This is a genomic window from Brucella pseudogrignonensis, from assembly GCF_002252525.1.
Taxonomy (GTDB): domain Bacteria; phylum Pseudomonadota; class Alphaproteobacteria; order Rhizobiales; family Rhizobiaceae; genus Brucella; species Brucella pseudogrignonensis.
On sequence record NZ_NNRM01000017.1, the window covers coordinates 742,567 to 800,237 of the forward strand.

Sequence of the window (57,671 nt, forward strand, 5' to 3'; positions counted from 1 at the left end):
CAAGGATCTATTCGATGTAACTGGCGAGCCAACGCTCGCTGGTTCCATCGTGCGTAAAGTTGGATCACCTGCCACCAATGATGCCCTCATTGTGCAACGTTTGAGAGATGCGGGCGCGATCATTGTCGGTAAAACGCATATGACGGAATTCGCCTTTACTGCAGTCGGATTAAATCCCCATTACGGCGTGCCAGCCAATGCAGTGGACCCAACGCGCGTTCCTGGTGGTTCATCGTCGGGGGCGGCAGTTTCGGTTGCAGAAGGCACGAGCGAAATCGCCATAGGTTCAGATACTGGCGGATCTGTGCGAATCCCTGCCGCTTTGAATGGTATGGTTGGCTTTAAACCAACCGCTAAACGCATTCCGCTGGATGGCGCATTTCCACTGGCCCCTTCACTTGATTCTATCGGCCCTCTGGCGAAGACCGTTGCCGATTGTATTCTGGCGGATGCGATAATGGCTGGCGAAGCGCCCGTTCTGCCTGATGCTGCAGATTTGAGCACGCTGACGGTTGGCTTGCCGGAAGGCGTGCTCTTGGCTGATATGGAGCCGGAAGTAGCAGAAGCTTTTGGTGAGGCGTTAAACGCTCTCAAAAATGCGGGCGTTAGGATCGTCTCGCTTGAGGTCAACGATCTTATTTTAGAGCTGCGCAAAGCAGCACGGATTGGTTCGATTGCCGGTATTGAAGCAAGCCATGTTCATGCTGACACCTGGCTCAAAGACCCGGATGCAAATGTCGATCATCGGGTGAAGTACACGCTTGCAGAACGCTTGAATGTCTCAGATCAGGCATATGAAGAGCTGATGCAGACGCGGAAAAATCTGGTTCAGGAAATGGACCGGCGATTGGGTGGCCTGGATTTCTTCGTAACCCCCACGACGCCAATTGTTGCGCCGACGATTGCGTCTGTCAGCGAAGATCCAGTTGAATATGACCGCGTTGAAGGATTGCTGCTGCGTAACACGCAGATCGCCAATCAATTCGACCTTTGCAGCATCACTCTGCCGATGCCGGTTAAAGGAATGCCAGCAGGATTCATGCTGACAGCCCGAAATGGTGCAGACAAGTTGTTGTTTGCTGCAGCTCTTGCCGTCGAAAAGTTGCTAGAGCGCCTCCCGAAAAGTGGGAACCGGTTTTCGGAATAAGATGCGCGTAAAGACAAACAGATAAAGCATCTCCAATGATTCAATCTGAACAGGAAATGCTTTAGGCTGAGACTTTCAATGCTGCCGCATCGCGGCGGATGCGCGCGACCATGGAGCGAAGGCCATTTGAACGCTGTGGCGTAAGATGCTCATCAAGTCCGAGCTTCTTCAGCACCTCTTCCGGATCGGAAGCGACGATTTCAGACGCTTTACGACCGGAATAGAATGCAAGCACAATAGCGACGAGACCGCGGACGATATGGGCGTCAGAATCGCCGAGAAATTCGACAACCGGATCATTGCCTTCATGTGGAATAGTCTTCAGCCACACCTGGCTGACGCAGCCTTGAACCTTATGCGCCGCGTCACGGGCATCATCTGGATAGGCTGGCAATTCCTTACCAAGATCAATCACATAGCGATAGCGGTCTTCCCAATCGTCGAGAAATTCGAAGTCGGAGATTATGCTGTCGATTGTGGTGGTCATGATATTTGCTCAGATTTGATCCCGGATATGCCGTCTATATAGGGATAAATGTGACAAAGGTCACGGAAAAGCATCACTTGCGTGCGGGAATTGCACCTGTAGAAGAATGATCAAGTGCGCGCAGTGCTTCAGCGCGTGGCGTAGGGATGGGAATGACATGGAGTACGCTTTTCGTGGGCTGCTCCGTCGTTGTGTCCTGCGTTACAGTAACTGGCACCGCAGTCTGCGGCTTTGTGCCGAAGCGATCGCTTAAAAATTCAAGTACTCCGCCGCTGCGTTCCAGCACACCGCTCGCGGCACTGGAAAGAACAGACGCGCCGTTTTCACACAAAGCAGGATTGTTTACGCAAAGCTTGCCCAGTTCCAGGGCCGTTTTGCCATTATTGAGCAATTGGTCAATCGAATCCGGCTCCGCTTTGGTTTGAACCGGAGCGCTGTTCTTCGTCGATGTGTTTTCCTGATCCGCAGGAAAGAAGTGCGGCATCACCATGAATGCCAGCGACAGCCAGATTGCGGATTTGATGAGAAAACGGATCATTAGCTCAAAAATGTTGATCGGAAGCTTCGGGGCTATTCTCTACGGAATTTGAAAAGATTCCGTAACTGACGGATTCGACGCATTCATGACATGAAACAAATGCCGAGAGCCGAAGGCCTTGATGTCACTTGTCTACCTTCTGTTTACCATAGTGAAAAAACCCGGCCTCTGAACCGTCAGATTTTGGCTCAATGGACGCAACACGGCTCAGTTTTATCGTTTCTTTAAAGCCTCACCTGCAATTCTACTGTCGACGGGCTGATCTCTGATGGTGAAGCCAAACGAGTATTGAGTGAGTAAGGCAAGTTGAGCGCCATTCTTTTGAACGCAGCACAGATCGTAGGCACGCAGGTGCAGGCGCTCGCGCGTTTTCACGAACGTTTCTGTCAGCGCTGGACTGAGCAATCAGACGCGTCTGCGATTCGCGTCGTCGGCTCATTCATGCTTTTCCCGGTTCTTTTGTTTGCTGCGGTACTCGCATCCGGCGTGGTGACTGATGTTGCAGCCATAGCCGTTCTCGCGGCGAGCCTTGCAGGCGTTGCCATGATTTTCTGTGCTCTGAGCCTGATGGGCTTGAGTGCCGCAGTCCTTGGTGGTCTGAATTTTGCCGCCTATGGCGCAGGGCTGGTTTCAATTGCCGCCTTCGCGAATACCAGCAATGTCACGCTTTGGCTTATGGCTGCAGCTTTGCCGTTGGAAGCATGGTTTGTGAGCCGCAAGCCTATGGCAATACTTGGCGGCGCAGCTGTTGCGGCTTCCGTACTAAGTGCGTTTGGGTTGATCGGCGGCGCCACCGTTGCTGGTGTATCGTCGGTCTCGTTGCTTGTTTTGATGCTTTACATGGCGAGCCTCGTTGCGCGCAGCTTCATGATCCGAAGCGCGATAACAGCGGCGCCACAGACTTTGCACAAGCCTGTCATTGCTGAAGGCGATGTGCAGCTTTCGATGGATGCTGAAGGTATTGTATCGGAAATTGATGCGAAGTCTGCCGCCGTTCTGGGCGTTGAACCCAAGATGCTGGAAGGCACGGCACTGATTGATCGCGTTCATGTGGCTGATCGCGTGCAATATTTGTCGCTTCTCGCAGACCTGCGCTCGTCGCGCACTGCCCGCGCAGCAGATATTCGTCTGCGCACACTTGAAAACGGTAGTCCGGTCTTTCTGTCATTCCGCATGGATGGTGCGGCTATGAATGGCGTGATCACGCTGATCGGCCGTTCGCTTGAAGGTGAGCAGAAGCTCATTGAGGAAATCAATGCGCTGAAGGCGCAGCTTGAAGCGGAACGCATCGGCAAAGGTCGATTGCTCGCAACTGTCAGCCACGAGCTGCGTACGCCGCTCAATTCGATCATCGGCTTCTCCGATATGCTGTCGCATGAAATGGGATGCCAGCTGCAGAATGAAAAGCAGCGTGAATATGCCGGTCTCATTCACAAGTCGGGCCACTATCTGCTCGAGCTGGTCAATTCGGTCCTTGATAATTCAAGGCTGGAAACCGGCACGTATCGGATCGAACCGCAGAGCTTCAGCTTCCGTGATGCTGCTGAACTGTGTGCAGCAGTTATGCTGCCGCTCGCTGAAAAGAAGGGTCTTGCCTTCTGTCATCGTGTGAACGCGACAACCGGGGAGGTCGTTGCTGACCGCCGTGCAGTACAGCAGATTTTGCTTAATCTTGCTGCCAATGCGGTGAAGTTTACCGAGACTGGTGGCTGCGTCACCATCGACGCTACCCGCGTCATGATTGATGGACGCCCACAGTTGGAAATCATCGTTGCCGATACGGGTATCGGTATCGAACCGGAAGATATGCAGCGCATCGGATCGCCATTCGTGCGAGCTGACAATAACTATACGCGTGCGCAAGAGGGAAGTGGACTTGGCCTTTCAGTGGTCAAGGGGCTGGTCGAGCTTCATCAGGGCTCGATGACCATTAAGAGCTGTGTGGGTGAGGGAACGGTCGTAACTGTTCTTCTGCCGGTCGCAGGCCCGCAAAAACTGCTTGAGCAGGATTCTTTGGGAGAAGAAGACCAACAGAAGCTTGGCACGGTGATTGATATCCACCGTCACCAGGGAGAACGGATTAATGAGTGGCAGAAAGACGAAAACCGGGACCAAGGCCCAGAGCGGATCGATGCGCAAACCCGCAAAACGGCATAGTCTCGGTCGCCGCCTCCTTCAGTTCTTTTTCAATTCTGCTTCTAAACTGGCGATAGCTGCTGGCGAATTCATTGTGCGCAATCCCGTGCTGACCGGCGGCGCGACAGCCTTTGCTGTGGTGATGGGCTTTGTTTCAGCCAATGCGCTTTGGTACCAGCCAGAAGCGCACAATGCCGTCTTCTTTAAAACCCGTGCGGACTTTGTGTTCAAGGCAACGCCGCGTGCGGTTCTGCCGGGCACGGCTGCTGCCAACAAATCTGAGGAAACAGCACCTACCCAAACGGCAAATGCGGAAACACCCGCAACGGCTGAGACGAAGCCAGATCAGCAACCGACGGAAACTGCGGACCTGTCTCCTGATCGGCTGCAAACGACCGGCTCGATTGATGAAATGCTGCCCGCCCTTGCGCCAAATGCCGATATTGAAATTGCTCGACTGCAGCAAAGATTGCTGACGCTCGGCATCTATAAAGGTGCTGTCGACGGATTTACCGGTCCGCAAACACGCGAAGCAATTGAGCGTTGGCAGGCACTTCAAAAGAAGGTAGGCGTTCCGGCACAAAGTGGCGCGGTGCAGACGGCGAATGAAGATGATGTCGCGAAGGTGATTGATCTAGCGGTGCCGTCCCCAAGGCCTGAACCGGCAGTTTTGAAAATCGACGCATCAGCAAAACGTGCACCTGACCTTGCATCGCTGGAAAGCAAGCCGAGGCAGGAAAAGAAGCAGCTGGCTGCAGAACCTGCCGTACAGCAGCAGGCAAAGATTTCCTCGCAGGATATCGTGCGGGTGCAGGCTGGCCTCAAAGCCTTCGGCAACGAAATGGTGAGCGTTGATGGTGTTCCGGGTAAATCCACGCAGGACGCGATTCGCGAGTTCCAGAAGCTGTTCAATCTTCGTGTCACCGGCGAAGTGGATGCCGCACTGATTTCCAAGATGCGTGAAATCGGTCTCATCAGTTGATGCAGGGTAAACTATGCGTCTGACATCGGATTTCTGGGTTTCGGCACTCATACGCAAAGTCCAGAGCGAGGGCGGCTTTGCGTATCTCGCCCGCCGAGGTTCTAAAGAAGCCGGTGCAATTTTCATCAAGGTAAGTTCGCGCTTTGGCACATGTGACCTTTATTCACCGGCGCCGCAAACGTCCTATGAGGAAAACACAGACGGAGAGCGCATGTTTCTGCGCATTCTTCATGATGTCGATGACGTTAAAGCATCAGAACGCATGGATCGAGAGGTCAGATTTGATCCCGATCTTTGGCTTATAGAGCTGGAAGATATTGCCGATCCTGAGGGCTTTTTCTCAGTCTCGAAAGACGAGCTATAAGGTTGAACGCTTCGTTGCGGCCTCGTCATCCGTAGCCGTTACCATCTCGCGCAACTTGCTGCGAAGCAGTTTGGACATGTCATCTGCCTTCCATCGGCGCACGAGCATGACAGCCTTTTCCTGATCAATTGAACGATAAATCTGAATGAATTCGCGCAGGCCTTCGCGATCAGCGGCCACTGGCCCAAGCACGGCAGACATGACCATGAAACATTCCGAAGCAGACAAGCCAAGCGCACGCAAGGCGATAGGTAAATGTGAGGCGGGCCACTGACCGATAATGTGATCGGCACGCTCAAAAGATACGTCGAGAGAATCAGCCAATGCCGTGCGGAAAATCTGGTCGTCGATCAGAAGGGCTGTATCGATGAGATGTTCCGGGCTGGATAAGGCACCAGAGTTGAAAAACGATGGCTGATGCGGCAGCTCGCCTTCTGATTTTTCGGCCTCATTGATGGTGGGCTGGATTTCAGTCTTATCGGTTCCGAGCCCAGCAAGGTTTTCCTGTAAGGCCAACAGCCTATCAATAACCGGATCGGTGAAGCTGCGTAACACGCCCTTCAACAACGCATCGTCGGATTGTCTGCGGGCAATGGCGCGGGCATGAGCAAGGCCGTTCTTGCCGATGATATCGACGAGATCCTCAGACCGTAGCACAGGCGAACGCAAAAGAATCGGTGCGGAAATTTCGACAGGTTCGCTTGCGAGCGACAATACGAGGCGTCGTGGCGCGTCTTCAATCTGTGCCAGCGCAGAAGCGGCCTGCCGCTTGCCGCGCATAGTTGCGCGTTCAAGCAGCGGAAATGCAAGATCTTCAAGTTGGTGGGCATCATGCCGTCCGGGGCGTGTGATTGAGGCAAACGCAGCTATAGCAGCGCCAAGAAGGTCATCTGCTTTGCTCCCATCAGCTCTCAAATTTGATTGGTTCCGATTGCCTGAAATCTCTTCCAGGACGCGGAACTGATCGTTTGTCACGCAAGGTACTCCGGTAGGCTAATACTATTAACGCGGCCTGCCGCATGTCGGCAGACTGGATAATAGGCATGAAGCCTTAGCAACTCATTAACCGTGAGTAGGAAAGTGTCTGTTTTGCAGGTAGTTAACGACAGCATGTCTCCCGAAAGTGGGAACCAGTTTCGGGATAAAGGCAAGTTTAAAAACCAAAGCTTACAGCGGTTCCAACGATTCTTTCTTAACTGGAACCGCTGTAGCTCGCTTCATACGGCGCACAGCTCGCTTGCGTGAAGAAGTTTTGAACTTGTTGACGCCAGCTTGCATCGGGAATGAAACTCCGCAGAACCACTGCGGCTTCGCTTACATCCTGCTCAATAATGATCGAGCGTCCATCATTCTGCACGCCTTCAGAGCGAAGAGCAGCGATGCCAATCGGGTCAGCGATAATGAGATCAAGCTGTTTGTCGGCCGATACATTGTCGTTGAGGCTATAAAGATTGTCACCATTGGGAGCATAGACAGATAGTGACCAGAAGGGCGTGGCGCCTTTCGTCGTGATGTGGACCGGCCCTTCCGACAAATCAAACCGACAGGCAGCCTGCTCCATCAGCGGGTCCTGATCACTTATCAACCCTGATTTTTCGGATAGAAGGTGGAAGCGGTAGGTATCACCTAAAGCTTCCAGATGCGACCATGCATTCTTGCTTGAATAAAGCGGGACAAGCAGCAGAACAGCAATATGCACGATTGCAGCACCGATCAGGCCAAGAAGCAGTAAACGCAGGACTTTAGCCACGACATGCCTCCAGATTTGCGACCGGCACAATACGGGGCATTACAAGATCGACGAGGCCGGAAGAGCTTGCAGCCGGCGTGTCGTAAAGCGTCATCACCAGAACGAAGCTGCCGCTACCTTCAACAGGAAGCCAATTGTCCGGGCTTGCATTCGGACCAACCGTAACCTGCACGCGCCCGTCATTATCATAGAGCATCTCACGCGAATGCAGCGCTGTCTGAAGTCCTTCGCGAGGAACAATAGGCTCCAGATTGGTGTTGGCTGGATAGAGCGTCCAGAACCGCGTTGATGGTGTAAGGCCGGTCAAACGATAACTGCACCCACGACGCAGCTCCCCGCCATTGCTGTCACGGCGCGCATAGAAGGGGAGGCCTTCAGCAGTGCCGATAGCGAGGTAGGCTTTACGGGCAGCGCGCGCTTTTGAATAAGGATCAGCGTCTGTCGTGCCGGAAGCCGGGTAAGCACTCCATGCACCCAACTGCAATTCACCAAAACCATCGAAATTGTCGAGGGTGTAATCTGTTACCCAGATGCCCCCACCAAGCGAGATGACCAGAACCACCAAAACTTTGAGAATAGTCTTCAGCATAAGGCGCTCAGAGTACCGATACTTTCGAGCGCCCGGCAAGTGCAGGTACAGGTGGCGCATTGCGAATCTTGTCGTTGAGTTCCTTGAGCGCCTTCGTGGCGACAGGTGACAGAACGCGCGGTGGTGCCGACATCATCTCTTCCGGCTTTCCGGTTGCAGCAACCTTTGGCTCAGCCGTCTTGGCCGGTGCAGGGAAGGCGGGTGTGATGCCCGGAATTGGCCTCAGCTCGATATTCTGATGGGCATAATTCATCATTCGCTGCCAGGCCATGGCAGGCAGCACGCCGCCAGTCAGATCCTTCATCGGCGTGAAATTATCATTGCCGAACCAGACAGCGGCGGTGAAATTGCCGGTAAATCCTACAAACCAGGCGTCACGATAATTCTGTGTCGTGCCGGTCTTTCCGCCAACGCGCGTCATTGGAAGTGCTGCCCGGCGGGCTGTGCCGCGTTCAGGCACCTGCACCAGCATCGAATTCATTTCGAAAGCCGCTTTCTCGGACAGCGCCCGATGTGGTTTGGGCGCATCGCGAGAGAAGTCCCAGAGGACTTTGCCTTCCGAAGAGACGATCTGCGTGAAGGCATGACGATTGCCAGCCATCCCACCATTCGGGAAGACGTTGAAGCCTGTCGCCTGATCCATCACGGTCATTTCGGACGTACCAAGCACCATGGTCTTGTGTGAGGAAATGGGTGATTCCACACCCATTGCCTTGGTGAGCGCCACAATCGGCGCGGTCGTAAGATGATCGCGCGCCAGCCGAACCGGCACGGAATTCAACGAGCGCACGAGCGCGGTTGTCAGGTCCACGCGACCGGCAAAGCTGCGGCCATAATTGCGTGGCGACCAGTTGCCCCAGCTGATTGGCGCGTCGGAAACGATGGTGTTCGGCGTCATTCCTTTCTCCATCGCAGCTGCATAAACATATGGCTTGAAGGATGATCCAGCCTGCCGCAGCGCCTTCGTCGCACGGTTAAACTGACTTTCGCCGTAGTCGCGTCCGCCAACCAGCGCACGCACCGAGCCGTCATTGGCGATGACGACTGTTGCAGCTTCGGAAACCTTATAATCCTTACCGTACTGGCGCAGATGGAATTCGAGCGATTCTTCTGCGGCCTTCTGGATATTGCGGTCGAGCGTAGTCCGCACCGTCAGTGTGTGTTGCGGCACGTTACCCGCGATTTTCTTCACCTCTTCAAAAGCCCAGTCGAGGAAATAGTCTGGACTTTCATTTTTGGCGCGGTCGATGACGCTGGCCGGGTTGCGGCGCGCAACTGCCACCTGTCCGTCGCTCATGAAACCGCTTTCCACCATGTTTGATAGAACGACATTTGCGCGAGCGCGGGCGGCAGGAAGATTGACATGAGGCGCGAACTTCGCCGGCGCTTTGAACAGGCCTGCCAGCATGGCAGCTTCGGCGAGACTTACATCCTTGATGTTTTTACCAAAGTAAAACTCGGATGCGGCCGCGATGCCGAAGGTGCCGCCGCCCATATAGGCGCGGTCGAGATAAAGCTGGAGTATCTCTTTCTTGCTCAGATTGCTTTCAAGCCAGATTGCAAGGAAAGCCTCCTTGATCTTGCGTTCGATCGTGCGCTCATTGGAAAGAAAAAGATTTTTGGCAAGCTGCTGTGTGAGAGTAGAGCCGCCCTGAACAACACCGTTGGCGCGCAGGTTCTGGCTCAGCGCACGGCTCAGCCCCCAGAAATCAATGCCGTAATGATCGAAAAAGCGACGGTCTTCTGTGCCGAGCACTGCCTTGAGGACGTGGTCGGGCAATTCATCAATCGGCACAGCCTGCCGGTGCAGGATGCCGCGCTGGCCGATTTCGTTACCGTAACGGTCGAGGAATGTGACTGCATAATCATCCTGCGCGCGCCAGTCTTTCTTGGTTTCCTCAAAGGCAGGCAGCGCGAGCGCAAGCATGACGACAGAGCCGATCACGCCGAGCGTAAAACCTTCATCGAGAACCTCGACGACGAGACGACGGAACCCGCGCACCCGGAAGCGCCGGGAGAAAATAGTGATGTTTTCCCACCATTCACGGGCATAAAAACGCAGATTATAGAGGCCGGAGTCAATCCAGGCGTCAAGACCGATGAGCCGCGAAACCCGGAAGGGCTTGCGCTTTTTCTTGTCAGTATCTTCATCGGCTGTTTTACGCATGAACTCTACTTTATAGCCGTTAAAGTTGTGAGACGAGCGAAACCTACCCGTCAATCATATCAGATTAATAAGCTATAACTCACGTAAATTAGTAAACAGATATCATAAAAAGATCAGGAAAATAATCATTGATAGGAAAATAGTCCTTGACGGCGTAACGGTCATTTGCTAGCTATTAGATACAGTCAGAAAAGTGTGACTGGTGCCGAAGAAGCCTCGATACCCCCGGCTCTTATCGGCAATGCAAAACCCCGGAAGCTTCATGCTTTCGGGGTTTTGCATGAAAAGGGGAGTTTGACGGATAAGGCCGTTGAAAACGCGAAAAATTGACGACTGCCGCGAGGCGAGGGTCAGGCTGGCTTTTCGCCTGCAAATGAAACACGACGTTGCCGTCACCGAAATCGCAAAGGTGATGGGATGCTCCGAGAGACAATATCTTCATTGGTTGAAGCGCTTTGGTCTGAATGAGCAGGTGCAAATCAAATCGTCCAGCACCGAAAATGCTCTGCAACGATTGCGGACTGAGCTCAACAAACTGATCGATGGGGAGGAGCTGCCAGACAAAAACAAGGCAGAAGCCCTCATGGCTCTGGCGAAAGCCGTGAAGACGGTTGGTGAGCTTGCAGTTGAGACGGGGGCGTCGGAAGTGGACGGTGGTGCTTTGGCACCAAGCCTTCATGAAGCCAGACAGGCTCTGGCTCGCATAGACAGGAGAATCGACGAACTTGCAAAAAGGCGCGCGCAGGAAATCTTGGGGCGCGGACTTGACGCGAAATCAGATCATGACAGCGGAAAGCGAATGGCTGCTCAAGGCGCGTGATGCGCAATTGCCGCCGCCCGCTGGTTGGCGAACCTGGCTTATTCTGGGTGGTCGCGGCTCTGGCAAAACGCGTGCTGGTGCTGAATGGGTGTCTGGCATGGCACTGGGCTTGGCACCTTTTGCAGCAAAGGCTTGTGGGCACATCGCGCTGGTCGGTGAAACTTTTGCCGATGCGCGCGAGGTGATGGTGGATGGTCCCTCCGGCATATTGTCAGTCTCACGGCTTTCGCGGCCGCGATATGAAGCAACGCGTAAGCGACTTCTGTGGGACAATGGTGCGGTGGCATCGCTTTATTCGTCCGAAGATCCGGATGGTTTACGCGGACCGCAATTTGATGCTGCATGGTGTGATGAGCTGGCGAAATGGAAGAACCCACAAGCCACATGGGACATGCTGCAATTTGGCCTGCGTCTGGGCGATTTCCCGCGTCAGGTTGTGACGACGACACCGAGGGCCGTGCCTTTGTTGAAGGCATTGATATGCGATGTTTCAGTTTCGATGACGCATATGCGGACATCTGAAAACGCAGCCAATCTGGCGAATGGTTTTATTGAGACGATTAACCAGCGATATGCCGGAACAAGGCTCGGACGACAGGAACTGGAAGGCGAGCTTATCGAAGAACGCGCAGGCACCTTGTGGTCGCGTGAGCGGATAGAACAGTGCTTTGAGGTTCAGGCACCGCAACTTATCCGCATTCTGGTGGCGATCGACCCTCCTGCTTCTTCGGGTAAGTCGTCGGATGCTTGCGGGATTGTGGTTGCAGGTATCGATGAAAATGGTTTTGCGCATGTGCTTGCCGATGAAACCATGAACATGGCCAAGCCACATCAATGGGCGCGACGGGCGATTGCGCTTTATCATTCCTTTGAAGCGGATGCGGTTCTGGCTGAGGTTAATCAGGGCGGCGAAATGGTTGCAGCCGTGCTTGCGGCGGAAGATGCGACGGTGCCGGTTCTGATGCGGCGTGCCTCGCGCGGCAAGTGGTTACGCGCCGAACCGGTGGCAGCCCTTTATGAACAGGGGCGTGTTCGCCATACCGGGCGTTTCGCAGCACTTGAAGACGAAATGTGTGACTTTGCGCCGGAAGGGCTCTCGAACGGACGCTCGCCGGATCGCCTTGATGCACTCGTTTGGGCGCTGGCCGAACTCATGCTGGGTGGCGAACGAAAGCCACGTATCCGGCGCTTCGGGTAAAATTTAACTTTATTGGAGAGCCGATATATGGCGTGGAACTGGCCGTGGCGCAGAGGTGCTGCGAATGCCCCTTCGTATTCTGAAGCGGGGCGAGAGAGAAAAAGCGCAAATGGCTTCGTGGCGCTGCATATGGAGCGCGGCGCTTCGTGGATTGCGCGGGATTATACGTCGCTCGCTCGCGAGGGCTTCATGCGCAATCCGGTCGCGCATCGCTGCGTGCGGCTGATCGCGGAAGCGGCCAGCAATGTACCGTGGCTGTTCTATGAAGGCATGACCGAACATGAAGTGCATCCGTTGCTCGACCTCATCGCGACACCGCAATGCGGGCTTGATGGTAGCAGTTTCTTCGAACGGCTTTATGGGCATTTGCTGATTTCGGGAAATGCATATGTCGAGCGCGTCGATCTGCCGAGCGGTAGACGTGAGCTGCATCTTCTGCGGCCTGAAAGAGTGACGCTGGAAACATCGAGTGACGGCTGGCCGCAATCGCTGGTCTACCGCTCAGCCAATACGAGCCGCATGGTTTCGCTCGCGGGGGCAGGGTGTTTTGGCCTGCATCTGAAGCTTTTTCATCCGCTGGATGATCATTATGGTTTTCCGCCGCTTGAAGCAGCTCTGATGGCGCTTGATCTGCACAATGCGGCAGGTGCCTGGAACAAGGCTTTGCTTGATAACTCTGCACGGCCTTCCGGTGCGCTGGTCTATGCGCCCAAAGACGGTGGCAACCTGACTGAAGAGCAGTTTGACCGCCTGAAAACCGAACTTGAGGAGGGCTACACCGGAGCATCTGGTGCGGGACGGCCGCTGCTTCTTGAAGGGGGACTCGACTGGAAGGCTATGGGTTACAGCCCACAGGATATGGATTTCATCGAAGCGAAAAATGGGGCGGCTCGCGACATTGCTTTGGCATTTGGCGTGCCGCCGATGCTGCTAGGCATTCCGGGCGACAACACTTACGCCAATTATGCCGAAGCCAACCGCGCATTTTATCGCCTGACAGTGCTGCCGCTGATCAACCGTACGGCAAAGGCTTTCGGTTGTTGGTTGGGTCCATTGTTTGGTGACGATCTCAGACTTGAGCACGATACTGACCGCATCGAAGGTCTGTCGCTGGAGCGGGAATCGCTCTGGCGGCGCGTGTCGGAAGCCTCATTCCTGAGTGATGACGAGAAACGCGATGCGGTTGGCTATCAGCCGCGTGCGGAAAGGAGAGTTTCATGAGCAATCTGAGCGAAACCGTTATGGCGTCTGATGCAAGTCTCGTGTGGTTTGCCAAGGTTGCGGGCGCGGTGGCCGGTTCTGCCGTGTCGCTCGCCTATATGCTGCCAAATGGCAAGCGGGAAGCGGCAATCCGATTTGCGGTCGGCATCATCTGCGGCATGGTGTTTGGGGGCGCTGCAGGCGTGAAAATTGCCGAAACGCTTTCTCTGCAGACCCTGCTTGGGCGAGCCGAACTCATGTTGATGGGGTCGACGGCTGCAAGCCTCGCGGCATGGTCTGTGCTGGGCATTCTCAAACGTTTTGCTGAGCGGGCCAAGAACGCATCGCTAACTGGAATTCTACCCGTTGAAAGGAACAGGAATGGCAAAGCCTGACCTGAAACTTGAAACTAAGCGTGCATCATTGGCGCTTGAAGAGATCGAAATCGATGGCAGCTTTTCAGGCTATGCAAGCGTGTTTGGTTTAGCTGATCTCGGCAATGATGTGATCGAAAAAGGCGCCTTTGCGAAGTCGCTCACCTCGCGCAAATCATCGGGCGTGCGAATGCTCTGGCAACACGATGCGGCTGAACCGATCGGTGTCTGGACGGATGTTCGTGAGGATGCACGCGGCCTTTATGTCGAGGGCAGACTGGCCAAAGGCGTGGCACGCGCACGCGAAGCCCTGGAACTCATGCGCGCTGGCGGGCTGGATGGCTTGTCTATCGGCTTTCGCACGGTCAAAGCGCGCAAGGATGCGCGGACCGGTTTGCGCCACGTCACGGAAGCAGATCTCTGGGAAATCTCGGTGGTAACTTTTCCCATGCTGCCACAGGCACGCATTGATAATCTGAAGGCGGAATTGCCGACAGTCAGAGAATTTGAACGCTGGCTCACGCGGGATGCGGGGCTGAGCCGTTCTGCTGCACGTCTGGTTATAGCCAAAGGCTATTCAGCGCTTGCAGCCATGCAAAGCCGGAACGGGCGGGACGCTTTCCAGGCAGATGATAAGGCGCTTGCGCAGCGTATGCGCGCCGCCTGCAAGATGATGCAACTCAATTAAATCAGGATCAAAAATGGTAAAAAATCATGCAATCCCGCTCGAAACCAAGAGCGTGGAAACGAAGGCGCTTGGGAATAATGGCGATGTCTCGGAAGCCTTCGACGAGTTTATGACAGCCTTCTCGGCGTTCCGTGAAGCCAATGACGAACGTTTGAAGAAGGTTGAAAAGAGCGCCGATGTCGATGTGCTGTTGCGCGACAAGGTTGATCGTATCAACCGCGCGCTCGACGAACAGAAACAAGCACTTGACCAGTATGTTTTGAAAAGCGCCCGTCCGCAGCTTGGCAAGGGCAATGCTATTGTTGATGTCGAGCATAAGCAGGCCTTTGACGGTTATGTGCGCCGTGGCGACGAGCAGGCGATGCGTGGCATTGAGCAAAAGGCACATTCTTATGCCTCTGGTCCGGACGGTGGCTATCTGGTGCCTGCGGAACTAGAGACTGAAATCGGTCGCCGTCTGGCCGTGCTCTCGCCGATACGTGGCATCTCCAGTGTGCGCCAGGTTTCTGGTGCCGTGCTGAAAAAGCCATTCTCGGTCAGTGGCCCGGCAACGGGCTGGGTCGGCGAAACCGATGCGCGTCCGCAGACCGCTTCGGCCAAGCTTGCAGAGCTGCAGTTCCCAACGATGGAAATCTACGCAATGCCAGCGGCCACTTCTTCATTGCTTGATGACGCAGCTGTCAACGTTGAGCAGTGGATCACCGAAGAAGTCGAAGCAGCCTTTGCCGAACAGGAAGCTGCTGCCTTCATCACCGGCAATGGCCTGAACAAGCCGATGGGCTTCCTGAGCTATAGCACCGTTGAAGATGCGAGTTGGGAGTGGGGTAAGATCGGCCACATAGCCACTGGTGTTGACGGCGCATTGCCTGCTTCCGATCCATCCGACAAACTGATTGAACTCATCTATGCGCTGAAAGCTGGTTATCGCCAGAACGCCAATTTCGTGATGAACCGCAAGACGCAGAGCGTGTTGCGCAAGCTGAAAGATGCGGATGGCAATTACCTCTGGCAGCCGCCAGCGGCTGTTGGTGAAAAGGCATCGCTGATGGGCTTTGGTCTGGTCGAGGCCGAGCATATGCCAGACATTGCTGCTGACGGAACGCCTATTGCTTTTGGCGATTTTGAACGCGGTTATCTGGTGGTGGATCGTATCGGCGTGCGCGTGTTGCGCGATCCATATTCTGCCAAGCCATATGTGCTTTTCTACACCACCAAACGCGTGGGCGGCGGCGTGCAGGATTTTGATGCGATCAAGCTTCTGAAATTCGCAGCCTGATATTTTTAGCAGTGATCTCCCTGCCGGTTTTGGCAGCTAGATTCAATTTGCGAACAGGTTGAATCTTTTTCTGGGGTTGCATGCGTAACTATCTGATTTGAGAGTTATTTAAGGGGAAAATACATGACAATGTTTCTTGTCACGCCGCCGGCGCTGGAGCCGGTGACGATTGCTGACGCACGCGCATTTTTGCGAATTTCGACCGATAGTGAAGATGATGTTCTGCGCCGTATCATCAAGACCGCGCGCGAGCTTGTCGAAGCCGAGACCGGACTTGCACTGGTTGATCAGACATGGCGTCTTCGCGTTGATCGTTGGCCGCGCTCGGGGCGTCTCGCTATTTTCAAGTATCCGGTAAAAGCTGTCACAGCTGTGGTCGCATATCGTCCCGACGGCAGTGCAATCGGCATGGAGCCTGAAGAGTTCATGCTCCAGCATGGCCGCCGTCCGCAACGTGTTTACATGGCGCAATATCCGGATGCACAGACGTTCTGTGGCCTTGAGGTCGACTTTATTGCAGGGTTTGGGGAAACCGGCGTTGAAGTGCCGGATGCACTCAAGCAGGCAATACTCACTTTGACCGCGCATCTCTATGAGAACCGCGCAGGTCTGGATACAGCCAAGGCTGAACTGCCCACGATGGTCGATAGCTGGCGACGAATATCCCTATGAACAACGTGCTGTTTATTGATCCGGGTCAGCTCACGACTGAGTTGGCCCTGGAAGCCATGCAGTCTGTTGCTGATGACATGGGTGGCTATCGCGAAACATGGTCGGAGATCGGGACTGTTTGGGGTCGTATTGAACCCCTATCAACTAGTCAGCGGGATTTCGGTATCCGGCCACGCCCGGAGATCACCCACCGCATTCTGGTGCGTCATCGTGAAGATATCGCGACAGACAAACGCTTCCGCAAAGGTGGGCGTGTTTTCACGCTGCGCTCTGTCCACGATCCGGATGAACGCGGACGTTACCTTATCTGCCTGGCGGTGGAGGAGGGGCGGTGAATATCACGATGAAACTGACCTTCGATGGTCTCGTTCGGGCACTGCGTTTCAGGCAAATCGCGGTGCGGGAGGATATTACCACCGGGCAGCTGATTGCCCGGCGCGACACTCAAAAATCAAGCGGGGAGCAAGATGAGGAACGGCGCGGCAGCATTGCAGAAGGCACTTTATAACGCCTTGAAGAATGACGAAGAACTTATTGAAACACTTGGGGGTGAGCATGTTTATGATCACGTTCCGCCCAAGACTCCATTTCCTTATGTCACGCTTGGCGAAACGCTGAGCAAGGACTGGAATACGGCCTCTGAGCCGGGTGGAGAACATTATCTCAATATCCAGATATGGGCGCGTGAAGCAGGCCGCAAACGCGTGCTTGAAATTGCCGGGCGTATCGCAACGAGGCTCGATGAAGAACCACTCGACCTCAATGGTCATCGCGTCGTCAATCTCATGCTGACCGAAGTTCTAGCCCGCAATACGGACGGGTTCGGCAGCTATCTCGGCACCATGCGCTATCGCGCCGTGACCGAACCGGAAAATTAAAGCGCATCCCGAAAAGTGGGAACCGCCTATGCGGGGAAATCAGTCTACTGGACTGATTTCTGATCCCGCTTCGATCAGAATTAAGATGCGCGTAAAAGCAAAAAGATCGAGGAACACAGAATGGCAGCTCAACGCGGCAAGGATATCTTGCTGAAAATTGCGCATGGCACGGACCAGTTTGAAACCTGTGCTGGCTTGCGCACCAAGCGCATTGCTTTCAATGCCGAAACCGTCGATGTGACAGATGCGGATGCTGCCGGTCGGTGGCGGCAACTGCTGGCCGGAAGCGGCGTGCAACGAGCTTCGATCAGCGGATCGGGCATATTCAAGGATGCAACATCGGATGCTCTTATCCGTAGTGTGTTCTTTGATGGTGAGATTCGCAACTAGCAGATATTGCTTGCCCGACTTTGGCACCATCACCGGTCCTTTCCAGATTGTGGCCCTTGAATATGGCGGCAATCACGATGCGGAGGTGACGTTTGAAATTGCACTGGAATCCGCAGGACTAATCTCCTTCGGAGATGCACTATGATGGTCAATCGCCATCGCGGCGAGGTTGCGGCAAAACTTGATGGCCGCGACTGGACTCTCTGCCTGACGCTGGGTGCGCTGGCACAACTGGAGTCTGCTTTTGAAGCGGACAATCTCTCCGATTTGATTGCCCGATTTTCCGGCGGCAAGCTTTCCGCCTTCGATATGCAGCGTATCATCTGCGCCGGTTTGCATGGCGGTGGACATGATGTGCCGTTTGAAGATGTAGCGGAGATGCGAGCAGATGGAGGCGCGAGCGGCTATGCCCGCATCGTTTCAGCACTGCTGACCGCGACCTTCGGAACCGAAGAAAGCGATTCTCCTTCAAACCCTTGAGTGCCGCAGTTGAATCAGTTCCTTCACGTCAGCCTTTTCCCTGGCAAGACGTGATGCGCGCAGGTTTTGGTTTGCTGCGGCTTTCCTCAAAAGACTTTTGGGCCATGACCCCACGCGAACTTGGCGCCGTTCTTGGACCCGTTTCGCAGAGCACGAATGCGCCTTCGCGCACGACACTCGACGCGCTGATGCACGCCTTTCCCGACAGGTAATTTAACATGACAGATGAAAACGTAACCGTTTCCGTCGAGGCGGACACGAGCGCCTTTGATCGCGCTCTGACCGATCTTGAAAAGCGTTCGTCAAGCTTCGGCTCAAGCCTGACAACGGCACTGAAAAGTGCAATCGTTTCCGGCAAGGGGCTTGATAATGTGCTGCGCGGGCTTGCCAGTAGTCTGGCAGGCTCAGCGCTTTCTGCTGGGCTTCAGCCACTACAAAGTCTTGGCTCCTCGCTAATGTCGGGTGTGATGGGCGGCATTCGCGGCATCATGCCCTTTGCCAAGGGCGGGGTTGTTTCAAGCCCTACTTACTTCGGCATGGGGAATGGTTCTCTGGGTCTGACGGGTGAGGCGGGAGCGGAAGCGATCCTGCCGCTGGCGCGGGGTGCCGATGGCAGGCTGGGCGTTGCAACTGGCGGCAGTGGCTCCAAGCCCGTGCAGGTCGTGTTCAACATGACATCGCCCGACGCATCTTCCTTCCGCAAATCCGAAGCACAGCTGTCAGCCATGCTTGCGGGTGCTGTGCGCCGCGGCGCACGGAGGATGTGAGATGGAAGCTTTTCACGATGTCCGTTTTCCGTTGGGTGTTTCATTCGGTGCGACGGGTGGGCCGGAGTGGCGCAATGAAATCGTGACACTCACATCAGGCTTTGAAAAGCGCAATGCCCGATGGGCGCATTCACGCAGACATTTCGATGCGGGAACCGGTCTGCGGTCGCTGGACGATCTGAAAACAGTGCTTGTCTTTTTCGAGGCAAGACGCGGATCGCTGCATAGTTTCCGCTTCCGCGATCCGTTCGACTTTTCTTCGGCTGCTGGCAGTTCTGCGCCATCCTTTACCGATCAGATGATAGGAAAAGGCGATGGCGCAACCACCATGTTCCAGCTTGTCAAACATTACGAAGCGTACAGTCGACCGATCACACGTCCCGTTGTGGGTTCGGTGCTGGTTGGCGTCAACGGCGTGAGGCTCAACGAGGGTGAAGCTTTCACAATCGATCATGCGAAGGGGACTGTATCTTTTACCCCGGATTATGTGCCGGCTGACAGCGCACAGGTAACGGCTGGTTTCCTTTTCGATGTGCCTGTGCGCTTCGATACAGACCGCCTCACAGCAAGCATTGCTTCGTTTCAAGCAGGTGAAATCCCATCTATTCCCATCATTGAGGTCAAGGCATGATCCCTGTCCCGGCAGAACTTGAATCACATCTGAAGGGAGAAGTGACAAGCCATTGCTTTGCATGGCTTATCAGACGTTCCGATCAGGTGGTCTTGGGTTTCACAGATCACGACCAGGCGCTGGTTCTGGAAGGTATTTCCTGCGAGCCATTAACGGGTCTTAACAGCAGCGAAGCCACGACAACGCTCGGTCTTTCCATCGCGGGTGGCGATGTCGAAGGTGTGTTGTCGTCGATACGCATCAGCGAGACCGATATTGAGCAGGGGCGCTTTGATGGTGCCGTGGTCGAGAGCTATCTCGCCAATTGGAACATGCCAGATCAGCACATGCTTTTGCGGCGCTGGACGGTCGGGGCAATCACGCGCTCAGGTGGCCGGTTTGTGATGGAACTGAAGGGTGCTGCTGCGGCTTTTGATGCCGTCTGTGGACGGCGTGTTCTGCGTCAATGCGATGCGGTGCTGGGCGATAAACGCTGCGGCGTGAATATCGACGACCCGCGCTTTTTTGCAGTTGGTTCTGTTGTAAGCGTCGACGGTGCAATTCTCAGTGTGAGTGGGCTCGATGGTTTTGCCAGCAGCTGGTTTACACAAGGGCGGCTCACATGGACAAGCGGAGATAATCAGGGCGGTTCGGTGCGCGTCCTCGCACATAGCGGCAATCGCTTGAATCTCACAGAACCGCCAGTTCTTGCCGCAAAACCGGGCGACGGTTTTCGACTGGTGGCAGGCTGTGACAAGAGCTTTGCCACCTGCAAAGCAAAGTTTGCCAATAGCGCAAATTTTCGCGGCTTCCCGCACCTGCCGGGCAATGACGCCGCCTTTGCCTATGTCAGCTCCAACAACGAATATGACGGGAGCGCGCTGGTTCCATGAATATTGCAGATAGAATTCTGACGGAGGCGGAAAGCTGGATTGGCACGCCCTACCGCCACAGCGCTTCCGCGCGCGGTATCAGTTGCGATTGCCTTGGGCTCGTGCGCGGTATCTGGCGCAAGATCTATGGCACTGAACCGGAAAGTCCCGGTACCTATGCGCCAGACTGGGCGGAGGCCGCTCACGGCGATCCGCTGCTTGAAGCCGCATCGCGCCATATGCAGCGCCGCGACGGCACTGATCCGCAGCCGGGTGATCTCCTCGTTTTTCGCTGGCGGTCCGATATGGCGGCCAAGCATCTTGGCATTATGGCCAATGAGAACCGTTTCATCCATGCCTATGAGGGGCATCGGGTGATGGCTTCTGGGCTGGTGCCGCAATGGCAAAAACGTATAGCCGGAATTTTCATTTTTCCTGAACCAGAAGGTTAAGCAATGGCGACTGTTGTTCTGCAGGCGGTGGGCGCTGCCGTCGGTGGCATTTTTGGCCCTGTGGGTGCTGCCATCGGCGCAGGGCTTGGCGCAATGGGTGGTTATGCCATCGATACGGCTATCATCAACTCCACCCGCCATATGGAAGGGGCAAGGCTCAATGGCGGGCGCGTGGCAACAGCCGAAGAAGGAGCAGCTCTGCCGTTCGTCTATGGCACGGCAAGACTTTCCGGCACGCTGATTTGGGCGACAAGGCATGAGGAAAAGAAAACTACGGAGCGTCAGGGCGGCAAGGGCGGTCCGAAGGTGACCTCCTACAGCTATTTCGGTAATGCAGCCTATGCCGTTGCCGAGGGGGAAATTGCTGGCATTCGCCGTGTCTGGGCCGACGGGCAAGAGCTTGACCTTACGGAAATCGAAATGCGCATTTATCACGGCACGGATACGCAGCAGCCCGATCCGCTGATTGAAGCCAAGCAAGGCACAGGCAATGCTCCCGCCTATCGCGGAACGGCCTATGTCGTGTTTGAGCGTATTCCGCTTGATGTCTATGGCAATCGCTTGCCACAGTTTCAGTTCGAGGTTCTGCGCCCGGTTGGGAAGCTGGCGCGAGATGTCCGTGCTGTCGCGCTTATTCCCGGTTCAACCGAGTTCGGTCTTTCGCCAACTCCCGTTACGGATCGACCGTCGCCTGGTGAAAGCCGCAAGCTTAATCGAAATGCAAAACGCGGTCGCAGCGATTGGACCGTGGCCATGGATGAACTGCAGTCGCTTTGTCCTCAGTTGCAGCATGTGGCGATTGTCCTGCCGTGGTTTGGCGATGACTTGCGCGCAGGATATTGCCAGATACGCCCCGGTGTTACCCATCAGAGTGCTTTGTCGTCGAGCCAGACATGGAAAGTTGAGAATGTTACGCGCAGCGGAGCGCATCTGATTTCCCAGAGCGGCGAGGGAGCGGCCTATGGTGGTACACCATCCGACCAGAGTGTGGTTGATGCAATCCGCGATGCCAAGGCGCGCGGCCTGAAAGTAACGCTATATCCTTTCATCATGATGGATGTTCCCGCCGGCAACTCGCTGCCGTCGCCTTATGGCGGTGTGGGACAATCCGTTTACCCATGGCGTGGGCGCATAACTTGTAGTCCCGCGATTGGTATCTCTGGATCACCTGACAAGACGCTGGAAGCGGCCGATCAGGTTACAGCTTTCGTCAACGGAACATGGGGTTACAGACGTTTTCTGAATCACTGTGCAAGCCTCGCAATACAGGCGGGCGGGGTTGATGCGTTTTTGCTGGGTTCCGAACTGCGTGGTCTTACCAGCATCCGCGAAAGCCGCGACAGCTTTCCGTTTGTAACCCATCTCTGCACGCTTGCAGCCGAAATGCGCATGAAACTCGGGCAGAGCTGTCGCATCAGTTACGGCGCGGACTGGACTGAATATTTCGGCTATCAGGCGCAGGATGGCACCGGCGATCTCTTCTTCAATCTTGACGCGCTATGGGCACATCCAGCCATCGATGCCATTGGTATCGACAATTACATGCCGCTCGCTGACTGGCGAGACGGCGACCTGGATGGCGGCAACCCTGATGGTTTTGAAGGTGCTTACGATCTTGATAGTCTGAGCAGCAACATCGAAGCGGGTGAGGGGTTCGACTGGTATTATGCCAATAGCGAAAACCGTGAGCAGCGCAAGCGCACACCAATCACGGATGGGCTTGCGGGCAAGCCATGGGTTTACCGATACAAAGACATTCGCTCATGGTGGAGCAACCCACACTATAATCGCATTGATGGTGCCGAGGCTTTTGCGCCAACGGCATGGGCTCCACAATCAAAGCCCATATGGTTCACCGAACTGGGATGCCCGGCGGTCGATAAAGGACCAAACCAGCCTAATGTGTTCCCTGATCCGAAATCCTCGGAAAACGCGACACCCTATTTTTCGAATGGAGCGCGTTCCGATATTGCCATGGATCGCTTTCTGCGGGCGCATTATCACTACTGGCCGGATAGGAACCCAGTTTCCCCAATCTATGGCGGGCCGATGCTCGACATGGATCGCGTCTATCTCTGGTCATGGGATACGAGACCGTTTCCGGAGTTTCCGCTGAAAGCCAATGTGTGGGGAGACACACCAAACTGGCGGTTGGGACATTGGCTCAATGGCCGCATGAGCGGTGTTGCTCTTGATGAGCTTATTGCAGCTATCCTCGCAGATTTTGGATTGCCGGAAGCAGACTGCACAGGCGCAGATGGGCATCTGACTGGCTTCGTGATTTCAGAACCCAGCACGGCTCGCGGTGTGCTGGAGCCACTGATGAATGTGTTTGGTGTGCACGGCTTTGAGCAGTCAGGGCAGTTCAAGTTCCGCAGCATTGGTCGTGCGGCTCCTGTACTTAATGTGGCGGCTACGCTTGTCGAACCGACCGATGACGAAGCGCTGACCGCGGTTCTTGAGGATCAGGGCGATTTACCTTCGGTAGCTGAACTTTACTGCAACGATCCGCTGCGTGATTTTCAGGTGGTCGGTGCATCGGTGCGGCGCGATATGGGCCAAGGCACGGAAAGCCTCAGCCTCTCCGGCTCAATGGAAGCGGGACAGGCGACCGCACTCGCGGAAGCCTGGATGGCACGCCGTTATGCTGAACGGCGGACAGCAAGTTTCTCATTGCCGTGGTCTGAGGCTGCCCTGCATGTCGGTGATCGTGTGCGGCTCGATATGCTGGGCGGTGGGCGCGATTATGTTGTGTCGTCTCTCGAAGACGGAGAGGTGCGGGTGGTGAAAGCTGTAGCACTGGCACCCAATGTGGCTTTTGCTGATAGGGGAGAAACGCCGCAGCTGACGCCGGGCGGACCTGTTTCGGATATGAAGCCGATATTTCATCTCATCGACCTGCCACTCTGGCCAGGTGCAGAAGATCCGGCTGGTCAGTTTCGTATTGCCTGTCATGCAAAGCCGTGGCGTGGGGTCGCGACTTATGCTTCGCCTTCCGATGACGGCTTTGCCGAGCGTGGTCTGATTGGGGAGCGCGCCGTTATGGGTGAGCTGACAGCTCCATTGCCCGGAGGGGCAAGTGGGCGACTTATCGACGGTCAAACATTGGAACTGGTGCTGTATTCGGGTGAGCTGGAATCGAAACCGTTCACGCAAATCCTGAATGGTGCCAATACCGCGCTTGTGCAGTCCTCCGATGGAAAATGGGAGGTACTGCAGTTTCTTGATGCTCAAGAAATCGGCCAGAACCATTGGCGCTTAAACAGTCTTTTGCGCGGGCAGCTTGGCACAGAAGCCGCTAGCCTCAATGAAAAGCCGACGGGTACGCCCTTCATCCTGCTGGATGGGGGCGTTCAAAGCATAGGTTTGCAAACATCTGAAATCGGGTTGGAACTCAACTGGCGCATTGGAGCGGCCGGTAAATCGTTCTCGGACGATTTTTTCGACACTGTAAAAGCAATCGGCGGTGTGCAGGCGTTGAAACCATTGAGTCCTGTTCACCTCAAAGCAGAGCGGCTCAGTAATAATGATCTGTTGTTCGGCTGGATCAGGCGCGGCCGTGCTGATGCCGATAGCTGGCTTGGGGAAGAGATTCCACTGGGTGAAGAGCGCGAAGCCTATCAGGTCGAAATTTGGCGTTCGGATGTGCTTGTCCGAAGCGTTCAGGTGCAAGCGGCTTCCTGGATTTACCCCGGTGCAGACCGGCTTTCGGATTTGGGGGCCAGCGACTTCCAGCTTCGCGTTGCAATGGTGAGTTCTAAAATCGGAGCAGGGGATTTCGCTTGCATTGATATTTCAAGTGGGATCTGAATTTAGAAAGGAAAAGTCATGATCGAAGATAAGCCTTGGTATCTTTCTCGCACAGTCTGGGCAGGCCTTGTTGCCCTGTTTCTATCACTTGCGGGAGCTTTTGGTCTGGTCAGTGAAACTGTCGATCAGGGGCCTCTGACGGATATTTTGTTGCAGCTTGCTACAGCTATTGCCGGTCTTATCGCCGTTTTTGGGCGCATAGGGGCAACTTCACGCATTTCATAATTTTATAATCCGTGATAGCAAGGTTTTGAAAAGATGCATGAAACCGGAATATTGACTGATGTTCCGGTTGATATTATGCATAAAAACAATAGTTTAGAATGGCTTCAATCCGGAGATGGGGTTGAAGCTGTTTTATGAGCATAATTTCCTTTGTGTCGACAAGCAGAGTGTATCGTTCATGCATCGTTCAGCTGGGAGGCGCTATATAAGGGACATGATGAAACAGAACCCTGCTCTCAAAATTTTCGCGCTTCTGGCCGTAAGCATTGGTCTGTTGCCGGTTAATGCCGGTGCCCTGCCAATTGCGACGCCACAGAAGTCCAATCTTCTGGTCGCTGCCGCTGGTGATTGCGCGGCAGTTGGAGAACAAGTGGCAGCCTCACAGGGTGGCCAATTGGCCAAGGCAACACCAACCACGCAAAATGGTCGTGCCATGTGTGTGATCGTTGTGCTCGTACCTGGCCGCGATGGCGAACGCCCGCGCCGTGTAGAAGTGGCCGTCCCCGCACAGTAATGCGTTCCTGCGAGGAGCTTTAAACTTGCGTATCCTGATCGTTGAAGACGACAAGGACCTGAACAGGCAGCTCTCGGATGCGATGGTTGCTACGGGCTATGTTGTCGATAGTGCCTTTGACGGCGAAGAAGGTCATCATCTCGGTGATACCGAGCCCTATGATGCCGTGATCCTCGATATCGGTCTGCCGCAGATGGATGGTATCAGTGTTGTTGAGCGTTGGCGCCGCAGCGGTCGTACAATGCCTGTTCTCATGCTGACCGCCCGTGATCGCTGGAGCGATAAAGTTGCAGGTATCGATGCTGGTGCCGACGATTATGTCGCAAAGCCTTTTCATATCGAAGAAGTGCTGGCGCGACTGCGTGCGCTTATCCGACGTGCGGCTGGACATGCTTCGTCGGAGCTGGTGTGCGGTCCGCTGCATTTGGACACCAAGACCTCAAAGGCCAGTATTGACGGTGTGGCGCTAAAGCTTACCTCGCACGAATATCGGCTGCTTTCCTATCTGATGCATCATATGGACGAAGTGGTGTCGCGCACCGAACTGGTCGAGCATCTTTACGATCAGGACTTTGACCGAGATTCCAATACGATTGAAGTCTTTGTCGGCCGCTTGCGCAAGAAGATGGGCGTTGACTTGATCGAAACGGTACGTGGCATGGGCTATCGTATCCGTTCGGAAGGAAATACAGATGTGAAAGGGAGTGGGAACTGAAGCTTCTTAGCATTTTCCCCCCTCTGCGTTCTCTTGCGATACGCGTCGTAACCCTTTCGACGCTTTGGGTCATTCTGGCGCTTGTCGTTGTCGCGACATTGATAAGCACGCTTTATGGCGATGCTGCGCGCAACAACTTTGAACGTCTTCTGACTGCGCACCTTTTCAGTCTCGTCGGTGCTGTGAGCATCTCTCCGGAAGGCACCCTTCAAGGGCGTCCGGAGCTGGGCGAACTGCGTTATTCCAGTCCGCTTTCTGGCTGGTACTGGTCTGTAGATCCCGTTTCCTCAAATATTTCCGGCAAACTCCAGTCGCTGTCCTCGGTCGGGCGCATCGTGCCTGAAATGCCGATCACGCAGGCGCCCTTTGATAGCTCGTTTATGCGCAGCTACACGCTGCCAGGCCTGAACGGTGAAGAGCTCTATATTGTCGAGACCGAAGTTGTTCTCGATAACGACAATCGCGTCGCACGCTTCCGTGTCATGGGCAATCTCAGCGAAGTGATGAATGAAATCTCAGACTTCAGAAGCAAGTTGGCTCTTTATCTGGCGATTTTCGGCCTTGGCAGCGTGTTCATCAATGCTGGTATTATTCTCTTTGGTTTGCGACCGCTTGATAAAGTGCGTCAGGCTTTAGCTGATATTCGCGAGGGACGATCGGCCAAACTCGACACGTCGCTGCCGCTGGAAATTGCACCGCTGGCAAACGAGATGAATGCGCTTATCGAGAATAACCGCCGCATTGTTGAGCGCTCGCGAACGCAGGTCGGAAATCTCGCCCATTCTTTGAAAACACCGCTTTCGGTGCTGACGAATGAAGCGCGCTCCATGGGTGGTGAACAGGGCCGCGTGGTGCTTGAGCAAAGCGAGGCCATGCAGGTTCAGATACAACACTATCTCCAGCGCGCTCGGATTGCTGCGCAACGGGATAGCGTCGTATTTCGAACTCAGGTTACACCTGTGCTTGATCGTATGGAACGCGTAACTGCAAAGCTCAATCCGTCGTTCAATATTGCATTCAGAAATGTTTTGCCGGATGCAGTTTTCGCTGGTGAAAAGGAAGATCTGGAAGAAATTGTCGGTAATCTTCTGGAGAACGCAGGCAAATGGGGACGTCGACGGATCAAGATCGTTCTGCGACCTGCGGCGGATGTGCAACGCCAGTTCGAGATTCTGATTGAGGATGATGGCCCAGGTCTTGCTCCCGACAAGATTGATGCCGCATTGAAACGGGGTAACCGCGTTGATGAAACGAAGCCAGGCACTGGGCTTGGTTTGGCAATCGTTCAGGATACGGTTCGTGAATATGGGGGCAGCTTGTTCTTGGGAAAAAGCAATCTTGGCGGCCTTCAGGTGCGCGTTGTGTTGCCGCTGACTGAAGATTGATAGTTGTTTTTGCCACGAGGCAGACTAGAAGGTTAGATTAATAGCTGCATCCTACGATAGTATGCATGCTCATTTTTATGAAGGCCGATTTGTTATGACGATGGTATCAAGGTTTTCTGCTCCGTTTTTGATCGCTTCTATGGCGTTCGCTCTCTCTGCTTGCGGAACTTCCGGCGGCGGCAAGGGCTCAGGGCTGACTTCGCTTGGTGGACTTTCCTCGAAAGCAGAAACACGTCCGGATCTGCTCGCGTCGCTCGGGAACGGACTCCTTGGCAGTTCAGCAGGTCAGCTGACAGCGGGCGACCGTAAGAAGGCACTTGAAGCGGAATATCGCGCGCTTGAGTATTCTCCGGCAGGTAAAGCGGTTTCATGGAGTGGTAGTGGTTCGACTTCCGGCGATGTGACTGCCGCACAGCCTTATCAGGTGGGTTCTCAGAACTGCCGCCAATATACTCACACATTCTCGATTGGTGATGCGTCGCAAACCTCGCGCGGCACCGCTTGCCGGAATGCCGATGGCAGCTGGACCCCGCTTACATAAAGCCAAAGGTGCTTAAACAGTCATGCATGGGATGCATCGCTAAATTTTATCCCATGCGTATGTGCGGGCACAAATCCGCGTCCTTTGATTAAGCCTTTGCGGCGAATTGCCCTAGTCAGCCTAATTCCACGTCCTTCGAGTTGGTTTTTGCCTTCGCTGAGATTAAGTCTCAGCCATGGAATTCTGGTTGACTGCCGCACTGCTGACTTTTGCAGCTACTTTGACTGTTTTGTTGCCGCTGACGCGGAACAAGCAAGAATTTTTGCCCCCTGAAAAAAACGATCTAGAGGTCTATCGAGACCAGCTGCGCGAAGTAGAGGCCGATGCTGCGCGCGGCATGATCGATGCTCCCAGCGCGGAGCAAGCACGTATCGAAATTTCCCGTCGTATACTCGGTGCTGAAAAGAGCAGCGCCGACGCTGCTGCCGAGGTGAAAAAGGTTCGCTCAGGACGGTTGCTGGCTTTTGCAGCTGTGTTGGCGGTTCCCCTTATCGCCTGGGGTGTCTATCCACTTTTTGGCGCGCCCGATACGCCGTCCATGCCACTTGCTGCACGCTTGGCTAACAGCCCCCAGAACAGTTCGGTTGATGAGCTTATTGCCCGCGCTGAATCACACTTGGCTCAAAACCCCAATGACGCTCGCGGCTGGGATGTTCTGGCGCCGATTTATTTGCGTATCGGCCGAGGCGCCGACTCCGTGAACGCATATCGTTCGGCCATTCGTCTTGAGGGTGAAAATTTCCCTCGTATCCTTGGTCTCGGCGAAGCTTTGATTGCTGTCTCAGGTGGACCAATCACTGCAGAGGCAGAGGGTCTGTTTGAAAAAGCAGCAGCGCTCGAACCCAACGATATCCGCCCGCAATATTATCTTGCACAGGGCGAAATGCAGGACGGCAATGCCGACAGCGCCATTACAAGGTTGCAGACTTTCCTTGATAAGGCGCCGAAAGATGCGCCATGGCGTGCTCAGGTTGAGCAGACAATTGCGCGCATTCGAGGATCGCTAGCACCGTCCGCGCCAGCCAAAGGACCCACGACAGACGACGTAGACGCTGCAGCATCCATGAGCCCGGCAGATCGTCAGGCGATGGTTGAGGGTATGGTTCAACGTCTTGATGAAAGTCTTCGCGAAAACAGCGGGGATATCGATGGCTGGAAGCGTCTCGTGCGCTCCTATATGATCCTCAATCGCCGCGATGCAGCACTCGATGCACTGAAACGTGGAGTTGCGGCGCTGGATGGTGAAAAGCGGACGGAGCTGACAAGCTTTGCCGCAGGACTTGGTTTGGAAGCAGGGAGCGCAACACAATGAGTGCGACTGCAGAAGGTAATGGACGCAACACGAAATCTGCAGGCAGCTTAGCCCGCACTGTCAGTCAGAGGAAGCGCAAGCGCCTCATGCTGATCGGCGGTGCGCTGGTCGTACTCGCAATCGCTGTCGGTCTTATGCTTATGGCCTTTAGCCAGGACATCCGTTTTTTCCGCACGCCAGCTGATTTGACAGAGCAGGAAATTACATCGGGTGCGCGGTTCCGGCTTGGTGGTCTTGTTGAAGAAGGCTCGGTTACTCGTGAGGGTAGCGAACTTCATTTCACCGTCACGGACACAATCAAAACCGTCAATGTCGTGTTTGAAGGGATTGCGCCTGATCTGTTCCGCGAAGGTCAGGGAGTGGTTGCTGAAGGCCGTTTTGGCCCTGACGGTGTATTCCGCGCCGACAATGTTCTCGCCAAACACGATGAAAACTACGTACCAAAAGATCTCGCCGACAGCCTGAAGAAGAAAGGCGTGTGGGAGGGCCAATGATGAATATTGGACCAGTAATCGAGCCAGTAATTGAGATTGAAACTGGAAAAAGCCTATGAATGTCGAGATTGGTCATTTCGCGCTTGTTCTGGCACTGGCTTTGTCAGTGGTGCAGTCAATCGCGCCTGTTGTTGGCGCACAGCGCAGAGACATGCAGCTGATGGGCGTCGCCGTGCCGACTGCGCTGGCTGTTTTTGCTCTTATTGCTTTTTCTTTCGCAGTTCTGACTTTCGCCTATGTCGTCTCTGACTTCTCAGTTCTGAATGTTGTCGAGAATTCGCATTCGCAAAAGCCGATGCTCTATAAAATTACCGGCGTTTGGGGCAATCATGAAGGCTCAATGCTCCTCTGGGTGTTGATCCTTAGCTTCTTCAGTGCGTTGGTTGCTGCCTTTTCAGGCAACTTGCCAGAAACGCTACGCGCAAATGTGCTTGGTGTTCAGGGTTGGATCGGAACCGCATTTCTCGCTTTCATCATTTTCACGTCCAATCCGTTTACGCGTATTATCCCCGCGCCGATTGAAGGTGGCGATCTAAACCCGATCCTTCAGGATATTGGTCTCGCGATCCATCCGCCGTTGCTTTATCTCGGCTATGTCGGATTTTCAGTCTGTTTTTCCTTTGCCGTAGCAGCGCTGATCGAAGGTCGTCTTGATGCGGCTTGGGCGCGCTGGGTTCGCCCTTGGGCGTTGGTCGCCTGGATGTTTCTGACTGGCGGTATCGCGATGGGTTCATATTGGGCCTATTACGAACTCGGCTGGGGCGGCTGGTGGTTCTGGGACCCGGTCGAGAATGCGTCCTTCATGCCATGGCTGGTAGGAACCGCTTTGCTGCATTCGGCAATCGTAATGGAGAAACGCTCAGCGCTGAAAATCTGGACCGTCTTGTTAGCGATCTTGACCTTCTCGCTGTCACTGCTTGGCACTTTCCTTGTGCGTTCCGGTGTGTTGACTTCAGTGCATAGTTTCGCGACCGATCCGGGGCGCGGTCTCTTCATTCTTGCTATTCTCGCGATCTTCATCGGTGGGTCGCTGTCGCTTTTTGCACTTCGTGTTCAGAGTCTGACTTCAGGCGGGTTGTTCCAGCCGATTTCGCGTGAAGGCGCTTTGGTCTTCAACAATCTCTTTCTCACGACTGCTGCTGCAACCGTCCTTATTGGGACGCTCTATCCCCTGCTGTTGGAAGTGATGACCGGAGAGAAGATCTCTGTCGGCGCTCCCTTCTTCAACATGACCTTCGGACCATTGATGATTCCGCTGTTGTTGGCAGTCCCATTTGGCCCGTTGCTAGCTTGGAAACGCGGTGATCTGTATGGTGTCGCACAACGGTTGATGACTGCCTTCGCTCTGTCACTGATCACTGTCGGTATTGTGGTTTGGCGTAGCAATGCCCATTCCGTACTTGCCGCGCTGGGTATTGGTCTTGCCGTTTGGCTGATCCTTGGAAGCCTGACCGATCTTTGGCTGAAGGCAGGTATCGGCAAGGTTTCGGCAGGCAAAGCATTTTCTCGCTTCAAAGGCTTGCCGCGTTCCGTCTTTGGAACGGCGCTGGCACATATAGGCCTCGGCGTGACCTTGCTCGGCATAGTCAGTGTCACAACTTACGGCACTGAAAGTGTCTTGCTGATGCGGCCGGGCGAAACAACAAAAGTTGCTGAATATTCGTTGCGCTTTGAAGGGTTGCGTCCTCTCACCGGCTCCAATTTCACTGAAAATCGCGGCAGCTTCACGCTTTTGGATTCCTCAGGTCGTGACATGGGACTGATTGAGCCGTCGAAGAGGTTCTTCCCGGCTCGACAGATGCCAACAACGGAATCAGGTATTCGCACGCTTTGGTTCAGTCAGGTTTACGTTGCTTTGGGCGATGAGCCGGGAAATGGTTCCATCGTTGTACGCGTCTGGTGGAAACCGCATGTGACGCTCATCTGGTACGGCGCATTGGTCATGATGATTGGTGCAATCTTCTCGCTTGCTGATCGGCGCCTGCGTGTTGGTGCTCCATCGAAGGCCCGTAAATCTTCATCCAAGCCCGCTGAGGCTGCAGCATGAAGATTGCGAGAGGGTTTACAGCACTTTTCCTGGCAGTCCTTTTGTCATTTTACGGGTCCGCCGCACTTGCGGTGAACCCGGATGAGATATTGCCTGATCCGCAATTGGAAAAACGGGCACGGCAGATCTCGGCAGAGCTGCGGTGCATGGTCTGTCAGAACGAATCGATTGATGATTCCAACGCTGAATTAGCGCGTGACCTTCGTATTCTGGTGCGTGAACGCCTGACATCGGGTGATTCTGACAAGCAGGTCATGGATTTTGTCGTTGATCGATATGGTGAATTTGTTCTGCTGAAACCTCGTTTCAATGCCCAGACAGCATTTCTTTGGGGTTTCCCTGTACTTGTTTTGCTGTTTGGTGGAATTGCTTTGTTCATTGCTTTCCGCAGACGAAATGCGGTCGTCGAGGTCCAAAAGCCTTTGTCTGAGCGTGAAAAAGCCGAGCTTTCCCGGCTTCTTGATGACAAATAAGATCTTTTTCTTCTCCTGAATTGAACCCAAACCTTACAAAACTTTCATTTTCCGGAAATTGAGCGGTAAGGTAGCTCGAACTATCTTGTGCTCTATAAAGGATTACAGGACCGGATTTGCCTTGGTGGAAATACTGGTCCGAGATTGCTGCTCGTAAGGAGAGACAGATGTCGAAGATCATAACTTCAAAGTACCGTAAGGGTGTTGCAGCAGTAGCGCTGTCCGCCGCGCTGGCTGGTGCCTTCGTTGCCACCGGCCCGATGGGCGTGATGAACAATGCCCGTGCTGAAGCCGTAAGTGTCACTCCGCCCCAGCAAGCTGGCTTTGCTGATCTGGTCGAAAAGGTTCGTCCGGCAGTCGTCAGTGTTCGTGTCAAGAAAGATGTTCAGGAAACAGCAAACAGCGGTTCGCAGTTTTCCGGACCTCCCGGATTTGATCAGCTCCCAGACGGCCATCCATTGAAGCGCTTCTTCCGTGATTTTGGTATGGAACCGCGCGGCGATGCACGTCCTGATAGCCGTCGTCCTGGCAGAGGTCCAAAGGGTCGCCCGGGCCATGAGCGCCCTGTCGCACAGGGTTCCGGCTTCTTCATCTCTGAGGATGGCTACCTTGTCACAAACAACCACGTTGTTTCAGATGGCGATGCCTATAGCGTCGTTCTCGACGACGGCACAGAACTCGATGCCAAGCTGATCGGCACCGATCCACGCACTGACCTCGCCGTACTGAAAATTGACGATTCAAAGCGCAAGTTCACTTATGTGAAACTCGGCGATGACAGCAAGATCCGCGTCGGTGATTGGGTCGTTGCAGTCGGTAATCCTTTCGGTCTCGGCGGTACTGTAACCTCCGGTATTGTCTCTGCTCGTGGTCGTGACATCGGTGCAGGTCCTTACGACGACTTTATTCAGATTGATGCTGCAGTGAACAAGGGTAACTCCGGCGGTCCAGCCTTCGACCTTTCCGGTGAAGTTATCGGCATCAACACCGCCATCTTCTCCCCTTCAGGTGGCAGCGTGGGTATTGCCTTTGCAATTCCTGCATCGACCGCCAAGCAAGTTGTCGATCAGCTGATCAAGAAGGGCTCAGTTGAACGCGGTTGGATCGGCGTACAAATTCAGCCGGTAAACAAGGACATTGCCGCGTCGCTCGGCCTTGCAGAAGAAAAGGGCGCACTTGTTGCATCGCCTCAGGCCGATGGTCCGGCTGCCAAGGCTGGTATCAAGGCTGGTGATGTAATCACTGCCGTCAATGGTGAGACAGTTCAGGACCCACGCGATCTTGCTCGCAAGGTTGCGAACATTATCCCGGGCGAAAAGGCTGCTCTGACTGTATGGCGCAAGGGTAAGGCTGAAGAAGTCGATATCACCATTGCAGCCATGCCGCAGGATCTCGGAAAGGCTGACACCCAGTCCGGTGGTGGTGGCGATACCGAGCAGGGTGAAACCCTCGACTCGTATGGTCTGACTGTCACCCCTTCTGAAGAAGGTGATGGCGTGGTGGTCACAAATGTTGACCCTGACAGCGATGCATCTGATCGCGGCATCCGTTCCGGCGATGTGATCGTAAGCGTCAACAATCAGGTGGTGAAGAACGCCGCAGACATCAATAAGGCAATTACCGAAGCTTCAAAGGCTGGTCGTAAGGCGGTATTGTTGCAGCTCCAGAGCAATGATCAGAGCCGCTTCGTGGCGCTGCCTATCGATCAAGGATAATGATGATCGTCTGGACAATTAGTGTCTGAAATTCAGATGCCAGGCGGTCAGTCCGCCTGGCATTGCTCCATTTACCACATCGAACTTTGTTTTTACGCGTGTCGTCAAAGGAAGAAACTCGTTCCAACTTTTCCCCGACATGCTTTAGGGTGGCGCCATGAAGATTCTCGTTATTGAAGACGACCGCGAAGCGGCCCGCTATCTTGAGAAGGCCTTTATCGAGGCTGGCCATTCTGCCGACATTGCTGGCGATGGTGAGATTGGTTATACGTTGGCTGAAAACGGTAGCTATGATGTGCTGGTCGTTGACCGGATGTTGCCGAAGCGCGATGGCCTTTCTGTGGTCGCCGGGCTGCGTGCGAAAGGCATGGAAACGCCGGTTCTTATCCTTTCTGCCCTTGGCGAAGTAGATGATCGCGTGACAGGACTTCGCGCAGGCGGTGACGATTATCTGACCAAACCTTACGCATTTTCCGAGCTTCTGGCTCGTGTTGAAGTTTTGCAGCGCCGTTCAAGCCCTCGCGAAGCGGACACGATTTATCGTGTTGGCGATCTGGAGCTTGATCGCCTCGCACACACTGCGCGCCGACAGGATGTAGACATCACACTTCAGCCGCGTGAGTTTCGTCTGCTCGAATATCTGATGCGCCATGCAGGTCAGGTCGTGACACGTACTATGCTGCTTGAAAATGTTTGGGATTATCATTTTGATCCTCAGACCAACGTGATCGACGTCCATATCTCGCGCCTGCGCTCCAAGATCGAGAAGGGCTTCGATGGCCCGCTTTTGCATACAGTGCGTGGCGCCGGCTACATGTTGAAAGCTGGACGCGCTAAAAGCTCATCAGCGAGTGCCAAGGTGGAATGATGGGTCGCTTTTCTGCGCTCATGCGCACGACAGCTGCGCGACTATCGACACTCTATCTGCTATTGTTTGCTGTTGGTGCGGTGGCATTGGTCTTTTACATGACCAATCTTTCCGCTTCGATTATCAATACCCAGACGCAGGAAGCACTGGGTGAAGAAGTTGCGAGCATTGGTAAGGCCTATGCGCGTGGCGGCATTCCGCAGCTCGTACGCACGATTGATTATCGGTCGCGTCAACCCGGCGCCTATCTCTATCTCGTTGCTGATCCATCGGGGCGGATTCTTTCTGGCAACGTAGAAGGCGTTGAACCGGGCGTTCTGGACACTGACGGCATCGTTGAACGAGCCTTCAAATATCGCCGCTATGGTGAGCAGGGCACGGAAACCGAGCATCGCGCAATTGCTGTGGTGATCGCGCTTCCGAATGGCATGCGTCTTCTGGTTGGTCGCGATCTTGGTGAACCGGAACGGTTCCGCGATCTGGTACGCCGATCGCTTATGTTGGCGCTCGGCATTATGGGTGTCGGCGCGCTGTTGATCTGGTTCTTTGTGGGCCGTCGAGCACTCAAGCGTATTGATGAAGTTTCGCGTGCTTCGCAACGCATTATGGATGGCGATCTGACTGGTCGGTTGCCTGTTAATGGTTCCGGCGATGAGTTTGATCGTCTTTCTGGCAACCTCAATGTCATGCTTGGACGAATTCTGGAGCTCAACGAAGGTTTGAAGCAGGTATCCGATAATATTGCTCACGACCTCAAGACGCCGCTCACCCGCTTGCGCAATCGGGCGGAAGAAGCGCTCTCAGGCAAAAAAGCAGGAACAGAATATCGTGAAGCGCTGGAAGACATCATCGGTGAATCCGATCAGCTGATCCGTACTTTTAATGCGATCCTTATGATCTCACGCTTGGAAGCGGGCTATTCTTCGGAAAATCTGGAGAATATGTCGGTCGCGCCAATCGTCAGCGATGTGTCGGAAATGTATGAGCCGGTTGCCGAAGACGCTGGCGTAAAGCTTACTCTTGGTGATCTGATTGACGTGCCTTTGCATATCAATCGTGAGCTTGTCGGTCAGACCGTTTCCAACCTTGTCGATAACGCCATTAAATATGCGCTGAATAGTGAAAACACCGCAACAGTCACGCTTTCCATGGAACGTGATCAGCAGTGGGTACGCATTGTGGTGGCTGATAATGGCCCCGGCATCCCGGAAGATAAACGTGAGCAGGCAACTGAACGCTTCGTGCGTCTTGAGGAAAGCCGTACGCAGCCCGGATCGGGTCTTGGTTTAAGTCTTGCCAAGGCAGTTATGAAGTTGCACGGTGGCGCTCTGCGTCTGGAAGACAATGGACCGGGCCTGCGTGCAGTTCTCGAGTTTCCGTTGTTGAAGGACAGCTGATCTTAATACTCGCATGAATGAGGGGACCATGGCGGCTGAAGACACAAAGGCACTGTTTTTCGACCGAAACCTTTGTGGGCTGACACCCCTTGATAGTGGGCGTGCAAAATCGTTTTTTACTGATCTCATCCAACGGTCCAAGGAAGAAAATCTTTCCGACGTCGATGCGCTGTTGCATCAGCCCAAAGCGGAAGCCTTTCTTGCGGCTGTTCTAGATCTTTCCCCCTTCATTCGTGAAGCTCTGACGCGTCATCCTGGAATTCTGCAGCGTCTGATTGCAAAAACACCCGAGACTGCACTCAGTGACATCATGGGCGAAATATCGGCCAGTGGCACGGAAGAGGGGGCGAGCGAAACTTCGCTTATGTCCGATCTACGCCGATTGAAGCGCGAAGCCCATGTGCTGATTGCGCTTTGCGATCTAGGGCAGGTTTTCAATACGGAAACGACAACCGGCTGGCTCACCGATCTGGCCGAAGCTTGCACCGGTGCAGCCATTCGCTTCCTGCTTCGCGATGCGGATCGTGCGGGTAAGATCAAGCTGGTCGACCAAGCCAATCCTGAAAAAGAGAGCGGCTGGATTGTGCTCGGCATGGGCAAATTCGGTGCGCGTGAGCTCAATTACTCGTCAGACATCGATCTCATTGTTTTCATTGATTCCGAACGCCCATCAATTATCGATCCCTATGAATGTGTTGATACGTTCTCACGGTTGACGCGCCGTCTTGTCCGAATTCTGCAGGACCGTACTGCGGATGGTTATGTCTTCCGTGTTGATTTGCGCTTGCGTCCTGATCCGGGATCAACGCCGCTTGCAATTCCGGTGAGCGCAGCGTTGCACTATTACGAAGGTCGTGGCCAGAATTGGGAACGCGCTGCCATGATCAAGGCACGACCAGTTGCTGGTGATCGTGAATCTGGTCTGCAGGTGCTGGCCGAGCTCGCCCCTTATGTCTGGCGAAAATATCTCGACTATGCTGCGATTGCCGATGTGCATTCGATCAAGCGACAGATCCACGCTCATAAGGGGCATGGCGATATTGCCGTGCGTGGCCATAATGTGAAGCTTGGGCGCGGCGGTATCCGCGAAATCGAGTTCTTCGTGCAGACGCAGCAATTGATTGCCGGTGGGCGTTTCCCTGAGTTGCGCGGCAACCAGACCGTGCCGATGCTTGCCCGGCTTGCTGAACGTGGCTGGATCACCGAGAAAGCACGCGATGCGCTTGCAAAGGAATATTATTTCCTGCGCGACGTTGAGCACCGTATTCAGATGATCGCCGACGAGCAGACGCATATTCTGCCGGAAGACGACGAAGGCTTTGCGCGCGTCGCTCGTATGATGAGCTATGCCGATCCAGCAGAGTTTTCCGATGTTTTTCTTGCTGCACTCAAGGTCGTTGAAAAGCAGTATGCGGCATTGTTTGAGCAAGCCCCTGAACTGGGTACAGCGACCGGCGGCAACCTCGTCTTCACCGGTGATGTTGATGATCCAGGTACGCTCGAAACGCTCTCATCGATGGGTTTTGAACGGCCGAGCGATATTTGCCGTGTAATCCGTACCTGGCACTTTGGGCGCTATCGCGCCACGCAATCAGCCGAGGCGCGCGAACGCCTGACCGAACTGACACCCGCACTTTTACAAGCCTTTGCCGAAACCAAGCGTGCCGATGAATCCTTGCTGCGCTTTGACAGCTTTTTGCAAGGGCTTCCGTCGGGCATCCAGCTTTTCAGCCTGCTGCAATCCAATCCGCGTCTGCTCAATCTGATTGTCATGATCATGAGTGCGGCACCTCGTCTTGCAGAAGTCATAACCCGTAACCCGCATGTCTTTGATGGTCTGCTCGATCCGGCAATTTTCTCAGAAATGCCGACGCGTCACTATCTGGAAGAGCGGCTCCGCGCGTTTCTCGGATCAGCCAGTGATTATGAGGAGGTGCTTGATCGTCTGCGCATCTTCGCAGCCGAACATCGTTTCCTGATTGGTATCCGGCTTTTGACCGGCGCGATTGATGGTGTGCGGGCAGGGCGTGCTTTCTCTGATCTCGCCGAGCTTATGATAGGCAAGGCATTCGAGGCCGTGGAGACGGAATTACAACGCCGACATGGCAAGGTTCCGGGCGCTAAAGTGGCGCTGCTTGCTATGGGTAAACTTGGCAGTCGCGAGCTGACTGCTGGCTCAGATGTCGATTTGATCCTTCTCTACGATCACGACGTTGACACCGATGAGACCGACGGTGAGAAGCCTCTTGCGCCTTCTCAGTATTACATTCGCCTTACGCAGCGTCTGATCGCTGCACTGTCTGCGCCGACAGCCGAGGGCGTGCTTTATGAAGTTGATATGCGGCTTCGTCCTTCCGGTAATAAGGGGCCGGTTGCTACACACATTGAATCTTTTGGCAAATATCAGCGTAGTGAAGCGTGGACATGGGAGCATATGGCACTGACGCGTGCTCGCCCGATCCATGGAGATGCTGATTTTATTGATTTCATCAAAGATGAGATCGATGAGGTGCTTTCAGCGCCACGCGATACAACGAAGACCGCAAAAGACGTGCGCGAAATGCGCGATCTTATCTATCAGGAAAAGCCACCACGGGATGACTGGGATTTCAAGTTGAAACCCGGTGGCATTGTCGATCTCGAATTTATCGCGCAATTTGCAGTTCTAACGGGCAAGCTGGTCACTGGGCCTAGACCGCTTGGAACCGAAGATGTGCTTTCAGGACTGGACCCGTCCTTTGCCGATCCGGCATCAAGCGACATGCTGGTGGAGGCACATCGCTTCTACACCAATCTCAGCCAGACAATTCGCCTATGCCTGGGCAGCGACGCATCGCGGGAAGAGTTCATTCCGGGGATGATCGACCTTCTCTGTCGCGCTGCCGAATTGCCGGACATCAAGCGCGTCGAACATCAATTGGCGGAACTGGCGACAAGTGTTCGGGCCAGTTTTGATGAGCTGATTAAATAAACTTATACCAAAACTCCATGAGTATGACTCATGGAGTTTTGGTTAAGCCCGAGTGGCGATTGAACTTTTTCAAGGCGTGATGTGTCAGCATCTTCGCGCCTTGGTATCAAGCGCATCCCGAAGCAAACAGATTGAGCATTTCCATTGGTTAAATTGAAACGTGAAATGCTCTAGGATCCAATCAGGCTGCGTGGATTTCTGCCTCATGACTGACGATGGCTTTCTGTCTGCGGTCTGGAATGCAGACGGAAACTACTGTGCCAATGCCCTCGGTCGAGCGGATACGCAGCCAGCCACCATGCAGTTCTGCAAGTGAGCGCGTAATTGCGAGGCCAAGGCCTGAGCCGCTATGCGTCTTGGTAAACTGGTTTTCCACTTGCTCGAACGGCTGGCCGATTTTCCGCAAGGCAGACTTTGGAATGCCTACGCCTGTATCCTGAATTGTCATGAACAGGGCCGATCCGGTTTTACGAGCGCGTACCGTGATGTGTCCGTTATGCGAGGTGAATTTTACCGCATTGGAAAGCAGATTGATCAGCACCTGCTTGACCGCACGACGGTCGGCATTGAGCTGCATCGCTTCTTCGATACGCGTCTCGACTGTGATGTTCTTTTCGTCTGCCTGCAGCGAGATCATGCGTACGGTTTCATTGATCAGCGGGCAAAGGTCTATCTCTTCGCGATCAAGTGAGAAATGACCAGCTTCGATCTTCGACATATCCAGAATGTCATTGATAACGTTGAGCAGGAAGTTGCCGCTGGTGTGAATGTCGTTGATATATTCTTCGTAGCGATCAGAACCAAGTGGCCCGAAGGTGCCGGCTTGGATCATTTCGGAGAAGCCGATAATTGCGTTGAGCGGCGTGCGCAACTCATGAGACATGTTGGCGAGGAATTCAGACTTCGCTCGGTTTGCAGCTTCAGCGCGTTCCTTTTCCTGACCATATTTGCGAGCCAGTTCCGACAGTTCACGAACGCGGTCGCGCTCACCCTTACGGGCTATCGAAAGATCGTGAATGGTTGCCATGAGGCGACGTTCGCTATCGACCAGACGCTCCTGATGCTGCTTGATCTGCGTAATGTCGGTGCCGATGGAAACAAGTCCGCCGTCCTGCGTACGGCGTTCGTTGACCTGCAACCAGCGTCCATCGCTCAGCTGTCGTTCGAAGGTCTGACCACCTGCACGGTTATGCTCGTTGGCCATGCGACGCTCAAAGCTGAATGGACGTGTATGGGCATCGACTTCATTGCGCGGAACGCCTGGCTTTAGTGTCCAGACTGGAAGCCCCGCATATTCACTGAACTTGGAATTTGCCATCACCAGACGATTATTGGCATCCCACAAAACGAAGGCCTCGGAAATGTTTTCAATGGCCTCACGGATGCGCATATCGGCTTCAGCCGTTTGCTGCGCAAAACGGTGCTGTTCGCTGACGTCAAAGGCAATGCCCACCAGATGCAGGTCATTCTCTGCGGCAATTTCCGCACGAACTCGCATCCAGACCCAAGAACCATCGGCATGGCGCATACGGAATACGCGATCGACGTGGGAAATATCGCCCGCCGCGGCCTGTTCAGCAATTGAATAGAGATCGCCGTCCTCAGGATTGATGATGGCTGAAACGTCGCCAAAGGCGAGAACCGCATCCTGCGCTTCATAACCCAGCATTTCATACATAGAGCGCGACCAGTAGATGCGCCCGCGTGCCATGTCCCAATCCCATAGACCACCACGGCCACGCGCAAGCGCCATATCGATGCGGCGCTGAATCTGCCCGGAAAGGTCGTCAGCTTCGCGAGCGCGCGCTGCCTGACTGAAATAGGCATAAAGGATGGCAAACATCACGCCTGTCGTGCCTGCAAACAGCGTCACGTTCAGGGAGACTGCGCGCTTCCATTCGGCAAAGATTGTACTTTCCGGTTCCGCGGCCACAATCGCATAGGGCACAGTCATAGGTTTGGATACAGTGCCGTAAGCGGCTTCACCGTTCATGACGATAGTCAGAACGCCTGCGCGCTCCGCAAACATGAAAAGTGGCTGGATGTCGCTGAACACATCGTCAGCCCGTTTGCCGATAATGTCCGTTGCAGGGCCGGAAGCGGTGACAATAACGGAGTCATCATTGACCAGAGCAACGGTCATGCCGCTGGAGGACAGTCCGCGCGACCGAAATTCGGCAATTGTATTATCGAGGTCTTTTGGTGACATCTGAGCGCCAGCCTGCGTTCCATTGGCTGCACGCTCAATCATCTGCGCCAGATTGGCCGTCGCAGCGGAAAGGGCGGCTTTGTGCTGAAGCTCAATGTCTTCGCGCCATGACAGCATCGAGAAAACACGAGCCACACCGAGTATGATCAGGAATATGATGATGAGAGCCGGAACAAGGCGGCGCAACGCGGGTTCAACCGCTGCGAATTTGCCATAAGCAGGGCCTGCAAGAAGCTTGGCATGGCCAGAAAGCCTGCCTTTCTTTCGCTTCCGTCCGGAGTCGCGACGCTTCCCCGCCGTCGCGTCGTACGCGTCGGTGCTCGCCATCTATTGGCCCCTCTTTGATTTGCCGTAACAGTTCCCAAGATGCGCTCAAAGCGCTGTCCGCCCAGAACTGCTTTTGCCGCGTGAACTGAAATCTCTACTCAAAATGTTTCGGAATACGCCATCTCCGAACAACGTCAATGAATCAAAAGTGATTCGTGCTGTCCAGTGAATTCGTTAACGAGACGTAAAAAACACCATTCGTGAATTTGGATTTTCCGTTGAATCTCAATCTGTTAAACGGAATCAGTTTGAGAGCGCGCCCATCTAACACCCTGAAAAGACTCATGAAAGCCGGAAGCCTTTTCAGGTTTTATGCAGCTTTGCTTGAATATCTGCGCAACGGCCAAACCCGGCCTGTTCAGAGGCCGAGTTTGATGAAGTAGAGAATCAATCAGCTGATTCGCGAATCAAGCAAGCGTTCTGTCGACGATGTCCCGTAGATCAGTCGACAGCTTCTGCGTCCCTGCAATGCGGGCGAGGGCTGCACGAGCATGTTCACGACGGGCATCTTCCAGCGAACGCCACGACCGCAATGCTGTGAGAAGGCGAGCTGCGAGTTGCGGGTTTTCTGGGTCGATTGCCAGAATGATATCGGCAAAGAAGTTGTAAGCCGCGCCATCTTTGCGATTAAAGCCCGTTGGATTGCTCGCCGAGAATGCGCCGATCAATGCACGTACGCGGTTCGGATTATCAAACGAAAGCAGCTTGTGTTTCGTCAAAGCTCGAACGGCTTCAAGTGCCTTGTCGCCCGGTCGGGTTGCCTGCACGATGAACCATTTGTCCATTACCAAGCCATCGTCGCCGAAGCGTCTTTCAAATGACGCAAGCGCGCCCTGAGCTTCATGGCTATCTCCAAAGCGATGCACCAGCACGCTTAAGGCTGCTGCACGTTCGGTCATGTTATCGCCGTCTGCAAACTGCTGTGCAGCACGCGCCGGGCTATTCTCGTGACGGCTGAGGTAATCAAGCAGCACATTCCGCAGAGCGCGCTTGCCCGCTGATACAGCATCAGGAGAGAATGCATCCTGTTGCTCCAGCCGTGTGTAAAGTGCTGCGAAGTCTTTCACATAGGCGGAACCAATCGCAGCAATCAGATGGTCGCGGCTTGCATAGATTGCATCGGGGTCAACATTCTCGCCCATCTCACGCGCAATGTCGCTTTCGCTTGGCAAAGTCAGACATAGTGCACGGAAAGCGGCATCAAGGCTTTCATCCGAGGCAATACGTCCGGCAAGTTCGATAATTTTGGCATCGGTCTCCGGCAAGTAGCCGCCACGCACTCTCTTAGCGCCTTCGAGCAAGGCTTGTGTAAAGATGCCGGTCAGAGCCTGCCAGCGGGCAACCGGGTCGCTGTCATTGAGAGCGAGGAAGGCTCGGTCTTCCGAGTTAAGCGGTGAGACCAGATTGATCGGGGCGGAAAAACCACGCAACAGCGAGGGGACTGGGCGTTCCTTGATCCCATGGAACGTTAGCGTTTCCGAAACACGATGCAGATGAATGACGCCATCGTTCACATCTCCACCTTCGACAGAGGAAGGTTGAATATCTTTGCCATCCGATCCCAACAAGCCAAAGGCGATCGGAATATGCATCGGTTTTTTTACCGGCTGACCGGGCGTGGGTGCGAGGGATTGTGTGAAACTGATGGTGTAAGTTTCTTTTGCCGCATCAAAACTGAAGCTCGCTTCAACCTTTGGTGTGCCCGACTGATCATACCAGAGCGCAAATTGCGAGAAGTCTTGGCCGGAGACATCGGAAAAAACTTTGATGAAGTCTTCAATGGTTGCAGCATCGCCATCATGGCGCTCAAAATAGAGATCCATACCTTTGCGGAACAGTTCGGGGCCGATGATCGTTCGGATCATACGCACCACTTCCGAACCTTTTTCATAAACGGTCGCCGTATAGAAGTTGTTGATCTCGCTATATTCACGCGGGCGTACCGGATGCGAAAGGGGGCCGCTATCCTCCGGGAACTGCTGGGCTTTCAGTATTTTCACTTCTGCGATGCGCTTTACCGGACGCGAGCGTTCGTCGGCCGAAAATTCATGGTCGCGATAAACCGTCAGGCCTTCCTTGAGGCACAACTGGAACCAGTCGCGGCAGGTGATGCGATTGCCGGTCCAGTTATGGAAATATTCGTGCGCGATCACGGCTTCGATGCCAGCATAATCGACATCCGTTGCCGTTTCGGGGTCGGCCAGCACATATTTGTCGTTAAAGACATTGAGGCCCTTGTTTTCCATAGCCCCCATGTTGAAGTCCGAGACGGCAACGATGTTGAAGACATCGAGGTCATATTCGCGGCCGAACTTTTCTTCGTCCCAACGCATGGAACGTTTCAACGCATCCATCGCATAAAGTGCGCGATTCTCTTTGCCATGTTCAACATAGATGGCGAGGTCGACAGGACGCCCTGATTGTGTCGTGAAATGATCCTTCACGACATCAAGCGAGCCAGCAACAAGGGCGAACAAATAGGAAGGCTTGGGGTGTGGGTCGTGCCAGACGGCAAAATGTCTGTCGGCATTACCGGCGACAGCGCCGTGTTCGACGGGATTGCCATTTGCCAGCAGTATTGGTGCAGCAGCCTTTTCCGCGTCAATACGAACCGTATAAACTGAGAGAACGTCTGGACGATCATAATAATAGGTGATGCGCCGAAAACCTTCTGCCTCGCATTGCGTGCAATAGACATAGCTTGAGCGGTAAAGCCCGGAAAGCTGTCGGTTTGTAGTGGGATTAACTTCGGTGACGATTTCCAGAGTGAAACGCTCAGCGTCGGGAAGGTCAGTGATTTCGAGTTTATCCGGCGTCACTGAGTAGCTGTTATCATTGAGCGCCTTCCCATCCAGGCTGATGCTGACGAAGTTCAGCTCGTCACCATCCAGAACAAGTGGTGTATCAGCAGCCGTTCCAGCGCGGCGCTCAATAGTCAGTTCGGCGCGAACGATCGTTTTCTCGGGCTCAAGTGTGAAATCGAGTTTCGTTTGAGGAATTGCGTAAGGTGTCGGGCGATAATCTTCGAGGCGGAATGTCTGGCCGGTTTCAGTACGCATTGCGAAACTCTTCTTTGTGATCACTTCGATACGAGAGTCGTATCCGGCTTTTTAGCAAACGACAAGAAAAGCGAAGTTGCTCAATATTTTTTAATTACTGATCTTTGCTTGGCTGGCACTTTGTTGCGAACAAGCCTATGGATAGCGCAATAACTGTAATTTCCCGCCTTGCTCCTGCATCCCCCGTTTAAGGAACTGCGTTGTGAAGTCCCTCCCGGACGCGGCCTCCGCAAATGTTCAGACCGGCGAAACTGCCGAGCCTGATCTGCTTCAAAACAATCCAATGCTGGGCATTAGCCTAAAAGTCGCTTCCGTCGCTGTTTTTGTCGGTATGTCGACCTTGCTCAAGGCTGCAGATGGTATCCCGCTTGGCCAGTTAATATTCTTCCGATCTTTTTTCGCAGTCCTTGCCATCCTGGTCTACTTTGCGTTGCGCGGGCAGCTATCCGGCATTCTTCAAACCCGCCATGGGTTCAGCCATTTCTGGCGCGGCATGGTCGGCGTTGGCGCGATGTCTCTGAGCTTTTATGCACTGACCAAGCTGCCTTTGCCGGAAGCAATTGCAATCAACTACGCATCACCGCTTATCGCCGTTGTTCTTGGCGCACTCATTCTGCATGAAGTGGTCCGGCTCTATCGCTGGAGTGCGGTCGTCATCGGCTTGTTCGGTGTGATGATTATCATCTGGCCGCGCATGACGCTGTTTGCGGAAGGCAATGTCGGACATAATGAAGCCATGGGTGCCTTGGCGGCATTGGGCGGCGCCGTGATGGCTGCCTTTGCCATGATGCTGGTGCGTCGTCTTGTGCAGACCGAACGCACATCGACAATCGTTATCTATTTCTCGATTTCAGCAAGTGTTATTGCGCTGGTTAGTGTGCCGTTCGGCTGGGTTGCACCGAGCTGGCCTCAGCTCGCAATGCTGATTGGCGCAGGTATTGCGGGCGGGATTGCGCAAATTTTACTGACCGAATGCTATCGGCATGCCCCGATGAGTACCATTGCACCATTTGAATATACCTCAATGCTGCTCGGCCTCGGCATTGGGTTTTTATTCTTCGGGGATATTCCAACTTTTGAGATGCTGATTGGCAGCGTGATCGTTATGGGCGCTGGCGGCTATATCATCTACCGTGAGCATCAGTTGGCGATCGCGCCTCACAAAACCAATACTCCACAACAGGCACAGTAAAATTACGCCTGTCCCGGTGAACCTTCTGCGCGCGGATCGAGCTGCATTGTTTCAGGTGTAGGCTGACCGTCTGGGGTGTAGATTTTGAACTCTGTTTTTTGATCGCTGACTGCTGGTCGCTCGAAACGGCGAATACGCCAGAAAGCATGCAGGCCATAGACTGCATAAGCCAGTGCCATAGTTACAAAGAACCCAGATGCCCCCATAAGATCCATGAGTGGGCCGGATAGAGCCGGGCCGATCATGCTTCCTGTGCCATAGATGATAAGCAGGCCGCCAGAAATTTTCACAAATTCACTCGCGTCGGCATAGTCGTTGGCGTGGGCTACGTTAAGGCTGTAGATCGAGTAAAGCACTGAGCCGAACAGAAACATCATGATGTAGAGCGCATAGGGCGATGTGGGATGAACCAGCAGCATGATGGCTGAGAGCACAAAGCCAATAGCGCCCGCGATAACCATGACGAAACGGCGATCAACAATATCGGAAGCGCGCCCGAGTGGATATTGGAAGATCGCGCCGCCAATCATTGCGCAGGCCAGCATTGTGGCGATGCCAAAAGTCGAAAGGCCGTTCATTTCACCATAGATGGCGGCGAGGAAGCTCCATGTGCCGGCCACTATGCCCGCGATGAAAGATCCGACGGCGGCTGCGGGGGAGCGCCTATAAAGCCCCTTTAGGTCCAACGAAGCTTGCGTCAGTGGATTTGGTGACTGAGCGCTGGAAAGTGTGGTTGGCAGCAGGGCGCTGGCATAAATGATCGCACAGATGATGAATAAAGTTACGGTCGTCGCATCACCAAATGGCAGGATGTATTGGCCACACATGAGACCAAGCATGGTAATAATCATATAGATCGAGAAAATCTTGCCGCGCGTTTCATTGGTGACGCGTTCATTGAGCCAGCTCTCGATAATCATATAGGAGCCTGCAAGCGAGAAGCCTGCGATGCCGCGGAAGATCATCCAGGCATAAGGGTTTACAATGAGCGAATGAAGCAGCAACGCGATTGATAGAAGCGTAAGTAGTGCCGAGAATACACGCACATGCCCGACGCGCCGCACCAGATGAGGAATAACAATGCAGCCTATGGTGAAAGCGAGCGCATAGGTCGTTCCCATCCAGCCAATTGTGGTCGTTGACCAGCCTTCAACGCCTCCGCGGATTGGCAGGAGAATGCCTGCAAGTCCACCGGCAAGCAGCATTAGAAATGTACTTGCAAGCAAGGCAGCTATAGGCAGAAGCTGGCCGGCCATGAAAACCTCCCCGATGCACTAAGCTTAAAGAACGTTTGTCGAGTTCGGATATAGTGCAAGCGGCGGAATAATGTATGTTTGCGGCATGTTAGTGACAATTCGCTGTCTGAGCCGTGCAATCTGGGAAGATTATTCAGCCAGTTCCGCAAGCTTCATTTTCACAGCAAGAAAATCACGCCAGGCAAATCTTTTCTGCGCAGGCGTACGCAAGAGATAAGCCGGATGCAGCGTGGGCATGACTGGGATCTCAATGCCCGATGGCGTACGGTGCACTTTCCAATTGCCGCGTAATCGCAAAATGCCTTCCGTTGCACCTGTCAAAGCCTTGCCTGCGGGGCCGCCGAGCGCAACTAGCACTTTGGGAGCTGCAAGTTCTATCTGCCGTTCGATGAACGGGCGGCAAAGTTCTGTTTCGACGGGGGTTGGCGTACGATTACCCGGCGGACGCCAAGGAATAGTGTTGGCGATGTAGACGCCTTCACGCTTGAGGCCGATAGCCTCGATCATCCGGTTGAGAAGTTGGCCGGATTTGCCGACGAATGGCAAGCCTTCCATGTCCTCATCACGCCCCGGTGCTTCGCCTACGAACATGATGTCTGACGACGGATCACCATCTGCAAAGCAGAGGTTTTTCGCAGTGAATTTCAGATTGCAGCCATCAAAGGCTGCAAGCTTTTCGCGCAGCTCATCAAGCGTTGCGGCTTGCAAAGCGGCTTCGCGGGCCAGTGCAATTTGGGCATTATCCGGAACATCGGATGCAGCCTGCACAGGGCGGCTGGTCGGTGAGGGCGTTGCTGCCTGACGCGGTTGCTGCTGTTGCGCGCGCGGGCGGTCCGCTGACGAAGTTGATCGGTTTTCCTGCTGCGCGGGAGCTGAACGCACCGGCTGACGCTGGGCTTCTGCAAATCGATCGATCGGCGTATCGGAAAGCGGCATATCAACACCCGCTTCCGCGTAAAAGCGGAGCAGGCCTTCCATATCCAGCGTTTCCCGGTCATCGGTCATATTTTACACCTCATAAACTGAGGTGGCGAATTTTGGTGTTGAATGCAAGAGCAGAGCGCATATTTCCGGTTCATAGAGTGGATTAAAGCATCTCTCGTGAAGATGGAGGCGGCTTTTGGGAGCGCAGAATTACGTTGCGTCACAATAGCCCATAATCACTAAAGCGGCTGTTTAAAATTTGACGTTTACGTTAAGGTCAATATTATGAATGCTTGTATTGCGGCGATTTTGGACAATTGGACGCATATGCGACAGTCTTTAACTCTGCGACAGGGTAAGACCAATATGGGGAAGCCTATCTGTATAAAAGCGGTTTATCGCCGTTCGCGATAGGATCATGAGTAAAAACAATTGGATGCTTCACGCCCGCTGCATTAGTGGGTGATGAAGTTACACCAGACGGAGGCCTAGAATGTCTGAAGCCCCAGCAATCGCGAGCCAGGAGCTTCCCGAACGCGAAAGCATGGAATTTGATGTTGTGATTGTCGGCGCAGGTCCTGCAGGCCTTGCTGCGGCTATTCGGTTCAAACAAATCAATCCGGAGCTTTCAGTCGTCGTTCTTGAAAAGGGCGGGGAAGTTGGCGCGCATATCCTGTCGGGCGCCGTCGTTGATCCAAGTGGTATCGATCAGCTTCTGCCAGGCTGGCGTGAGGAAGAGGGGCATCCGTTCAAGACCCCTGTGACCACCGACCATTTCCTGCTGCTTGGTCCTGCGGGTTCGGTGCGTCTACCAAATTTCGCCATGCCACCGCTGATGAACAATCACGGCAATTACATCGTGTCACTCGGCAATGTCTGCCGCTGGCTTGGCACGAAAGCAGAAGAGCTGGGCGTTGAAATCTATCCGGGCTTTGCTGCCACCGAAGTGCTTTATAATGATGAAGGCGCTGTAATCGGTGTTGCTACTGGTGATATGGGCGTCGAGCGTGATGGCTCGCACGGTCCAAATTACACGCGCGGCATGGCGCTGCTTGGCAAATATGTTCTGATCGGTGAAGGCGCACGCGGCTCGTTGGCAAAGGAACTGATCGCGAGGTTCAAGCTTGATGAGGGTCGTGAACCAGCCAAGTTTGGTATCGGCCTCAAGGAACTCTGGCAGGTCGATCCATCCAAGCATAAGCCGGGTCTGGTACAGCATTCATTTGGCTGGCCGCTTGATATGAAGACCGGCGGTGGCTCGTTCCTCTACCATCTTGAAGACAATATGGTTGCAGTCGGCTTCGTACTGCATCTCAACTACAAGAACCCTTATCTGTCGCCGTTTGAAGAGTTCCAGCGGTTCAAGACGCATCCGGCGATCCGCGATACATTCGAGGGTGGCAAACGCCTTTCTTATGGCGCGCGCGCGATTACCGAAGGTGGTTTCCAGTCAGTGCCAAAACTGTCCTTCCCGGGTGGTGCGCTGATCGGCTGTTCGGCTGGCTTCGTCAACGTTCCCCGCATCAAGGGCAGTCATAACGCAGTTCTGTCGGGCATTCTTGCCGCCGACAAGATTGCGGAAGCATTGGCCGCTGGTCGTGCCAATGATGAGCCGATTGAAATCGAAAACAGCTGGCGTAACAGCGCTATCGGCAAGGATCTCAAGAAGGTCCGCAATGTGAAGCCGCTCTGGTCGAAGCTCGGAACGGTTATGGGTGTTGCTCTCGGTGGTCTTGATATGTGGACCAATCAGCTGTTTGGCTTCTCATTCTTTGGTACGCTGAAGCATGGGAAGAACGATGCGCAAAGCCTTGAGCCAGCAGCAAAGCACAAGAAGATCGATTATCCGAAGCCGGATGGCGTTCTGACTTTTGATCGTCTTTCGTCGGTGTTTCTTTCGAACACAAACCATGACGAAAACGAGCCAGTTCATTTGCATGTGGCTGACATGAAGCTGCAGCAGACATCAGAGCATGATGTCTTTGCAGGTCCATCGACGCGCTATTGCCCTGCAGGTGTTTATGAATGGGTGGATGCTGACGGCAATTCCGCGGCTGATCCGCAGGCCAAGGATGTTCGCTTTGTGATCAATGCGCAGAACTGCGTGCATTGCAAAACTTGCGATATCAAGGACCCGAACCAGAACATCAACTGGGTTCCGCCACAAGGCGGCGAAGGACCAGTTTACGTGAACATGTAATGTTTGCGTGAACATGTAATAAAAAGGCGGTTTTAAACCGCCTTTTTTATTAGAGTGCCGGGTGCACAAAGGTCGCTCTAACGCTTCAAAATGAGAGCATGACTGATTGAGTTTCCGGCTCGTCAGTGTCTGGCGGTACCGGCATCGGAACCGAAAACTCAAGCCTTATAGGCAAGTGATCGGAGCTCACGTCCTCGCGTGTGGTTGCAGCGGGCGCTTCGATTTCATGGCTTACGAGAACCTGATCGATCGGCAGTCCGACATAGGGCGCGAGTTTTATCGGAAGGTTTTGCAACATCCATGTGCCACCGATACCAGTCATCGCCTTGGTGGTCGAAGCTTTCTCGATGCGATGGACAGCATTGCTCCATGGCGTAGCGTTGAAATCGCCAGCGATGATCATAGGGCCACTGAATTTCTGCAATTCTGGCACCAATGCATCGATGATCGCCGCCTGACCATATGGCCACGGAAGCACAGCATGATATGCTGCTACATTCACGCTCGTGCCGCTAAAATCGATAGAAGTCATGGCAAGGCGATCATCGCCAAGGCACAACTGAGCGCTACCTTCACTGAATGGGCGGCGGGACAGAATGCCAACGCGCATATTGCTTCCGTCTTTGCGGCATTCAAAATGGTAAGGATAAGTACCCTTCAGAATGTCGATCCACATTGCCCAATCTGCACCGGCTTCCTGATAGGTGATAACGTCAGGCTTTTCCTGCGCAACCATCTGCAAAACGCGTTTAGGCTCAGGGTTGTTATAGCGCAGATTGATCTGCACCAGACTGTAACGTGCGCCGGTCGTCGGCACATCGGCCTGTGCAGAAGATGATCCGTTGAGAAGATTACGTGCGGCACCAAGCGTCGTGCTGAAAGCAAGGATCGCAAAAAGCAGGATCATTGCACCTTCACGCCGCATCTTTGTGAACAAGAGCGGCAATGCCAGCAAACCCATCAGAATCGCGAGATGTGGTCGAAAATGCCCGAATGAATCAAGCATTGGATGCGCTGATCCAAGAAAACCAAGCACAAGAGGGACCGACACCAGAACAGCGGTGATCAATAGGAGCAATGAAAGGTTTTCGCGGCGTTTTGACATGATACGCACCTAGCCGCTGATTACGGCGCGATGATGGAATAGGGGAATTTGGAAAAGGGCAGTATGCTTTCAAAATACATACTGCCCTAACTACCTATTGCCTACTGCCTTATACTTACTGGAAAGCTGTCTCGAAGAAGCTACGGAGCTTGCGTGAATGCAGTCGCTCATCAGGCATGGCTGCGATTTTTTCCATCGCACGAATACCGATTTGCAGATGCTGTGCGACCTGCCGCTTGTAGAACTCTGTCGCCATGCCAGGCAGTTTCAGTTCGCCATGCAACGGCTTGTCGGAAACACAGAGCAACGTGCCGTATGGGACGCGGAAGCGGAACCCATTGGCAGCAATCGTGGCCGACTCCATGTCAAGCGCAACTGCACGCGCCTGTGAAAGACGCTGAACCGGTCCGCGCTGGTCGCGTAACTCCCAGTTTCGATTGTCAATTGTTGCGACTGTACCAGTGCGCATGATGCGCTTGAGGTCATAGCCTTCAAGGCCAGTGATTTCTTCGACCGCCTCTTCAAGTGCTACCTGAATTTCGGCAAGCGCGGGCAAAGGCACCCAAACAGGAAGATCGTCATCAAGAACGTGGTCTTCACGCATATAAGCATGAGCAAGCACGTAATCGCCAAGCTCTTGAGTGTTGCGCAGACCGGCACAATGTCCCAGCATCAGCCATGCATGTGGACGCAGCACAGCAACATGGTCAGTGATGGTCTTTGCATTGGATGGGCCGACGCCGATATTGACCATGGTAATACCGGAGTGATCGGCGCGTTGCAGGTGATAGGCAGGCATCTGTGGCATACGCTGTAGCGGAATGCCGCTGCTCGGCTCGGATTCGCCTGCCCGTGTTATCGCGTTGCCTGGCTCAACAAAGCTATCATAGCCGCCGCCACCATCTGCCATCAGCTTGCGCGCATAAGCGCAGAATTCGTCCATATAGAACTGATAGTTGGTGAACAGAACAAAGTTCTGAAAATGCTTGGGGCTGGTTGCGGTGTAATGCGCAAGCCTGTGTAGAGAGTAGTCAACGCGTTGTGCCGTGAACGGCGCCAGCGGCATTGGTTCACCGGGAACAGGATCGAAATCGGCATTGACGATCTTGTCGTCGGTTGCAGCCAGATCCGGAACATCGAAGAGATCGCGCATCGGATGCGTAAAAGCATTGGCAACCGATGCTTCGACATAGGTGCCTTCCATGAAGGCAAAGTGAATCGGAATTGGTGTTGCCGATTCCCGAACGGTGACCGCAACGCCGTGATTGCGCATCAGCAGGCGAATTTGCTCGTTGAGGTAATGGTCGAACAGATCTGGCCGGGTAATCGTCGCCGCGTAATCACCGGGCGTAGTCACATGACCAAAGGCAAGGCGCGTATCTACATGCGCAAAGCTGGAGGTGGACAGGCAGATTTCGGGATAAAAAGCGCGATAACGCTGAGGGCGAGCCTCTCCCTTTGCCAGCTGCTCAAAAGCCGTGCGAAGGAACGCGGTGTTGCGATCATAAAGCTTGCGCAGTGCGGCAACCGCCGCACTTGCATCGGTAAAAACTTCCGGCTCCACGAAGGGAGGGGTTTTGATATCTGGGATGAAAGTTTGTTCGATTCGCTGTGTCATGACTTAGTATAGCAAACTCCATGACACGCGCATGTCCCTGTTTACGCACTTCTTTGAAGGCTTACATACAGTACGAGGCCGACCCCGTTCATTTGCGCTTTCTGCCCTATTTGGGTGTAGGCGAAGGTTGCCGCAGGACCGGTGAAGACGGCGGTGAAAAGCAGGACACGAAGCGCAATCCCTGCTGAAATACGGAAACGCGAGATCATAGCCGCCTGTCTCCGTCCACATGCTTGAGGTGCATTGCTGTGATAGGGCCAACGACCGGCTGGTCGCGATAAACATCATATTTGCGATCAACAAAAAGGCTCGCGATGATCGCAAAACCGGCAATCATTAAACAGACAATCGTAACGCGCCACAGCAGCATAATTCCCCCGGCTTTAAAAGCGTTTGCTCTACGGGCTTGAGTTTAAGGATGCGACCTGAACTGCTCCTGAGAGCTGCATTCATCCGGCGTTCAAAAATATTGATGTTTCACTAACTTGATCGCTTCGCACTTGTGCCGGGCTGCACGGCGCTTATGTTAACCCGCATTGGAAATACGGACAAAGCCAAGAAAGCGGGAGATAGATACCCATGGCTGAGCAGACAAAACCCATTGAGCTTTATTATTGGCCTACCCCGAATGGCTTCAAAATCAGCATCATGCTGGAGGAACTAGGCGTTCCTTACGAAGTCAAATATGTGAACATCGGTAAGGGCGATCAATTCCAGCCGGACTTTCTCAAAATTGCACCCAATAACCGTATGCCAGCGATTATCGATCCGGAAGGGCCGGGCGGCGAGCCGATCTCGGTTTTTGAATCAGGCGCAATTCTTCAGTATCTCGGTCGGAAGTTTGGAAAGTTCTATCCAACGGATGAACGCAAGCGTGTCGTCGTTGATGAATGGCTGATGTGGCAAATGGGTGGACTTGGCCCCATGTCGGGTCAGGCCGGGCACTTCCGCGTTTATGCGCCGGAAAAGGTGCAATATGGCATTGATCGCTACACCAATGAGGTCAACCGTCTTTATGGCGTCCTGAACCGTCAGCTTGAAGGCAAAGACTTTATCGCCGGCGAATATTCTATCGCTGACATGGCCAGCATTGGTTGGATCAACGCGTACAAAAACTATGATCAGCAGCTGGAGGATTTCCCTAACCTCAAGCGCTGGTATGAAACCATGAATGCACGACCTGCCGTTCAGCGTGGTCTCTTGGTTGGCAAGGAAGAGCGCGAAAAGTCTAACCTCGCCAATGACAAGGAAGCGCAGAAAATTCTTTTCGGCCAGAAGGCGCGCTAACTCGCTTTGGTTAGAAATGCTTGAAAGAAAGGCGGCTTAGAAGCCGCCTTTTTATTTTATTCGCTTACTGCCGTGCGAGACTTTCACTCTTGCAGATCAGGCCGCCCATGACGCAGCCCGAAAGCGAGAGAGTGTTTCCCTTGACACTGGCCTTGCCTGTGTAAGTCTTGCCTTCGTCTAGCTTGTTGACTTCGCCCTTGTAGCTGCCGTCCTTGCCAGACATTGTGCCAATCGACTTTCCCTTATATTCGCCGGTCTGCACCGTGCCGCAATATTTACCGCCGCCGCAAGCAGCGTAGCTGATAATCGTACCATTCGGGCGCTTCCAAGTACCGACAATTGCTTCTTCAGCAAATGCTGGTGCGGCTAAGCCTGCCGTCAGTGCTACGGCGGCGGTCATTCCCATAATAAAAGTGCGGATCATGCATTCCTCCCAAAATGCCGCAAAGCTCTCTATTTTCAGCTCTGCAGAAAACTTACGCAAACGTAAACGTAATCGAGTTTGGTCCGAAGCGGAAGAGGGATAATTGGTGGCTTCGAATTCGCCGATAATCACTTTCTCAACAAAGCCAATCGATGCCATGGTTATCATCTGGTTTCCAAGCACTGTGGATGAAAAAGCGGCAATTTCGGAAAAACGCTGCAATTCGCGAAGCTTGGATGTTTAACAAAATCCCAAATTTACTCCTTGTTGGGATTTCGTTGTCGCGTTGTTAAGCATCTGGTTTAACGCGCATTTTAATCCTGTCGCCTATCTTAAAGACCATGAACGGAACGACAGATCCGACGGTTCCGGGACGGTGAAAGCCAGTCACGGAAACAAAGAGCGGACGGTTCTCGGGATTTAACAGGGACAAAGAAAATGACACAGTTTCAGAGCGTTACACAGCACGACAAGGCAGGTTCTCAGGATCGTATCTTGCTGGAGATGGGTTTGAAATACGCCATCGGCCGCGACTGCGAAATTGATGTCGTCGAAGCACACAAGTGGCTTAACATTGCAGCAATCCGTGGCAACCAGAAAGCCGAACGTATGCGCAATCAGGTTGCAGCGACCATGAGCAAGAGCGAGCTGGCAGCGGCACTGCGTGGTGCACGCGAGTGGATGACTTCGCACTGAACTACAGAATGTAGAAAACAAAAAGCCGCCCAATGAGGCGGCTTTTTGTTCAGCTGATCCCGAGATAGCGCCCCGGTTTGTGGTTGATTGCGATGATAACGTTCATCGCAATCGCACCCACAAGCGACAGAAGCATGTTTTCCCATGGGATGAAAAACAGCGATCCGAGCATGATGATAATGTCGAGCGCGAGCTGAAACCAACCAGCGCGAATGCCATAGGCGTCCTGCAAGTAAAGCGCCAGAATATTGACGCCGCCCACGCCGGAACGATGGCGGAAAAGTGCCAGAACGCCCATGCCCATAAGTGTGCCGCCCATAAGCGCTGCAAAGAGCGGATTGATTGAGCTGAAATCAACACATAAAGGAATGAGTTTGGCAAAGAGAGATAGAAGCGCCACGGCGATGAACGTTCTGATCGTAAATGGCCAGCCCATCCGCTTTGCAGCGAAATAGTAGAACGGCAGATTGATCACGAAATAAAGCAAGCCAAATCCGATGCCGGTGGCATATTGGATCAGCAGCGCGATTCCTGCCGTACTGCCTGTCATAAGCGTCGCTTGACTATAAAGCGTAATGCCCAACGCAATGAATGAAGTGCCAATCAACATGGCGATTGCATCTTCATAAAGGCGATGACGATCGCCCCCCAGTTTGCTGGTCACATCGACAAGCGGGGAGGTCCTATCTGCGATATCGGTCACATTTAACTCCAGAACTGCGAAAACCGGAAATTCGGACAAGATTACTCAAAGGGCCGGAGCAATGATCCGCCATTTGAGTGTATGCATATTCCCGCTGATCCGATGGATAATGTGCCACGCGCCAGCGCCAAGTCTTGGGAGACCTCGCAAATATAGCATCGCGGATGCCCGACGGCACTGCTAGCAATATTGTTATTTTGAACGTCGCATTTTTATTTTAGCTCAGCTTTGACCGCTCATTTTTTCGGATTATTTCGTTGCGAGTTTCACTGAGAAATTGCTCTACATCCTTGGGACTGCGTAGATGATGCTTTTTCAGATGCGAAGGGGCGCTTTCCAGAAAAGATTTTGCCCGAATACGCCCGTTTTTGCGGTAATTAGCCACGAACTTCAGGAATTCCCAATCAAAACGCTCGTCACAGCCTTCCGCCATATCAGGACGGGATTGACCGTAATGGCGAAGTGTTCTGCGCAGGACGCGCCAAAGGCGTGTTGGGGTTGAGATATCCAGAAAAATAATCATGTCGGCGCGTGCTGCGCGATGCGCCATTGTTTCGCTGTGATTGCCTTCAAATATCCATTCATCGCGATCCGCAACCTCATCGCTCAGAAGGCCGATTTCGTCCCGAGAGCGCATTGTCCAATTGGGTAGCCAATAGATGGTGTCGATATGAACAACTGGTAATTTGGTGATTGCACCAAGCGAACGGGCGAGGGTGGACTTTCCCGAACCTGCGCCACCAATGATCATGATCCTTTTTATCATCTGGGCAAGCTCCGGATTTTAACTGTGTTGCAATAAAGCTGAGACAAGATCATGGAATTACTGTATATTTACTTCGCGTCATTCAAATTTACGTAACGACTAAAGAATGACGGTTAGAATTTTTGTATTGTAGACAGTGGTAATATTAAGAGAGTGATTGACAGTCAACTTGTCTGGCATCAAGCTTGGTGGTGAAGACAAATTTACAAGGTGTGAAGACCGGCAAAGCAGGCCGGATATTCTGAATAGATCGCTTTGAGCGGTCAGCGCTAATCCGAATGCAACAAAATCAATAGTCCGTATCCGATAGGGAGCGACGAGATGTCTATTCGTACCATTACAGCCTTTGCTGGTACCGCAATCATTCTAGGCGCATCTGCCTTTGCTTTTTCATCTCCTGCAAGCGCGTTGACGATGAAAGAATGTAGCGCGAAATATCAGGCCGCCAAAGATGCTGGCACGCTTGGCGATGTAAAGTGGAACGACTTCCGCAAAGCCCAGTGTGGTGATGATGCAGCTGCAGCTCCGGCTGCTCCAGCTGCTCCCGCAAAGAAAGCTGCCGCACCGGCGAAAAGTGCAGCCACGCCAGCTGCAGATGATG

Annotated in this window: 55 protein-coding genes and 1 pseudogene (2 of these 56 only partly in view); 40 read left to right on the plus strand and 16 right to left on the minus strand. The window is 53.8% G+C overall.

Going from position 1 to position 57,671, the window contains the following annotated elements; translation table 11 throughout:
* Window positions 1-1,147, plus strand: the 3' portion of a protein-coding gene (locus CEV34_RS10165) for an amidase (RefSeq protein ID WP_007874151.1). It extends 179 nt beyond the left edge of the window; 1,147 of the gene's 1,326 nt are visible here — the last part of the coding sequence; its start codon lies off the left edge, out of view; its stop codon occupies window positions 1,145-1,147.
* A gap of 61 nt (window positions 1,148-1,208) precedes the next feature.
* Here CEV34_RS10165 and CEV34_RS10170 read toward each other — a convergent pair whose 3' ends face one another.
* Entirely contained in the window at window positions 1,209-1,634 is a 426-nt protein-coding gene (locus CEV34_RS10170; protein ID WP_007874152.1) for a SufE family protein, read from the minus strand.
* 73 nt (window positions 1,635-1,707) lie between these two features.
* Window positions 1,708-2,172, minus strand: coding sequence for a hypothetical protein (locus tag CEV34_RS10175; RefSeq protein ID WP_007874153.1), 465 nt, complete (start codon window positions 2,170-2,172; stop codon window positions 1,708-1,710).
* A gap of 306 nt (window positions 2,173-2,478) precedes the next feature.
* Here CEV34_RS10175 and CEV34_RS10180 point away from each other — a divergent pair, with 306 nt between their 5' ends.
* The 3 genes from CEV34_RS10180 to CEV34_RS10190 are packed head-to-tail and all read left to right on the plus strand — an operon-like array spanning window position 2,479 to window position 5,654.
* Window positions 2,479-4,329, plus strand: coding sequence for a sensor histidine kinase (locus CEV34_RS10180; RefSeq protein ID WP_007874154.1), 1,851 nt, complete (start codon window positions 2,479-2,481; stop codon window positions 4,327-4,329).
* Complete coding sequence (locus CEV34_RS10185) at window positions 4,304-5,290, plus strand: peptidoglycan-binding domain-containing protein (RefSeq protein ID WP_039859588.1); 987 nt, start codon at window positions 4,304-4,306, stop codon at window positions 5,288-5,290. The genes CEV34_RS10180 and CEV34_RS10185 overlap by 26 nt, the downstream gene beginning before the upstream one ends.
* Before the next feature lie 13 nt (window positions 5,291-5,303).
* Window positions 5,304-5,654: a DUF1491 family protein gene (locus CEV34_RS10190; protein ID WP_007874156.1), complete on the plus strand. Its 351-nt coding sequence runs from the start codon at window positions 5,304-5,306 to the stop codon at window positions 5,652-5,654.
* Here CEV34_RS10190 and CEV34_RS10195 read toward each other — a convergent pair.
* From CEV34_RS10195 to CEV34_RS10210, 4 genes are all read right to left on the minus strand, one after another.
* A complete protein-coding gene (locus CEV34_RS10195) occupies window positions 5,649-6,629 on the minus strand; it encodes a DUF2336 domain-containing protein (protein ID WP_007874157.1) in 981 nt (326 codons plus the stop codon). The genes CEV34_RS10190 and CEV34_RS10195 overlap by 6 nt on opposite strands.
* A gap of 217 nt (window positions 6,630-6,846) precedes the next feature.
* Window positions 6,847-7,404: a DUF1254 domain-containing protein gene (locus CEV34_RS10200; protein WP_007874158.1), complete on the minus strand. Its 558-nt coding sequence runs from the start codon at window positions 7,402-7,404 to the stop codon at window positions 6,847-6,849.
* Window positions 7,397-7,993, minus strand: coding sequence for a DUF1214 domain-containing protein (locus CEV34_RS10205; RefSeq protein WP_007874161.1), 597 nt, complete (start codon window positions 7,991-7,993; stop codon window positions 7,397-7,399). The genes CEV34_RS10200 and CEV34_RS10205 overlap by 8 nt, the downstream gene beginning before the upstream one ends.
* Window positions 7,994-8,000: 7 nt before the next feature.
* Window positions 8,001-10,160, minus strand: a complete 2,160-nt coding sequence (locus CEV34_RS10210; protein WP_007874163.1) for a penicillin-binding protein 1A — start codon at window positions 10,158-10,160, stop codon at window positions 8,001-8,003.
* 310 nt (window positions 10,161-10,470) lie between these two features.
* Between CEV34_RS10210 and CEV34_RS10215 the strand changes: the two genes are divergently transcribed.
* The 31 genes and pseudogenes from CEV34_RS10215 to CEV34_RS10360 all read left to right on the plus strand — a co-directional run bounded on the left by CEV34_RS10215 (window position 10,471) and on the right by CEV34_RS10360 (window position 39,304).
* Window positions 10,471-10,980, plus strand: coding sequence for a hypothetical protein (locus tag CEV34_RS10215; RefSeq protein ID WP_007874165.1), 510 nt, complete (start codon window positions 10,471-10,473; stop codon window positions 10,978-10,980).
* Window positions 10,943-12,178 carry a DNA-packaging protein gene (locus CEV34_RS10220; protein WP_007874166.1) on the plus strand — a complete coding sequence of 412 codons (1,236 nt, stop codon included), beginning with the start codon at window positions 10,943-10,945 and terminating at the stop codon, window positions 12,176-12,178. The genes CEV34_RS10215 and CEV34_RS10220 overlap by 38 nt, the downstream gene beginning before the upstream one ends.
* Before the next feature lie 27 nt (window positions 12,179-12,205).
* A complete protein-coding gene (locus tag CEV34_RS10225; protein WP_007874167.1) occupies window positions 12,206-13,399 on the plus strand; it encodes a phage portal protein in 1,194 nt (397 codons plus the stop codon).
* Complete coding sequence (locus CEV34_RS10230) at window positions 13,396-13,773, plus strand: DUF6107 family protein (RefSeq protein WP_007874168.1); 378 nt, start codon at window positions 13,396-13,398, stop codon at window positions 13,771-13,773. Before CEV34_RS10225 ends, CEV34_RS10230 begins: the two co-directional genes overlap by 4 nt.
* Window positions 13,760-14,440: an HK97 family phage prohead protease gene (locus CEV34_RS10235; protein WP_094543551.1), complete on the plus strand. Its 681-nt coding sequence runs from the start codon at window positions 13,760-13,762 to the stop codon at window positions 14,438-14,440. The genes CEV34_RS10230 and CEV34_RS10235 overlap by 14 nt, the downstream gene beginning before the upstream one ends.
* A gap of 13 nt (window positions 14,441-14,453) precedes the next feature.
* Window positions 14,454-15,716: a phage major capsid protein gene (locus CEV34_RS10240; protein WP_007874181.1), complete on the plus strand. Its 1,263-nt coding sequence runs from the start codon at window positions 14,454-14,456 to the stop codon at window positions 15,714-15,716.
* A gap of 123 nt (window positions 15,717-15,839) precedes the next feature.
* Window positions 15,840-16,388, plus strand: a complete 549-nt coding sequence (locus CEV34_RS10245; protein ID WP_007874182.1) for a head-tail connector protein — start codon at window positions 15,840-15,842, stop codon at window positions 16,386-16,388.
* Window positions 16,385-16,723, plus strand: coding sequence for a phage head closure protein (locus tag CEV34_RS10250; RefSeq protein WP_007874183.1), 339 nt, complete (start codon window positions 16,385-16,387; stop codon window positions 16,721-16,723). Before CEV34_RS10245 ends, CEV34_RS10250 begins: the two co-directional genes overlap by 4 nt.
* Window positions 16,720-16,896 carry a hypothetical protein gene (locus CEV34_RS26970; RefSeq protein WP_161624137.1) on the plus strand — a complete coding sequence of 59 codons (177 nt, stop codon included), beginning with the start codon at window positions 16,720-16,722 and terminating at the stop codon, window positions 16,894-16,896. Before CEV34_RS10250 ends, CEV34_RS26970 begins: the two co-directional genes overlap by 4 nt.
* Window positions 16,856-17,266: a DUF3168 domain-containing protein gene (locus CEV34_RS10255; RefSeq protein ID WP_007874184.1), complete on the plus strand. Its 411-nt coding sequence runs from the start codon at window positions 16,856-16,858 to the stop codon at window positions 17,264-17,266. Before CEV34_RS26970 ends, CEV34_RS10255 begins: the two co-directional genes overlap by 41 nt.
* Before the next feature lie 120 nt (window positions 17,267-17,386).
* A pseudogene (locus tag CEV34_RS10260) lies at window positions 17,387-17,801 on the plus strand (phage major tail protein, TP901-1 family).
* A complete protein-coding gene (locus tag CEV34_RS10265; RefSeq protein ID WP_039859598.1) occupies window positions 17,798-18,136 on the plus strand; it encodes a gene transfer agent family protein in 339 nt (112 codons plus the stop codon). Before CEV34_RS10260 ends, CEV34_RS10265 begins: the two are co-directional and overlap by 4 nt.
* Window positions 18,133-18,348 (plus strand): rcc01693 family protein, encoded by a 216-nt coding sequence (locus tag CEV34_RS10270; RefSeq protein WP_007874189.1) that lies wholly within the window; start codon window positions 18,133-18,135, stop codon window positions 18,346-18,348. Before CEV34_RS10265 ends, CEV34_RS10270 begins: the two co-directional genes overlap by 4 nt.
* A gap of 6 nt (window positions 18,349-18,354) precedes the next feature.
* A complete protein-coding gene (locus CEV34_RS10275) occupies window positions 18,355-18,903 on the plus strand; it encodes a phage tail tape measure protein (protein ID WP_094543554.1) in 549 nt (182 codons plus the stop codon).
* 1 nt (window position 18,904) lies between these two features.
* Window positions 18,905-19,534, plus strand: a complete 630-nt coding sequence (locus tag CEV34_RS10280; protein WP_007874192.1) for a DUF2460 domain-containing protein — start codon at window positions 18,905-18,907, stop codon at window positions 19,532-19,534.
* The gene (locus CEV34_RS10285; RefSeq protein WP_007874193.1) at window positions 19,531-20,406 is read left to right on the plus strand and encodes a DUF2163 domain-containing protein; all 876 of its coding nucleotides are present in this window, start codon (window positions 19,531-19,533) and stop codon (window positions 20,404-20,406) included. The genes CEV34_RS10280 and CEV34_RS10285 overlap by 4 nt, the downstream gene beginning before the upstream one ends.
* The gene (locus tag CEV34_RS10290) at window positions 20,403-20,837 is read left to right on the plus strand and encodes an NlpC/P60 family protein (RefSeq protein ID WP_007874194.1); all 435 of its coding nucleotides are present in this window, start codon (window positions 20,403-20,405) and stop codon (window positions 20,835-20,837) included. Before CEV34_RS10285 ends, CEV34_RS10290 begins: the two co-directional genes overlap by 4 nt.
* A 3-nt stretch (window positions 20,838-20,840) precedes the next feature.
* Window positions 20,841-24,647, plus strand: coding sequence for a baseplate multidomain protein megatron (locus CEV34_RS10295; RefSeq protein ID WP_094543557.1), 3,807 nt, complete (start codon window positions 20,841-20,843; stop codon window positions 24,645-24,647).
* Between the two features lie 18 nt (window positions 24,648-24,665).
* The gene (locus CEV34_RS10300; RefSeq protein ID WP_007874197.1) at window positions 24,666-24,872 is read left to right on the plus strand and encodes a hypothetical protein; all 207 of its coding nucleotides are present in this window, start codon (window positions 24,666-24,668) and stop codon (window positions 24,870-24,872) included.
* A gap of 217 nt (window positions 24,873-25,089) precedes the next feature.
* Entirely contained in the window at window positions 25,090-25,386 is a 297-nt protein-coding gene (locus tag CEV34_RS10305) for a hypothetical protein (protein WP_007874199.1), read from the plus strand.
* Between the two features lie 25 nt (window positions 25,387-25,411).
* Complete coding sequence (locus CEV34_RS10310) at window positions 25,412-26,101, plus strand: response regulator transcription factor (RefSeq protein WP_007874201.1); 690 nt, start codon at window positions 25,412-25,414, stop codon at window positions 26,099-26,101.
* Window positions 26,102-26,175: 74 nt separating this feature from the next.
* Window positions 26,176-27,486: an ATP-binding protein gene (locus tag CEV34_RS10315; RefSeq protein ID WP_039859600.1), complete on the plus strand. Its 1,311-nt coding sequence runs from the start codon at window positions 26,176-26,178 to the stop codon at window positions 27,484-27,486.
* A gap of 94 nt (window positions 27,487-27,580) precedes the next feature.
* Complete coding sequence (locus CEV34_RS10320; RefSeq protein WP_039859602.1) at window positions 27,581-28,027, plus strand: membrane protein; 447 nt, start codon at window positions 27,581-27,583, stop codon at window positions 28,025-28,027.
* Between the two features lie 175 nt (window positions 28,028-28,202).
* On the plus strand, window positions 28,203-29,339 hold the full coding sequence (gene ccmI / locus CEV34_RS10325) for a c-type cytochrome biogenesis protein CcmI (RefSeq protein ID WP_007874207.1): 1,137 nt from the start codon (window positions 28,203-28,205) through the stop codon (window positions 29,337-29,339).
* The gene (gene ccmE / locus CEV34_RS10330) at window positions 29,336-29,833 is read left to right on the plus strand and encodes a cytochrome c maturation protein CcmE (protein ID WP_007874208.1); all 498 of its coding nucleotides are present in this window, start codon (window positions 29,336-29,338) and stop codon (window positions 29,831-29,833) included. Before ccmI ends, ccmE begins: the two co-directional genes overlap by 4 nt.
* Window positions 29,834-29,888: 55 nt before the next feature.
* Window positions 29,889-31,880, plus strand: coding sequence for a heme lyase CcmF/NrfE family subunit (locus tag CEV34_RS10335; RefSeq protein ID WP_007874210.1), 1,992 nt, complete (start codon window positions 29,889-29,891; stop codon window positions 31,878-31,880).
* On the plus strand, window positions 31,877-32,353 hold the full coding sequence (locus CEV34_RS10340) for a cytochrome c-type biogenesis protein (protein ID WP_007874212.1): 477 nt from the start codon (window positions 31,877-31,879) through the stop codon (window positions 32,351-32,353). Before CEV34_RS10335 ends, CEV34_RS10340 begins: the two co-directional genes overlap by 4 nt.
* Before the next feature lie 167 nt (window positions 32,354-32,520).
* Complete coding sequence (locus tag CEV34_RS10345; RefSeq protein WP_007874214.1) at window positions 32,521-34,068, plus strand: Do family serine endopeptidase; 1,548 nt, start codon at window positions 32,521-32,523, stop codon at window positions 34,066-34,068.
* A 157-nt stretch (window positions 34,069-34,225) separates the two neighbouring features.
* Window positions 34,226-34,936 (plus strand): response regulator transcription factor, encoded by a 711-nt coding sequence (locus tag CEV34_RS10350; protein ID WP_007874215.1) that lies wholly within the window; start codon window positions 34,226-34,228, stop codon window positions 34,934-34,936.
* Window positions 34,933-36,333, plus strand: a complete 1,401-nt coding sequence (locus tag CEV34_RS10355) for a sensor histidine kinase (protein WP_083898624.1) — start codon at window positions 34,933-34,935, stop codon at window positions 36,331-36,333. The genes CEV34_RS10350 and CEV34_RS10355 overlap by 4 nt, the downstream gene beginning before the upstream one ends.
* A 28-nt stretch (window positions 36,334-36,361) precedes the next feature.
* Window positions 36,362-39,304: a bifunctional [glutamine synthetase] adenylyltransferase/[glutamine synthetase]-adenylyl-L-tyrosine phosphorylase gene (locus CEV34_RS10360; protein ID WP_039859601.1), complete on the plus strand. Its 2,943-nt coding sequence runs from the start codon at window positions 36,362-36,364 to the stop codon at window positions 39,302-39,304.
* Between the two features lie 181 nt (window positions 39,305-39,485).
* Here CEV34_RS10360 and CEV34_RS10365 read toward each other — a convergent pair whose 3' ends face one another.
* A complete protein-coding gene (locus CEV34_RS10365) occupies window positions 39,486-41,840 on the minus strand; it encodes a PAS domain-containing sensor histidine kinase (protein ID WP_007874220.1) in 2,355 nt (784 codons plus the stop codon).
* A gap of 407 nt (window positions 41,841-42,247) precedes the next feature.
* Window positions 42,248-44,899: an aminopeptidase N gene (gene pepN / locus CEV34_RS10370; RefSeq protein WP_007874227.1), complete on the minus strand. Its 2,652-nt coding sequence runs from the start codon at window positions 44,897-44,899 to the stop codon at window positions 42,248-42,250.
* A gap of 283 nt (window positions 44,900-45,182) precedes the next feature.
* Between pepN and CEV34_RS10375 the strand changes: the two genes are divergently transcribed.
* Window positions 45,183-46,091, plus strand: a complete 909-nt coding sequence (locus CEV34_RS10375; protein WP_039859604.1) for a DMT family transporter — start codon at window positions 45,183-45,185, stop codon at window positions 46,089-46,091.
* 2 nt (window positions 46,092-46,093) lie between these two features.
* Here the strand turns inward: CEV34_RS10375 and CEV34_RS10380 are convergent, their stop codons facing one another.
* Both CEV34_RS10380 and CEV34_RS10385 read right to left on the minus strand, forming a co-directional pair.
* Window positions 46,094-47,347 carry an MFS transporter gene (locus CEV34_RS10380; protein WP_007874231.1) on the minus strand — a complete coding sequence of 418 codons (1,254 nt, stop codon included), beginning with the start codon at window positions 47,345-47,347 and terminating at the stop codon, window positions 46,094-46,096.
* Window positions 47,348-47,476: 129 nt separating this feature from the next.
* On the minus strand, window positions 47,477-48,352 hold the full coding sequence (locus CEV34_RS10385) for a uracil-DNA glycosylase (RefSeq protein WP_007874233.1): 876 nt from the start codon (window positions 48,350-48,352) through the stop codon (window positions 47,477-47,479).
* A 412-nt stretch (window positions 48,353-48,764) separates the two neighbouring features.
* Between CEV34_RS10385 and CEV34_RS10390 the strand changes: the two genes are divergently transcribed.
* A complete protein-coding gene (locus CEV34_RS10390; RefSeq protein WP_007874234.1) occupies window positions 48,765-50,471 on the plus strand; it encodes an electron transfer flavoprotein-ubiquinone oxidoreductase in 1,707 nt (568 codons plus the stop codon).
* A gap of 85 nt (window positions 50,472-50,556) precedes the next feature.
* Here the strand turns inward: CEV34_RS10390 and CEV34_RS10395 are convergent, their stop codons facing one another.
* The 3 genes from CEV34_RS10395 to CEV34_RS26975 form a co-directional block, all read right to left on the minus strand.
* Window positions 50,557-51,576 (minus strand): endonuclease/exonuclease/phosphatase family protein, encoded by a 1,020-nt coding sequence (locus tag CEV34_RS10395; RefSeq protein ID WP_094543560.1) that lies wholly within the window; start codon window positions 51,574-51,576, stop codon window positions 50,557-50,559.
* Window positions 51,577-51,691: 115 nt separating this feature from the next.
* Window positions 51,692-53,194, minus strand: coding sequence for an AMP nucleosidase (locus CEV34_RS10400; protein WP_064320363.1), 1,503 nt, complete (start codon window positions 53,192-53,194; stop codon window positions 51,692-51,694).
* Window positions 53,195-53,399: 205 nt separating this feature from the next.
* Window positions 53,400-53,564: a hypothetical protein gene (locus tag CEV34_RS26975; protein ID WP_179253481.1), complete on the minus strand. Its 165-nt coding sequence runs from the start codon at window positions 53,562-53,564 to the stop codon at window positions 53,400-53,402.
* 209 nt (window positions 53,565-53,773) lie between these two features.
* Here CEV34_RS26975 and CEV34_RS10405 point away from each other — a divergent pair, with 209 nt between their 5' ends.
* Window positions 53,774-54,481 (plus strand): glutathione binding-like protein, encoded by a 708-nt coding sequence (locus CEV34_RS10405; protein ID WP_007874240.1) that lies wholly within the window; start codon window positions 53,774-53,776, stop codon window positions 54,479-54,481.
* A gap of 64 nt (window positions 54,482-54,545) precedes the next feature.
* Here the strand turns inward: CEV34_RS10405 and CEV34_RS10410 are convergent, their stop codons facing one another.
* Window positions 54,546-54,905 carry a DUF2147 domain-containing protein gene (locus CEV34_RS10410; protein ID WP_007874241.1) on the minus strand — a complete coding sequence of 120 codons (360 nt, stop codon included), beginning with the start codon at window positions 54,903-54,905 and terminating at the stop codon, window positions 54,546-54,548.
* 438 nt (window positions 54,906-55,343) lie between these two features.
* Here CEV34_RS10410 and CEV34_RS10415 point away from each other — a divergent pair, with 438 nt between their 5' ends.
* Window positions 55,344-55,601 (plus strand): sel1 repeat family protein, encoded by a 258-nt coding sequence (locus CEV34_RS10415; protein WP_007874242.1) that lies wholly within the window; start codon window positions 55,344-55,346, stop codon window positions 55,599-55,601.
* A gap of 49 nt (window positions 55,602-55,650) precedes the next feature.
* Here CEV34_RS10415 and CEV34_RS10420 read toward each other — a convergent pair whose 3' ends face one another.
* Window positions 55,651-56,304: a YitT family protein gene (locus CEV34_RS10420; protein WP_039859605.1), complete on the minus strand. Its 654-nt coding sequence runs from the start codon at window positions 56,302-56,304 to the stop codon at window positions 55,651-55,653.
* Between the two features lie 217 nt (window positions 56,305-56,521).
* Window positions 56,522-57,070, minus strand: coding sequence for a P-loop NTPase family protein (locus CEV34_RS10425; RefSeq protein WP_094543563.1), 549 nt, complete (start codon window positions 57,068-57,070; stop codon window positions 56,522-56,524).
* A gap of 321 nt (window positions 57,071-57,391) precedes the next feature.
* Here CEV34_RS10425 and CEV34_RS10430 point away from each other — a divergent pair, with 321 nt between their 5' ends.
* Window positions 57,392-57,671 carry the 5' end (the start) of a hypothetical protein gene (locus tag CEV34_RS10430; protein ID WP_007874247.1) on the plus strand. Its footprint extends 371 nt past the window's final position, so 280 of the gene's 651 nt are visible here — the first part of the coding sequence; its start codon is at window positions 57,392-57,394; the stop codon falls past the right edge of the window.

Coding starts and splice junctions, on each gene's coding strand:
- CEV34_RS10170 (WP_007874152.1), bottom strand. CDS start 1,634: ATGACCACCACAATCGACAGCATAATCTCCGACTTCGAATTTCTCGAC.
- CEV34_RS10175 (WP_007874153.1), bottom strand. CDS start 2,172: ATGATCCGTTTTCTCATCAAATCCGCAATCTGGCTGTCGCTGGCATTC.
- CEV34_RS10185 (WP_039859588.1), top strand. CDS start 4,304: ATGCGCAAACCCGCAAAACGGCATAGTCTCGGTCGCCGCCTCCTTCAG.
- CEV34_RS10190 (WP_007874156.1), top strand. CDS start 5,304: ATGCGTCTGACATCGGATTTCTGGGTTTCGGCACTCATACGCAAAGTC.
- CEV34_RS10205 (WP_007874161.1), bottom strand. CDS start 7,993: ATGCTGAAGACTATTCTCAAAGTTTTGGTGGTTCTGGTCATCTCGCTT.
- CEV34_RS10210 (WP_007874163.1), bottom strand. CDS start 10,160: ATGCGTAAAACAGCCGATGAAGATACTGACAAGAAAAAGCGCAAGCCC.
- CEV34_RS10220 (WP_007874166.1), top strand. CDS start 10,943: ATGACAGCGGAAAGCGAATGGCTGCTCAAGGCGCGTGATGCGCAATTG.
- CEV34_RS10225 (WP_007874167.1), top strand. CDS start 12,206: ATGGCGTGGAACTGGCCGTGGCGCAGAGGTGCTGCGAATGCCCCTTCG.
- CEV34_RS10230 (WP_007874168.1), top strand. CDS start 13,396: ATGAGCAATCTGAGCGAAACCGTTATGGCGTCTGATGCAAGTCTCGTG.
- CEV34_RS10235 (WP_094543551.1), top strand. CDS start 13,760: ATGGCAAAGCCTGACCTGAAACTTGAAACTAAGCGTGCATCATTGGCG.
- CEV34_RS10240 (WP_007874181.1), top strand. CDS start 14,454: ATGGTAAAAAATCATGCAATCCCGCTCGAAACCAAGAGCGTGGAAACG.
- CEV34_RS10245 (WP_007874182.1), top strand. CDS start 15,840: ATGACAATGTTTCTTGTCACGCCGCCGGCGCTGGAGCCGGTGACGATT.
- CEV34_RS10250 (WP_007874183.1), top strand. CDS start 16,385: ATGAACAACGTGCTGTTTATTGATCCGGGTCAGCTCACGACTGAGTTG.
- CEV34_RS10255 (WP_007874184.1), top strand. CDS start 16,856: ATGAGGAACGGCGCGGCAGCATTGCAGAAGGCACTTTATAACGCCTTG.
- CEV34_RS10265 (WP_039859598.1), top strand. CDS start 17,798: ATGATGGTCAATCGCCATCGCGGCGAGGTTGCGGCAAAACTTGATGGC.
- CEV34_RS10275 (WP_094543554.1), top strand. CDS start 18,355: ATGACAGATGAAAACGTAACCGTTTCCGTCGAGGCGGACACGAGCGCC.
- CEV34_RS10280 (WP_007874192.1), top strand. CDS start 18,905: ATGGAAGCTTTTCACGATGTCCGTTTTCCGTTGGGTGTTTCATTCGGT.
- CEV34_RS10285 (WP_007874193.1), top strand. CDS start 19,531: ATGATCCCTGTCCCGGCAGAACTTGAATCACATCTGAAGGGAGAAGTG.
- CEV34_RS10290 (WP_007874194.1), top strand. CDS start 20,403: ATGAATATTGCAGATAGAATTCTGACGGAGGCGGAAAGCTGGATTGGC.
- CEV34_RS10295 (WP_094543557.1), top strand. CDS start 20,841: ATGGCGACTGTTGTTCTGCAGGCGGTGGGCGCTGCCGTCGGTGGCATT.
- CEV34_RS10300 (WP_007874197.1), top strand. CDS start 24,666: ATGATCGAAGATAAGCCTTGGTATCTTTCTCGCACAGTCTGGGCAGGC.
- CEV34_RS10305 (WP_007874199.1), top strand. CDS start 25,090: ATGAAACAGAACCCTGCTCTCAAAATTTTCGCGCTTCTGGCCGTAAGC.
- CEV34_RS10320 (WP_039859602.1), top strand. CDS start 27,581: ATGACGATGGTATCAAGGTTTTCTGCTCCGTTTTTGATCGCTTCTATG.
- ccmI (WP_007874207.1), top strand. CDS start 28,203: ATGGAATTCTGGTTGACTGCCGCACTGCTGACTTTTGCAGCTACTTTG.
- ccmE (WP_007874208.1), top strand. CDS start 29,336: ATGAGTGCGACTGCAGAAGGTAATGGACGCAACACGAAATCTGCAGGC.
- CEV34_RS10335 (WP_007874210.1), top strand. CDS start 29,889: ATGAATGTCGAGATTGGTCATTTCGCGCTTGTTCTGGCACTGGCTTTG.
- CEV34_RS10340 (WP_007874212.1), top strand. CDS start 31,877: ATGAAGATTGCGAGAGGGTTTACAGCACTTTTCCTGGCAGTCCTTTTG.
- CEV34_RS10345 (WP_007874214.1), top strand. CDS start 32,521: ATGTCGAAGATCATAACTTCAAAGTACCGTAAGGGTGTTGCAGCAGTA.
- CEV34_RS10350 (WP_007874215.1), top strand. CDS start 34,226: ATGAAGATTCTCGTTATTGAAGACGACCGCGAAGCGGCCCGCTATCTT.
- CEV34_RS10355 (WP_083898624.1), top strand. CDS start 34,933: ATGATGGGTCGCTTTTCTGCGCTCATGCGCACGACAGCTGCGCGACTA.
- CEV34_RS10360 (WP_039859601.1), top strand. CDS start 36,362: ATGGCGGCTGAAGACACAAAGGCACTGTTTTTCGACCGAAACCTTTGT.
- CEV34_RS10365 (WP_007874220.1), bottom strand. CDS start 41,840: ATGGCGAGCACCGACGCGTACGACGCGACGGCGGGGAAGCGTCGCGAC.
- pepN (WP_007874227.1), bottom strand. CDS start 44,899: ATGCGTACTGAAACCGGCCAGACATTCCGCCTCGAAGATTATCGCCCG.
- CEV34_RS10375 (WP_039859604.1), top strand. CDS start 45,183: ATGCTGGGCATTAGCCTAAAAGTCGCTTCCGTCGCTGTTTTTGTCGGT.
- CEV34_RS10380 (WP_007874231.1), bottom strand. CDS start 47,347: ATGGCCGGCCAGCTTCTGCCTATAGCTGCCTTGCTTGCAAGTACATTT.
- CEV34_RS10385 (WP_007874233.1), bottom strand. CDS start 48,352: ATGACCGATGACCGGGAAACGCTGGATATGGAAGGCCTGCTCCGCTTT.
- CEV34_RS10390 (WP_007874234.1), top strand. CDS start 48,765: ATGTCTGAAGCCCCAGCAATCGCGAGCCAGGAGCTTCCCGAACGCGAA.
- CEV34_RS10395 (WP_094543560.1), bottom strand. CDS start 51,576: ATGTCAAAACGCCGCGAAAACCTTTCATTGCTCCTATTGATCACCGCT.
- CEV34_RS10400 (WP_064320363.1), bottom strand. CDS start 53,194: ATGACACAGCGAATCGAACAAACTTTCATCCCAGATATCAAAACCCCT.
- CEV34_RS26975 (WP_179253481.1), bottom strand. CDS start 53,564: ATGCTGCTGTGGCGCGTTACGATTGTCTGTTTAATGATTGCCGGTTTT.
- CEV34_RS10405 (WP_007874240.1), top strand. CDS start 53,774: ATGGCTGAGCAGACAAAACCCATTGAGCTTTATTATTGGCCTACCCCG.
- CEV34_RS10410 (WP_007874241.1), bottom strand. CDS start 54,905: ATGATCCGCACTTTTATTATGGGAATGACCGCCGCCGTAGCACTGACG.
- CEV34_RS10415 (WP_007874242.1), top strand. CDS start 55,344: ATGACACAGTTTCAGAGCGTTACACAGCACGACAAGGCAGGTTCTCAG.
- CEV34_RS10425 (WP_094543563.1), bottom strand. CDS start 57,070: ATGATAAAAAGGATCATGATCATTGGTGGCGCAGGTTCGGGAAAGTCC.